This is a genomic window from Niallia sp. MER 6 (genome assembly GCF_023714395.1).
Lineage (GTDB): Bacteria > Bacillota > Bacilli > Bacillales > Cytobacillaceae > Niallia.
This window is the reverse complement of the sequence record NZ_JAMAUK010000007.1, coordinates 115,343-173,013: the sequence shown is the minus strand read 5'-3', so window position 1 is coordinate 173,013 and position 57,671 is coordinate 115,343. Positions and strand designations below refer to the sequence as shown.

Here is a 57,671-nt window from a genome sequence, read left to right as displayed (position 1 = left end):
AAAAGCCGGGAGCAAAGCCGTTCTTTGTGGACCGGACAATATTTGATAAAATCGTAGCAGCTTTACCAGCTGATTATCACCTTCCTAACTTCCGCATGATAAAAATATTTGATGAGATGTCTAGTGACAACTATGATGATTTGTTTGAAAAAAGGGGACATACAAAAAAAGCCTTCGTGGATAGACGTTATGTAGATGAAATAACTTCGGCATTACCAATTAATTATAGAATCCCTGACACAACGGCAATCAACAAGATACCATCAGAAAAATTATGAGTTTTTTAGCGGATGGTTTGTCGCCATTCGCTTTTTTCTTATAAGGAGATGTCCATTTTTGGCTCAGTATGGTCACCCGCCATATACACGGAACACTCGAATATCATAAGCTATTAAAAATGAGTAGAGGAGCAGAAGGATGAAAGTAGCAGTTACTGGTGGAGCAGGTTTTATCGGCTCTCATTTAACAGATTATTTATTAAAAGAGGGATATGAAGTTCATATACTGGATAATTATTCGTCAGGCCATTATTTCCCTGAACATCCCAATGTGGTATTGCATGAAGTGGATATCCGCAGTGAAAGGGCGCAAGCAATAATCGAAGCCGAAAAACCTGCATTCGTATTCCATCTAGCAGCACAGGCAGATGTTACAAGATCGATTAACAATCCATGTGAAGATGCAGATATCAATATCAACGGCACTATTAATATATTGGAAGGATGCCGGAAAGCAAATGTGAAAAAAATTATTTTTTCCTCTACATCTGCAGTGTATGGCAATCTTCAAAAAGAAACGATTGAAGAACACGATCGTACATCACCAATTTCCTATTATGGATTATCTAAATTATCTGCTGAACAGTATATTCAACTTTACCAAGTATTATATGGACTGGATTTCACCATCCTGCGCTATGGAAATGTATACGGTCCAAGACAAACTGCCAAAGGAGAAGGCGGTGTTATTGCCGTTTTTATGGACAGGATTAAAGAAGGAAGCTGTTTAAAAATCCATGGAGATGGAAAACAGACACGAGATTTCGTATTTGTTGAGGATGTTGTGAAAGCAAACATCGCAGCAACGACAAGCGGCAGCAATGATATTTTTCATGTAAGTACAAATAAGCCAACAAGCATTAATCAACTTGCTGAGATTCTATTAGAACTTCATCCAGACAGTCTAGAAACCATTCATGTTACCAGCCGGACAGGTGATATTAAACACAGCTGTCTTTTAAATGAAAAATGCTGTGAACAGCTTGGATGGAAACCGGAGTACAGCATAAGTGAAGGCTTACAAAAAACCTATCATTATTATAATAATTAATAACCATTCTCCATATTGTGTTTCCTTTTCCTTGTAAAATTCAGTTTATAGTCGTATGCTGCTAGCCCCCTCTTCCATCACCTGTTTGCCTCTATGAGTTTTCATTTTGATAATGGCACACTAGTGTTATTAAAAGGAGTATGTACATGAAGCTTCATGAAATTAAAGGTGAATATGATGCTATTTATAGTTTAGGTGAAAACTGCCTGCCAGCCATGAAAATGAGACAGTTTCATCTCAGGCCATTTGCCGGTCCGCTAGATTGGGTAGGGATAAGGTATGTGCACAATGTAGCCAAGCTGATTCGCACTTATTTTACCGGTTTTCTTGCAGAAGAGAACCTAGTCACTACCGGATATGCTTCAGACTCCGATTTGCTTGTATATGATATTGATAATATCATCAGCTTTAACCATGATTTTAAAACAGACAGGAATACGATTGATAATCTGATGGATTTGCCGTTTGTTAAGGAGAAGTACTACAGAAGAATCACCAGATTCATTCAGAGTGTACAGACTGATAAACGTATCTTATTCATTCGGTCAGTAGCATCCATTGAAGAAATTATTGAACTCCAATCCGCACTTCGTGAGGTTGTCAAAGGTGACTTTACACTATTAGTCGTTAATCACTATCCAGTTTCTGATCTTATTGTGCAAGAATGCAATATTGATAATGTTTGTTCTATATGGCTGCCAAATGAAGATATATGGGATGGAAATAATCATCACTGGCAACAAATTTTCGATGGAATTTCTATTCGTCCGAAATGAAGGCATGTATAAAGGAGACTTAGAGTATATGAGTGTACAAGATATGAAAGGAACATATGACGCTATTTTCAGTTTAGGAGATTTGTGCTTGGCAAGCATCCAATTGCGTAAATTTAATTTGCGTCCATTTGCAGGGCCGCTGGATTGGATGGCTTCAAATAACCTGCCAGATGTTACTAGACTGCTGGCTAACAGATTTTCAGGATATATGGAACTTCATAACCTAAAAGCAACTGGAGAGTACTCGACAGGCATCAACTCTACAGATCCACATTTAGTCATTACAGATACCGCTTACAATATTGTTTCCAGCCATGATTTTCGAGCAGACAGCAATACATTTACAAACTTTCCGGAATATTCAAATGTAAAACAGAAGGTAGATAGACGTGTGGAAAGAATGTTAAAATTCTTTGATGAAGGAGAACGCTTGTTATTTGTTAGGACAGAAGCATCATTTTCAGATACACTTCAGCTGCAAGCTGTCTTGTCTGATATTGTGAAAAATCAGTTTCATATACTGGTCGTCAATCATAATGACAGAGAGGATATGGAAGTGAAAAGCTGGCCAATCAAAAATGTTACAGTAGTGGAAATGCCTGTATACGAAAAGTGGACAAACAATGATGATTATTGGGAAGCTTTGTTTGAAAACATTAGTGTTAAAGAACTAGATGAATAAAAAACGCTCCATTAAATGGAGCGTTTTTGCTTACTTTTTTTAATCTCTTGCAGGTAATTGCCCTTGTTAGTACGATAAATCTAAGTATCTAATCGCAGGTAATTTAATTTTAAAGTGTTAATTTTTGAAATGTCTGGATTCCTTTATTACAATAATAATGAAATGTAAAAACTAAAATGGATGGGAACAAAAAGGATAAAGGAGACAGCGATGAAATTTTCAAATCAAGTCGTCATCGTAACAGGCGCAAGCAACGGAATCGGTCAAAGCATTGCAGAGCACTATTTAAAGGAAGGTGCTAAGGTTGTTTTTGCAGATGTGGATGAAGCTGCGTCTAATAAAATAATTGAAGCGTCAGCTTATTCTGAAAATGCAGCTTTCATTAAAACAGACGTAAGGCAGGAACAGGATATTATTCGGCTGATGGAAGAAACGAAACAGAGGTTTGGCAGGATTGATATTTTAGTCAATAATGCAGGCAAGTCTCTGTTTAAATCTTTTTATGATCTAACAGTGGAGGAATGGGATGACATTATAAATACAAATTTGCGGAGTGTATTTTTATGCTCCCGCGAGGCAGCTAAGATAATGAGGCACAATACAAACGGCGGCGCAATTGTGAACATGTCATCGACAAGGGCATATATGTCTGAACCGAATACAGAAAGCTATAGTGCAAGCAAAGGCGGAATTATGGCAATTACCCATGCATTGGCGAACAGTCTTGCAGATGACCGGATTGCTGTTAACAGCATTGCTCCTGGCTGGATTGAAACGAAGCATTATGATTCATTAAGGGATGTGGATCATGAGCAGCATTTATCCAAAAGAGTTGGTAAACCTTCTGATATCGCTAGAGCATGTCTATTTTTGACAGACAGAGAGAATAATTTCATCACAGGAACAAATCTTACAATAGACGGCGGGATGACGGTTAAGATGATTTATGAAGAAGATTGATTTCTAAAAAAAGCAAGGAGGGTGCAATAATGCTTAATAATTTTGATGAAGTAGTAAACAGGCGCAATACATATTCGGTTAAATGGGATGGCGGCAAGCTCATTAAGGAGATGGGTCTTACTGAGCGCTATGATGAAGAGACGATTCCCTTATTCACTGCTGACATGGACTTGCCAGTACCACAGGCTCTTGTTGATGCCTTGCATAAGACAGTTGAAAACAGAATTTACGGCTACTCCATTTTTCCAGATGAATATTATAAAGCCATCCAGCATTGGTTCAAAAAAAGACATGATTGGGACATCGATAAAGATCATATTGTGTATAGCCCTGGCACTGTTCATGCAATTAATATGGCAATCCGTGCCTATACAGAGCCTAACGACGGCATTATTATTCAGCGTCCTGCTTATCCGCCCTTCACAACAGCAATTGAGGGGAACGGCAGAACAGTTTTGAACAACGCTCTTCTATATGATGAGCAGAGCTATTATACGATTGATTTTGCAGATTTTGAGGAAAAGGCAAGTCAAGACAGCACAAAAATGTTTATATTATGCAACCCTCATAATCCAACAGGCAGGATTTTCCGCGAAGATGAACTGAAAAGATTAGCGGAGATTTGCAAAAAGCATCAAGTATTGATCGTTGCTGATGAAATTCACGGTGATTTGATCAGAAAAAATGAAAAGTTCATTCCAATGGCGAAAATCGCTGATAATGAGATGTTAATTACTTGTACAGCCATCAACAAGACCTTCAATGTTGCTGGTCTTCATTGCACAAATATGGTCATTCCGAATTTAAAGCTGCGCAAACAATTTATAAAAACAATGGGTCACCAAATGACATCACCGTTTACCATATCTGCGCTTATTGCTGTTTATAACGATGGAGAAGAATGGCTCGAAGATTTGAAAACATATATTGACGGCACGATGGAAATGGTGAAAGAATTTATCGACAAAAAAATGCCAAAGGTGAAAGTGGTTATACCAGAAGGCACTTATATTATGTGGTTGGATTTTTCCGCCTATAATATTACACCTGAAGAAGTCCATGATCGCATCTATAACAGAGCGAATGTCCTGTTAGAGGATGGAAGTATGTTCGGAGAAGAAGGCACAGCCTTTCAGAGAATTTGTATTCCATCACCGCGTTCACTCATTCAAACAGCGTTAGATCGAATAGCAAAGGAATTTGAAGATTTACAATAGTATATAACAGCATCATTACAAGGGCTAAGCTTCCAAATACTGTTTAAAGGTTTGCAGTTGTGTATATTTAGGAGTATAATATTTTCATTATCGAAATTACATTACTTATATTTGGGGGCTTTTTCATTGGACATACTACATCAAATACTTTCCACTTATGCTTCCTTTTTTGATTGGGACATGTGGGTAGAAGTATTATCAGATCCAGTTTCGTGGGGATTGATTGGTTCATTAATCATCCTTGAAGGACTACTTTCTGCAGATAACGCGTTAGTACTTGCCATTATGGTCAAGGATTTGCCGAAGGACAAGCAAAAAAAAGCACTCACTTACGGATTGTTTGGAGCGTATTTCTTCCGCTTTCTATTTATCGGACTTGGGGTATATTTAATCAAGTTCACATGGATTAAAGTCCTTGGTGCCGCTTATCTTGCGTGGATTGTTATTAAACATTTCTGGCTTGACAACAAGGATGAGGACGCTAAGGGAATAAAAAAAGACAGCTGGACTGTCCGGATGTTTGGTTCATTTTGGGCTACGGTCATTTCTGTTGAATTGTTGGACTTAGCATTTTCAGTTGACAGTATTCTCGCATCATTAGCTGTTTCTGAAGAAATTTGGATTCTGCTTCTCGGTGGAATGCTTGGAATCTTAATGATGAGAACAGTAGCGAAGCTATTCCTTGTATTAATTGATAAAGTGCCTGAATTGGAAAACACTGCATTTGTGCTAATTGGCATTATTGCTCTTAAAATGTTTGCAAGTATCTTTGGCTTTGAATTAGATCATTATATCTTCTTTGCTATATTGATTCTTGCGTTCATTATTACATTTATCATCCACTTCATCAACAAAAACAAAAAGATGTCAGAAGAAGTGGCATCAACAAAAGAATAACAAATTAAGCCTTGTTCCAGTTTGGGACAGGCTTTTTTTATGTAAAAAATTATTTCGTATATTTATTAGCATAACTAGAGGCTACAAACGAATCAGGCTTAATCTTCGGTTCAACTCCAATTGATTCAATTCTTGCAACCATTTCATTAACAAACTCACTCGTTTTATTTCTTGAGCCGCTGCCAATATCTATATGTCCTTCCATTGAAAATGTCGCTCCACTATATATAAATGGCAGAACAATATCAATCAGTTCGTTTTTCCGTTCTTCTGTAAACAGAGACACCACTTCCTCTGTTAAGGTTGTTTCATAAGAAATTTTTTCGTGCAACGCCAGCATTTTGCGGGGAACGATTATTTTTCTAATGCATGCCCAAGCTCCTTTACCCTTGTTCTGGATTACAATGCCCGTTATAAAGGTAGTATGCTTAGGGTGAACCTGAGAATCAGTGCCAATCATCAACCGATAATTTCCCCGTGGATTTCTTCTCATAAAATTGGAAATGCGCTGAAAAACAACATCAAATGTCATCGACTTTTCTTGAAGATTCTGAAATGCCATCTCTGACCATCTTTTCGCCGCCATTCATTAGCTCCTCCTTCAAACGTCTAAACACAAGCAATGAAGTACTTACCATTAACTATTGTATGAGCACCCCTGAAAAATAGCACCAAGCATAACCATGTCATATTGTATGCAATGCTTTACATTTGGAGTTGGCGGAGGCCTAGTAAAACTAAGAGGAAAGGAAAAATAAATGAATGGAGTGTTAATAACAACTATTTTAAATATAATCAACTAGAGAAGTAATATAAGTAGATAAAGCACTGTTCCAAAACGAAAGAGATAAATAAACTATTATTTCCACATAAAATTTTCACGAAACAGGTTTAAAAAAATGAAAAACAGTGTATATAAGCTAGGTGAATATAACAATAATAGAGAAAAGAAAAATGGACGGAAAAAGGGGATTTACATGAGCAATAATTCTATTCATATTGGTGGTTTACACTTTGAGTGGGAATTAGAAAAGGGCAGGTTTTTGTTTGAAGAGCAAGATGCTGTTCTTTTTTGGATTTCTAGTGCGATGAAAACTTTTTTTGATACGATTGAAGAAATATCTGGTGAAGAGGCTTCTAACTTAGTGTTTGAGGCAACCGGTTATCGTCAAGGTCTAGTCGTTGGCGAGTATTTTGAAAAAATGAAGGATGTAGATGTGAAGGAGGCGGCGAATCTTATTACCGCTACATATGCATCGGCAGGCTGGGGTGTGGCTGAAATTTTTGATTTGAATTATCAAACGAAAACTTTAACCGCTCATATTAAAGACAGCTGGGAATATAAAATAAATGTAGAGCAAGGAAAAAAGAAGGGCGGATGTTATTTAGCTGCCCATTATGCTGGTATATTTACCAGATTACTCGGCACAAATATTTGGTACAAAATTATTCAAGAGCAGCTTGAAGGCAATGAGTGCAGCATTATTGAATACTTCCCATCAGAAATTACTGTTACGAATAATATCCATGAGCTCGCGAGGAAAAAAGAATCCGAACAGATTGCTCGATTAGAACAGGTTGTTGAGGAAAAAACGAAAGAGCTGAAGGAATTAGTCAAAAGAATTTCTTCTCCGATTATTCCCGTTCATGATGACATCGTAATTGTTCCGCTCCTTGGAAAGTATGATGAAGACCGTTCTGAACTGCTTGTTACTAATACACTAAATAATTTACCTCAATATAAGGCAAGCTATTTAGTATTAGACTTAACTGGTTTGGACCGGGATATCAGTCAGCATACTGCAAGTCTTTTGGAGAAAATCGGTTCGGCTGCAAATCTTATTGGCATTCAAACGATTTTAGTAGGAATTTCCCCAGAACTGAGTATTGTCGTATCACAGGCAAATATTAATTTATCTCAGTTTGATTGTTTCCAAACGTTAAAGCATGGCATTCATTATGCATTGGGACAGCTAGGCAGGAAAATAATATAAGAAAACTCCTTATCGTTAAGATAAGGAGTTTTCTTTCTTTACAAAATCCTGAACCATTTTAATTGTAACGATTTTTCGTGTTGGAATAGTTCCTTGTTTTGCTAATTCATTAATTTGCTCTGTGACTGCATTAATATTATCGACAGTGAAGGGATATTCGTTTTTGCAGAGAGCAATTGCTTCTTCAATAATGAATTCTCGCTGCTGATCTAATGCTTGGAACTTTTTACACGAACATTCACTTTATTAACATGTTTGGTAATGGCTTTATGTACATTCATGATTAAAGCTCCTTTAACAGTAATTTAGTTTTTTTTATATACTCAGATAAAGAGTAAAAAATACTAGTTTACATAATATTATTATATTACACTTTAATTACGTATGAAATCCAAGTTAGATGGACAGCGAAAATACTTGCATATAATAACAGGGGAACAATGAGAATAATCGTCCATGTTTTTACATGTTTTGTTGAAAAAGTATAAGCGAAAATAAAGAGTAAGATTGATAAGAAGAATTTCAAAGCTAAAAACAAAAAAGGAGATATCTCCCAGACAGAACTCATTAACGGGTTTCCTTCATCTATTAGCTCAAGCTGTATCCCAATATAGGTTAATAACCCATCTGCTAAATTTAAAAAACTGATTATTAAAAAGAGTATTTTCACAAAAAAACACCTCTAGTTCTAGTAGTTAACAGCTAGTTATTCTTACTAATTATCCCAATAAATAGCAAAAAATTAAATAGGTCATAACACGGAGAAGATAATTTCATTCTTTTGTAGCAGTTTTGACTGCATTACCGCGCATAATATCTCTTATGTGCGGTTTATTAAGGAATATAGTATAATAAATAATAGATAAAAGTCGAAGATTGGTGGATTATAGAGATGGATAATAATTTATTAGCAAGTTGGTATGAGGATGAAATTACTATCTTTCAAACAGAGATGGACAATAAAGATTACAGCAAATTTACAATAGAAAACTACATACGGGATATTTTCTTATTTTTAGAATTTATAACAAGAAAAAAGGCAGCAAAAGTAGAACTAGGGGATGTAAAAAAACTTCATATAACTCTATTTATGAATGAGCTTAAAACGAAAAGAGGCAACAGTGCTGCATCAAGAAATAGACGGCTGACAGCATTGCGCTCTTTCTTCAAATGTTTAATGGACTATGAACTTCTCGATAAAAACATTGCTGCTGAACTGGTTAGTGCAAAAGAACAAAAAGGAAAGCTGCCGAGTTATTTAGAAAAGGATGAGTTGAAAGCATATTTTGAAATGGTCGGCATTGTTTCCCAAAAGCAGCATCAGCGCAGAAATAAAATCATGATGGGCTTGATGGCTTTTGCTGGTTTGCGGGTTTCTGAGATTCATATTCTGAACATATCCTCGATTCAATCTGGCAAAAGAGGGTTGCACGTCTTAGGTAAAGGTAATAAAAATAGATATATTCCTTTGCCAGCAAAGCTTTATGATGAGCTGGCGGCCTATATTAAGGAAGATAGAATTCTGCCAATGAAAGGCTATGAAGATGCATTATTCATTTCAAGAAGAGGGAAAAGGATCTCAAGAAGAAGGATTCAGGAAATAACAGAGCGTATATGTGCTTCGATTGAAAGCGAATATCCAGAATATAACTGGAAACAAAAATCTATCTCCAGCCATAAGCTTCGCCACAGCTTTGCAACACATCTTGTCAGGGACGGCAGAGATATCAGAACAATTCAAGAGTTGTTAGGACATACAAATTTAAATACAACCCAAAAATATACACATGTCTCTGATGCGCAAAAAGAAAAAGCGATGGAGATGGAGCTGTCAGATTACTTTAATTAATTTTACAATAATAATATTATGTAAACTAATAAAATTATTGTCAGTATACATACTTTCTTCCTATATGAATATGCATAATAATAGACATATGGAGAAGGAAGTGTTCATGTAAATGCCAAGCAGAAAACATAGCGTTATAGTAAAAGCACCAATGGAGAAAGTATGGGATTTTGTTCGCTCAATGGATAATTGGGCTCCGCTTGTGCCAGGGTATATACAGCATCAACTTATCTCAGAAATGGTGTCAACATGGGAATTCAAGACAGATCTAGGCATTCTAAAGAAGAAGATCTCGTTAAGAGTAGATATTCTTAAATGGGAAGAACCTTCTGAGGTTTCTTTTAAATTAACTGGTATAAATGAAAAGTTTATGGGAAACGGGTATTTTTCAGCCGAGCAAAGCGGAGTGAATGAGACGAGGATGACTGGCTACTTGGAAATCAATGCGTTTGGAACGTTTGCACCAATGGTAAATAGTGTTCTCCAGCCGAAGCTCGATGAAATCACTCAAGAATTAACGATTGAAGTGTGTAAGGCAATTGAAAATGGTTAAATATAATATTATTATGTTAATTAGATAAAGATGTGTTGTAACTAAACACATCTTTTTTTTGTTGTTTCTTCCTTTATAACCATATTTTACATTTAATAACTATGATAATAGTAGTAGGAAAATAGATTGAGAAAAGCTATAATATAGGTAACTAAATTACATCTGAAAAGGGCAAACTTGTTGAAAAGCAAGGACGCAAAGCTATGGGCCTAACCGTTAGTAAAAACGAATGGCTGCCAGGCTGCCAGACTTCTCCTTTGGATTAGTCTAGGCTTTTCTAAAAGGAGAAGTATATATATGAAGAAACTAGTCATTCTTTTTCTGGTGGTGGGATTAATGCTGCCTGCTTTCAATGCAAATGCTGCAGAAAGCAGTAAAACAAATGCTACTTGGATTTGGAATCCATGGTCATTAACATCAGCAGCTGGTCAAAATAAAATCATTAGTTTCCTAGTGAAAAATCAGGTAACGGATGTTTATTTGCAGGTTGACCAAGAGGTTGCACGGAAGGTATATCAACAATTTATTACTAAAGCGACTAATAATAAAATCAGTGTTCATGCATTAGATGGTGCACCGAAATGGGCGTTGGACGGCGGTCAAAGTTATGCTGACAGCTTGTTTCAATGGGTGAAAAGCTATCAAAAAAACAGTACGGAAAATCAACGTTTTACAGGTGTTCATCTAGATGTAGAACCATATATTTTGAAAGAATGGAATACAGACAGAGCTGACGTTGTATTAGCATATCAAAAATTAATCAAACGCAGCGGACAACTAAGCAATAACTTAAACCTTGAGTTTAGTATGGACATTCCTTTTTGGTTTGATGAAATAACATTTGCCAATACGTATGGGAAAAGCAATCTTGCAAAATGGGCTATTAAAAACAGTGATTTTGCCACAATTATGGCATACAGAAATGCAGCAGCAGGAATCAATGGTATTAATGCTCTTGTAAAAACAGAGGTGCAATATGCGAAAGACTTTGGCAAAGCAATCAATATTGGTGTTGAAACAGGAGAGTCTTCTGAGGGAGCAAATATAAGCTTTTATGAAAAGAGTAAGTCTTATATGAAAGGTGAGCTTGCGAAGGTAGCTAAAGCGTATCCACAAGAAAATATAAACTTTGCAGTCCATTATATTGAAACATGGATGCAAATGAAATGAGAAAAGGACCTTGAAGGTCCTTTTTTTATCCTTTAATGTTAACAATTATTCTTCCGCGTACAGATCCTTCCAAGATGGTTGGCAAGACAGAAGGAAGCTCTTCGAGCGTTACTTCACTTGAAATAAATTGGGTTAAATCAGCTGGTTTTAAGTCTGTAGCGATTCGGTTCCAAACCTTTTTTCTTGTTTCCATCGGGCAGTAGACAGAATCTATCCCCAGTATATTAACGCCTCTTAAAATAAAAGGATAGACTGTTGCCGGGACATCACCGCCGCCTGTTAAGCCGCTCACAGCTACCGAGCCGTTATAAAGAAGCTTGCTTGTGATCGCAGCTAATGTGCTTCCGCCAACAGGGTCGATGGCAGCAGCCCACTGTTGTTTATCAAGGGCTTTCAACTTGCCGTCATAAATATCTGTGCGGGAAATGATGCTGTCAGCACCTATAGTTTGTAAATATGTATGCTCCGATTGCTTGCCTGTACTTGCATCGACCTTATAGCCCAGCTTTGCAAGCATTGCCACACCAAAGCTTCCGACACCACCTGTTGCACCTGTTACGAGTACTTTGCCATTTTCAGGAGTCAAGCCGTTTTCTTCAAGTCGTTGAATGCTTAAGCCTGCAGTGAAGCCTGCTGTCCCAACAATCATTGCTTCTTTTAATGTAAGGCCATCTGGAAGGGGCACAATCCAATCTGCAGGGATATTTGCATATTGACTGTATCCGCCGCTGTGCGATACGCCAATCTCATAGCTTGTGGCAATAACTTTATCGCCTTTTTGATAGCGTTCATCATCAGATGAGACTACAATGCCTGCTAGATCAATGCCTGGAATATGTGGAAAGGAACGGACGATTTTGCCGTTTGGTACACTTGCAAGTCCATCTTTATAGTTTATTCCAGAATAATGAACCTCAATAAGAACATTTCCTTCTGATAAGTTATCTAGGCTGACTTGGTCCACTTTTAAAGAAAAATCCTCGTCTTTTTTATCTACAACTACTGCTTTAAATGAATCTATCATTGTCGTTTCACCTCGTTGCCATCTTAACACTTTTTCTCCAGATTGGTCAAAACATCCATTTTGAATAAGTGAACCTGTGCTAGAATAGCTTGGTTTGATTAATTAGGAATGCTGAACTTTGGCTTTTTTTTCAAAATACAAGAACAGATTTGTCATCCATTTTGCTGTTAAGGCAACAATAACATAGCCAATAAATAGATGAAGGTAATTTGCACCTTTGCCAAACTCGAACATGCCTATAGCAACAAACAAAGGTTTTAAAACAAATGCGAAAACAGCAGATAATATTATTGACCATACATAATAATTCTTTTGTTTTGCTTGAGACCACTGATATATGAAGCTAAAAAACACCGGTACAAATGAGACGTCCAATGCAAAGCTGGATGGAAGGATTGGCAGCACCTTATATGGATAAAACCAATAACCATTATTAGCGCCATATAAATCGATATAGGTAAAGAACACATGAACATTGTATCCATAGAAGCCGAGCTGGAGGGCATTACGCTTATTTATCAATAGAAAAAAAGCAATTAACGGCACTATTAAAAGAGCAAGTCCAATCCAAAACTGCCAGTGATCTGGTCCTGAATAGCCGAGCCAATATTCAAACCACTCTTTAGAGTGACTCCATTCATCTTTTTTTAATTCTTCAAGCAGACTTTTTTGCTGTGTATTCATTTAAAGCATCTCCATTAAGTGTTTAAGTTTAGTGTTCGCTTTAACGGAAAATTACATGTATCCCTGAAAAAAATAAATCGAATTACAGTGTCAGAACAAAAATATTGGCAACAATAATAGGAAAAAGGAGAATCGAACATGAAAATAGCCACAGATGTATATGGATACAGAACAGCTATCGCAAATATCGCATTCATTTCTGGACTAGGCAAAAATAAAGATGAATGGGTACTGGTTGATGCAGGGGTGCCGTATTCTGCTAAATTTATCTTGAAATATGCTTCCACGTTATTTGGCAGCAAGAAGCCAAAAGCAATCGTATTAACACATGGCCACTTTGACCATATCGGGGCATTGCCGGTTTTGCTTAAAGAGTGGGATGTACCAATATATGCCCATCACGAGGAGATGCCATATTTAACAGGAGAGAAGGAGTATCCAAGACCAACACCATTTATTGTTAAAGGACTAATGTCGTATTTATCGCCGTTTTATCCCCGTGATGGTATTGGGCTTCACTCTAATTTGCATGAAATAGAAACTGGCACAGAGTTAGAATTCATGCAGGGCTGGGAGGGCATTCATACACCAGGGCATACGAAAGGACATATATCGTTATACAGAAAAGAAGATGGACTGATGCTGGCAGGAGATGCTTTTGTTACCGTTAAACAAGAGTCATTACTTGCTGTATTAACGCAAAAAGAAGAGATACATGGACCTCCTGCTTACTTTACACCAAACCGTGCAGAAAGCAGAGAATCAATCATTAAACTGGCAAAACTAGAGCCAAGCACCATTTATACAGGTCATGGAAAACCGCTATACGGTAAAGAGCAAATTGCTAAAGGTCTTTATCAGCTTATTCGCCATTATGATGTTGGTTTTGCTGAATCGCCAACCGTTGTATAAACGGCAATCTTATCCCATGCTCATAACAGCAACAGGGATAAGATTTTTTTGTGTTTAAATTGGAAAAAGGATATTACTTTATTGATTGCTGGTTTCATGGTAATCTATTAATTTAGAATGATTATTATTAATAAGGAGCATTACAGATGAAATTAGTAACATGGAATGTGAACGGCATAAGAGCATGTGTAAAAAAGGGCTTCTTAGACTTTTTTCATGAAATAGATGCAGATATATTTTGTATACAAGAATCAAAGCTGCAGGAAGGCCAAATACAGTTAGACTTAGAAGGCTATCATCAGTTTTGGAATTATGCGGAGCGAAAAGGCTACTCCGGCACAGCTGTATTTACAAAACAGGAGCCAATCAGTGTCACTTACGGCATTGGGGAAGACTTTGAGGAATTAGAAGGAAGAGCTATTACACTAGAATTCCCTGAATTTTTTTTGCTGAACGTGTATACACCCAACTCGAAAAGAGACTTAAGCCGACTTGGATATAGAATCGAATGGGAAAAACAGCTAAAAACCTATATAAAAGAACTTGATGCCGTTAAACCGGTTATCTACTGTGGGGACTTAAATGTGGCCCATCAGGAAATCGATTTAAAAAACCCAAAATCAAATCTCGGCAATTCCGGCTTCACAGTGGAGGAGCGGGGAGAAATGACGAGCCTGCTTGATTCAGGCTATATTGACAGCTTCCGCTATCTGTTTCCAGACAGAGGTGATGTTTATACTTGGTGGTCTTATATGGCAAAAGTAAGAGAGCGGAATATCGGCTGGAGAATCGATTATTTTATCCTGTCTGAACGTTTAAAAGATAGACTGGTAGATACAGAAATTCATTGTGATGTCATGGGCAGTGATCATTGTCCGGTAATGTTGCAAATAAATATTTGATGAAAGCCCAAGCTGAATGCTTGGGCTTTTCGCTGGCCATTTTTCCTGCTCGATTATATGTATGTCTGCAGAAATCGAGAAGATAATAGTTTAAGACATACAATAAATTCATAAATAATCCAATTTTTAAGGTAAAAGTATTTGACGAAATATCAGTTTAGTTATAAACTAAGATTATAAGTTTACCGCTAAACTCATAATTAGGTGAATAAAAATGACGAATACAAACAGAAATGTAAAGCTAGGCGTATTGTTATGGTTCCGGCTTTCCCGGTTTTATAACAAAAGCAACAGAAAAAGCAACCAGCACTTGAAAGAATTCGGACTGAATGTTGCACAGCTGGATTTGCTGGCGCAAATTGGTCATAATAAATCTATTTCCCAGCAAGAGCTTGCAGATAAATTACTTGTTTCAAAAGGGAATATTGCTCAGCTTTTAAAGAAGATGGAGGAGCAGAACCTGATTGAAAGAAAACAGGAATGGAAAACGAAATACGTATCGCTCACAGAAAAAGGAACTAAGCTGTACAGCGAAGTGATTCCTCAACAAGAGATGTTTCAAGCGGCTCAATTTGATGCATTAACAGATACGGAAAAAAAGCAGCTGCTTCATCTGCTAAAAAAAATTCAGAAATAGAAAGAAGGAGTTAAGATGAACTTTAAAGGCATTCATCACGTGTCAGCCATGACAGCAAAAGCAGCGCAGAACTATGATTTTTACACAAAAACTTTAGGCATGCGCCTTATTAAAAAAACAGTAAATCAAGATGATCCATCTGTTTATCATCTTTTTTATGGTGATGAAAAGGGCAATCCAGGGACAGAGCTTACCTTCTTTGAAATCCCAAATCTTGCTCCGAACAAAGAAGGTGTCAGCAGTATCTCTGCACTTTCTTTACGTGTGCCGAGTGATGCATCCTTACAATATTGGGTGAACCGTTTTGATGAGTTGCAAGTCACTCATGGGGACATTCTCCAAAGAGCGGGACGGAAAACACTTGAGTTCAGAGATTATGAAAACCAGCGTTTCTTCCTTGTTTCTGATGAACAAAACAGTGGGGTAGCAGGAGGAATACCATGGAAGAACGGACCAATTCCACTAGAGCATGCAATTATCGGCCTTGGACCAGTTCAGCTGACCGTCCGCCGAACAGAATCAACCGTACGTGTGCTTACAGAGCTAATGGGGTTCCGTTTAAAAGGACAATTTCCTTCCACTATTAAAGATCAGCCTGATGTGTTAGTGTTTGAAACGGGAGAAGGGGGAACTGGCGCAGAAGTTCATATTGAGGAAAGAACCGATTTGCCTGTGCAGCGGCTAGGCAGAGGCGGAGTCCATCATGTTGCCTTCCGTGTCGATGATGAAGAAGAGCTGTATGCATGGATCAATAAAGTCAATGAATCAAGATTCCAAAACTCAGGCTTCGTAGACCGTTTCTATTTCAAATCTCTCTATTTCAGAGAACCAAACGGTATCTTGTTTGAACTGGCAACAGATGGTCCTGGCTTTGATACAGATGAGCATATTGATCATCTTGGAGAGTCATTGGCACTTCCGCCGTTTTTAGAGCCGCAGCGTGAACAGATTGAAGCAAGATTAAAACCCCTTGATACAAAGCTAGATGCATAATAAGGAGTGAGCTTTAGCTCTCTCCTTATTTTTTGTGAGGCAAAAAGGCTGTCTATTAGAGAAACGAAAAGTTATAATACTAAGAGTATAGTACTTAAGGGGGCAAACAGAATGAAATGTGTATCCATTGATCTAGACGGAACTCTGTTAGATGACCAGCATCTGATTTCCGAGAATAATAGAAATGTTATTAAACAAATGAAGGACAATAATATAGAAGTAATTCTAAATACAGGCAGACAGTATGCAGACGTTATTAAAGTTGCTGGTGTCGCTGAATTGGAGCTGCCAATTTTCTGTTTGAATGGAAGTATGATGTATTCAGAAACAGGGGAGCTGCTTTATGAAACTACTCTTTCCAAAGAATTGTACTTTGAACTTTTAGAAAAACTAAAGCCGTTAAACGTCGGTATTCTTGTTTATACAAATAGAGGAGGATTCCCAGGTACTTTACCTTCCTTAAGAGGGAAATCATGGGACCAAATTGAAGAAATGTTCAGCAGCCAGGATTATGAAGGCATTGTTGACATGGAAGATATTAAGATATATAAATTGATAGCTGTAGTAAATGAAACGGAAATTGAGCGAATTGATACAGTTAAAAATAGTTTAAAAGAGATTTCCAGCGTATCCTTTTCATCCTCTTTCCCAAATAACTGTGAAATCACTTCAAGTGCTGCTCAAAAAGGCAAAGCAATTAGAAGATATGAAAACATGAAGAAAATGGTATTCGATGAAATTTACTCATTTGGAGATGGCGGCAATGATTTAACACAGTTCGAAGTGTCTACAAGATCATTTGCAATGGAAAATGCTCCTGATGAAATAAAAAGAAGAGCAAGTGATATAACTAAGAGCAACAATGATGATGGTGTAGCTTATGCAGTCACCGAAATTCTAAAGTTGGTCTAAGCAATGCCAGGAGCATAGACTAAGGTCTATTGCTCCTTTTCTTTTGAGAAATCTACAAAGAAACAGAGGTTTTCAGTCAAGAATTCTTCACATATACTTGCTATTTTCATCATAAAAAGCCAAAATAAAGAATGGTTGGCTACATTAAGTCAGCCAGTAGAAAGTAGGGATATGAATTGACAGATTTTAAAAGCTTAGGAATCAATGATAATGCAATAAACCTTTTGCGAAATAGAGGTATAATAGAACCTTCTCCTATTCAAAAAATGGTTATTCCATCCATTTTAGAAGGAAAAGATGTGATAGCACAAGCCCAGACTGGTACAGGTAAAACATATGCATTTGCTTTGCCAATCGTACAAAAGCTAAAAAAAGATGCAGACTATATTCAAGCATTGATTGTCAGCCCAACAAGAGAGCTAGCGATCCAAATCGCTGCCGAAATAGAGAAAGTGAAACCAGATTATGCAGAGGTGCTCACTGCTTACGGCGGGCAGGATGTAGAGAAGCAGCTGCATCGGATGAAGGATAATATCTCCATTGTTGTTGCAACACCAGGCAGACTAATCGATTATATGAAACGCGGCCACATTAAGCTCGACCGCTTGAAAGTGCTAGTGTTAGATGAGGCAGACCAGATGCTTCATATCGGCTTCTTAGAGGAAGTCAAATACATAATGCGTAAATCAGCAGCAAACAGACAAACTTTAATGTTCTCTGCAACGATATCAGATAATATTAAAATGCTTGCCAAGAAATATATGAAAGAAGCTGAATATATAACAGCAGAGAAAAAACAAGGTCCTGCTGTAACGGTAAAACAGTTTTCGATGCACTCAACAGACAGAGCGAAACAAGGAACATTAATGAGTCTAATTACATCCTTTAATCCTTATATGGCTGTTGTCTTTTGCCGTACGAAACGACGTGTAAGCAAATTGTATGAAGTTCTCCGAAACAATGGCTTTGAGTGCCGTGAATTACACGGTGACCTTTCCCAAGCGAAACGTGAACAAGTGATGAAAGATTTCCGTAATGTAAAGTTTCCAATTTTAATTGCTACAGATGTTGCAGCAAGAGGGTTGGATATTGACGGGATTTCACATGTATTCAATTATGACATCCCAGCAGATGCAGAAAGCTATGTGCACAGAATCGGACGTACAGGAAGAGCTGGCTTAGAAGGATTTGCGATTACTTTATATACTTCTGATGACAGACAAACATTGGATATGATAGAAGATGAGCTTGGCATTCGTATTGAAAAAATGCAGCAATTAAAAAAGACGGATGATAAAAAAGTTCAGGAGAAAAAGGCCCCAGACAGTAAACGGAAAACTGGCTTCCATGCTGCGCAAAAAGCAAAAGCTGTTCAAGGAAGAAAAAAACAGTCTTCGAATGAAGATAAAAAGCAAGATAGTGGAAAAAGAAACAGCAATAGTGGAACAAGACAGGAAAAAGGGCGCACGAATGGTTCAAATGCAAGCAGGCATACAGGCAGTGCTGTCTATAAACCAAAAAGATCTAAAAAGAAATAATAAGGTAAAGGAGCTATCAGGAACGTGATTAAAGCAAACATGATGAAATACATTGAAAAAAATGCAACTAACAGTAAAATCTCCGTTCTTCCATTAGAAAGAGCATACGTACTTGAAAATGAGTTGGCAAAGGAAGAAAATATCGCTGTTAGCCAGTTAACTGACCGACTTGGTCAAACTTATATGGAGCTTGCCAATAAAGAGAGTGATGAAGTTGTTAAGGACAACTTGCCTGCCTCTTTTTTGAATGACAAGATTTCACTATTAAAAGCAAATCTTGAGGAATACTTATACATCGAGTCTGATTTATTTGACATTATTCAAGTGGAAGGACTGACATTGGAAGTAGATTCTGTATTTCGCAAGTATGATGCATTGTTCGGCTTCAAAGCACCTAAAAAACAGGAAGCCGTAATCCGTGCCTATTTTGCTGAACAGCTGGGAGAAGAGAATTCTTACAGCTTGATGTTTAACGGACAGGACGGACTTTGGGATGTAAACCTTCCGATTGAAAATGTAGCTGGTTTTACAGAGGATTTAACAATCGCACAAGCGTTAGAGCTGTTTTACCAATTCATGTTTGGGTTAGGAAAAAAGCTGGAAGAGAAATAAAAAGGGGAGAGAGTAGCGATGGGTGACTCTATTATACGTACACAGGTTGATTCAACTGTGTTTACTTGGGATAAAGAAAAAGGTGTATTTACATTTGACGGAGCCCCATCTATGCTGTTTTGGGACTCCGCGATAGAATTATTCATCAGCACGATCATTGAGATATCAGGGGAAGATGTGTCTAATACCGTTTTAGAGGCAACTGGATTCCGAATGGGCGAGCTGGTGAGCAGTTATTACAAAGATAGAATTGATACACGAAATGTACTTACGCAATATATCGATATTTATCGGAATGCAGGCTGGGGGAAAATTAATGTCCGCCATTTTTGTCTGGAGGACAAACGAATGATCCTGCAGCTTGAAAACAGCTGGGAGCATCGCATCTATCAATCTCTCAAAAAAGAGCAGGCGCTCGTTCTTTTACCAAGCCATTGGGCCGGAGTGTTTACAGGCTTATTGAAGGAAAACATGTGGTATAAAGTCAATAAATCGCAGCTGTCTGGCAGTGAATATGATGAGATTGAAATTTTCCCATCCACTATTACACCTAATGATAATATCCATGAGCTTGCACGACAAAAAGAACAAGCATATATCAGTGAGCTGGAACAAAAAGTAGCGGACAGAACGCATGAGCTGACAGATCTTGTCAAACATTTGTCTACACCGATTATGCCTGTGTTAAAAGGGATATTAGCAGTCTCCCTTGTCGGGAAATTTAATGATGAGCGATTTGAAGGACTGCTCCAAACAACCTTATTTGAGTTTTCCAAAAAAAGAGCTAGTTATTTGTTGCTGGATATGACGGCAATCAGTGAATTTGACGAGTATATTGTTTTTCGCCTGCATGGCTTAGTAAAGGCAGTGTCCCTTTTAGGCGGGGAATGTATCCTTGTTGGCATCAGTCCGACATTAGGTGTGCAAATTGTTAACTCAGGAGTAGATTTAAGTACTATTCCAACCTTCTCAACATTAGAACAAGGTATTGAGCATGCAGTCGACTTGCTTGGCTATGAAATCGTAAAAAAACGGTAAGCATTCTGCTCCATCTTTGCAAAGTCAAAGATGGAGCTTTTTTTGTGCATGAAAAGAGCAGCAGAGTCAGATGATAACAAGCAAATACTAATTTAGGAGGCTCCATAAATGCCTGAATTACCAGAAATGGAAAACTATAAACGCAATCTAAATCAGTTGATTCAAGGTAAAGTCATATCTAATGTAATAGTTAACAGAGAAAAATCTATTAACGTTGATCCGCAAACTTTCATACAAGCAGTTCAGGGAAATACTGTTAGTCTTGTTCAGAGAAGAGCTAAGCATTTGCTGTTTCGGTTAAGCAACGGTAAAGTACTGCTGCTGCATTTAATGCTGGGAGGCTGGATGTTTTATTCAGAGGAAAAAGACAAGCCAAAGCGAACGGTTCAAATCCAGCTTTCATTCGGAAATATGCATCTGTATTTTATTGGACTTCGGTTAGGCTATCTTCACCTATATACAAACGCTGAAGCAGAAGCCGAGCTTGCTGATTTAGGACCGGAACCACTTGACTTAAGCTTTACTAAAGAGGATTTTCTGGCATATATAGAAAAAAAGCGCGGCACATTAAAGCTCAAGCTAGTCGATCAGCATTTCTTATCTGGCATCGGAAACTGCTATTCAGACGAAATCTGTTATCATGCAAAGCTGCTTCCTGAAAGAAAGCTGGAGGACTTAACTTCTGAAGAAAAAACAGCATTATATACGGCTATTCAGACTGTACTTAAAGAAGCGACTGATATTGGTGGCTATATGGAACATCCTCTATTCATTAACGATAACAAAACAGGCGCATATAATGACCATTGCCGTGTTTATGATTGCGAAGGCCAACCATGCCAAAGATGCGGTACAAAGATTGTTCAAACAGAGATTTCCTCTAAAAAAACCTTCTATTGCCCTAACTGTCAGCACTAAGTGTCTAAACAGCTGCTCTTGTGGTCATAATAGTCTTTTATAAATGCATCTGCCAAGGAGTGAAGTTGGATGTTGAAAAGACGTAAATTCGTACTGCTTCCTGTTATGATTGGAATGATTGTGTTACAACTGAGCGGAACCATTTCCTTTCATGTGGAAGCAAATGCTAAAGGAAACGAGGGCGAGCTGAACAGTCAGCTGAACAGCTTGCTCAACACCATCCCTGAATTAAAGGGAAGTCTCGCTGGTATCAGCATTCGTGATCAAAACAGCGGCCAAGTGTTGTTTGAACAAATGGCTGTAACGAGATTAGCTCCTGCTTCGAATTTAAAGCTGTTAACAGCAGCTGCTGCTCTTTCGGTTTTAGGTCCTGACTACCGTTTTCAGACAGAGATTTACACAGACGGAAAGCTGGAAGATGGGGTGTTGAGTGGGAATGTCTATCTGAAAGGAAAAGGAGATACAACATTACTGGCAAGTGATTTAGATAAAATTGCTGAACATTTGCATGCTAAAGGGATTAATCAAATTAATGGCAGTATTATTGGAGATGCGAGCTGGTATGATGATGTGCCGTACTCAGTTGATTTAGCCTGGAGTGATGAATCCACCTATTATGGAGCACCAGTTTCTGCTTTGACTATGTCACCAGATAAAGAATATGATGCAGGCACTATAATGATGAAGGTGAAACCTGGGGCAAAAGCTGGAAGCAGGGCAATCGTCAGTGTTTTGCCTTCTTCACTTAAGCTTGAAATGAACAATAAAACCACAACTGCCGCACAAGGAGCAAAAGAGGATATAGAGGCAGAAAGGGAGCATGGCGGGGAATCTATCAGCTTAAAGGGAAATATCCCAATAGGTGCAGAGGAAACAAAGGTTTGGGTAGCAGTAGAAAGTCCTCCGGATATGGTGCTGGATGTCTTTACGCAAGCATTGGCAAAACAGAACATTACTTGGACAGGTCAAGTTAAGGAAGGGAAAACTCCAGATTTGTCCACTCCAATTATTGTGCATAAATCCATGCCGCTGTCAGAACTGCTTATTCCATTTATGAAGCTCAGTAATAATACGATAGGAGAAACACTCTTAAAGGAAATGGGCAGAGTGGAAAAAGGGGAAGGCAGCTTTGATGAGGGAATTGCTGTTTTGCGGGACCAATTGACACAATTTGGTCTAGATAAAAACAAAATACTTCTGCGCGATGGTTCTGGCATTTCGCCAATTGATTTAATAACAGCAAACGATTTGTCAACATTGCTTTTCAACGTGCAAAAGCAAGCCTGGTTTCCGATTTATGAAAAGGCACTGCCTGTCTCCGGCAATAAAGATAGAATGATTGGCGGCACACTGCGCAACCGTCTTTTTTCTGAAAATACAAAAGGGGCAGTTAAAGCAAAAACAGGTACATTATCTGCAGTCAGCTCCCTGTCAGGCTATGTTAGAAGTAAAAGCGGCAAAACATACATATTCTCGATTTTGTTGAATCACTTAATGGATGAAAAGCAGGGCAAGGTCATAGAAGATCAAATTGTGGAATTGTTAGCATCCCAATAAAAAGAAGCCAGGAAGGGGAAGCCTTCCTGGCAATTCATGTTTACGTAAATACTATCCCATCTATTTCCGGCCAAAATCAGCTTTAATCTCGCCGTGAAGATGGGTTTCCCACTTGATAATTTTGTTTTCATAGCTGTTTTCCTTCAGCCATGCTTCTGCACGTTCAATCATTTGCCAAAGCTGTTCTGTACGGCTGTCTCGAGTGAGACTTGTATTGGCTTTTTTATTGCGCACCCATGACAGTGCAGTCATGCTGTCACTGTATATGGTTGTGTTTTTTCCTTGTTTTTTAAGCATCACAAGGGCATGGACAATTCCTAGAAATTCGCCAATATTATTTGTGCCAAACACAGGACCGTAATGGAAGATTCTTTCACCAGTTTTTGTGTCGACACCTTGATACTCCATCATGCCAGGATTTCCGCTGCATGCTGCATCTACTGAAATGCTGTTTTCGTCAATCGGCAGAGAAGAACTGCTACTAGCTGCATTGCTGCTTTTTCCTGCTGCGGAAGACGAACTGAATCCGCCTTGCTTATATGCTTGCTCTGCTTCTGCCAATGTCGGAAACGATTTAAAGGACGCACCTTGAAAGCCCTTTGTCTGCCTTTCGCATTCAGCCCAGGTTTTATAAATCCCCGGCTTACGACCTTTCCACACGACATAATATTTTTGTTTTGCCATAAAGAAGTTGCCTCCTCAAACTAAAGTCATTTCCTAATCATAACACAGCTTGTCACAAAAAGAACTTGCTAAAAGTATTAGCAAGTCCTAAATAAAGCCTTAGTTTGGAACTCCGTATTGTTTTTGCAGTAACCCCTGCAAATATTCAGCAAGCTGCAGCATCCCGAATATACCAGCTTCTTTTTCAGCATCCGCATTATAATTAGTGTTTGTGTTGATATCGTACGTATACAAGTTTCCATCTTTATCTTTCATAAATTCAATTCCTGCTACTTTAATTTTTTGTGCTTGCAGAAACTGTTCATACTTTTCAATGATAGGCTCATTAAACTCTGTTTGGATGGTGAAGCTTGGCTTGTCTTCCACCTGTTCGCCGACAGGGCAGAAGAGATCATTGATCTGGCACGCATCTGCCGGGCACAGTTCAAAGCCGCCTGCTGTGTCAACCTTCACTGCATACACAAACTTGCCGCCTACAAACTCGCAGCGTGTAATGCTTTGGTCAGGTGTTTCAATATATTGTTGAATGAGCGTGATTCCATCAACAGGCTCTTCAAATTCAGGGCCATACACATATCTTTCCAGCTCTTCGATTGAATGGAACAGGCGGACACCTAAGCCTTTTCCTGCTCTGTTATGTTTCGTAATAAAAGAAGGATCGCCTAGTTTTCTAGCAGCTTGGATAATTTGCTCACTTCCTGTAGCCACAAGCGTTCTTGGTGTTTTAATACCATGTTTGAACAAGGCCGCGTATTGGGCCGCTTTGCTCACTTCAAGTCGAAGTGCGCCCGTTCCATTTATCACAGTTCTGCCGTATGATTCCAGCCATTCGAGCACAGCAGAAGTATATTCTGCCGCATAGCGGTGGCCTCGCGTATGGGAGGAAGCGCTCATACGGCTGTAGAAAATTCCTTCAGGCGGTTCTTCAGTTAAGTCAAAATTGCCTTCTGACAAATCCCATTCCTCAAATGGAATATTAAGCTCCTCCAAACGTCTCGTTAAATGAACAGTCCATTCACTGTTTTCATGGATAACATAAACTTTACTCATCACTTCGTCACTTCTCTTTCTTTTTTTAATGATGCGACAAGGGGCATAACTTGTTCTGAAAATCGTTGCATTTCTTCGAGCTGAGGAGAGAATTGCAGCAAGAGCAGCGTAATGCCGGCATCTTCATATTTAACAATTTTTTTAGCAATTTGCTCTGGAGTGCCGATAAGTCCTGGTCTCAAGCCTCTGTTAGAAACAGAATAATCTTGCAATTTAATTTGCTGTTCTAGCTGTGATTTATTTACAAAATCATCAAAGCCTGCATAGGCAGAGGATTCTTTCACATCTGTAATTCTAGCAAGCTCTTCTTGTGCTTCTTCCTCTGTATCACGGCAAATAACATAGGCAGCCATTCCAAAGGACGTAAACAAATCTTTTCCAAACTCTTTCCTTTTCTTCTGCATATCTTGAATTTTTAGAGAAATCTCATCGACTGTACCGCCATGCATCACATAAGCATCGCAGGTTTCAGCAATGACTGCTTTGCCTTTCGGGCTTTCTCCGCCTGCATAAAGGATTGGATTAGGCTTCTGCACAGGTTTAGGAGAAAGCTTTGCTTCTTTAATGTCGTAGAATTTCCCTTTATAACTGAATGTTTCTTCTGTCCATAATCCTTTTAAAACAGCTAAGAATTCCTCTGTACGCTCATATCTCTCATCGTGCTCTGTGAAGATCCCGCCATACTGCCTAGCTTCTTCCTCCCACCATGCAGACACAACGTTTAAGGTGAATCGGCCGTTGCTAATATGATCGATATTGGCGGCCATCTTAGCAGCAACTGCAGGATTGTGAAACCCAGGACGGATCGCTGTCATAATTTCTATTTTATCGGTAACTGCTGCAAGTGCAGCGGCAGTTGACCAGGCTTCTAATGAATCTCTTTCAGGGCCTTTAATATCATTTAAGTATAGTTCTGCAATCAACGTTGTATCAAAGCCCCAACTTTCTGCACTTTGAATGACCTTTTTTGCATAATCGAATGTAGGCGGCATGTTTTCATTTTCTACATTTCTAAGCCATCCGCCAAAAATAGGCAGCCAAAATCCATATTTCATGTTGATTCTCCTTTTTATGTAATCTGATATTTTAGGACGCTAAAGTTTTTAGAATATTTATAATGTTATTATAGAGATATACTAACTGTCAATAGAGTGGACACTTTAAATCCTATATAAATACTCAGATTGCTTTGAAACTCGTATAAATCCACAAAAAAAGCATTTTCTTATGCATGGAAATACAGATATTTTCAGGAAGGAAGAGTAAATCAAGATTAAACAACCAAACTATAAAAAAGGGGGAATTTGTTTGTCTTGGTTAATTTATGCTATTCTTTCAGCCGTTTGTGCAGCATTAGTTGGTATCTTTGGAAAAATTGGCTTGCAAAATGTTGATGCTAATACAGCAACAGCTGTCAGAGCAATGATTATGACAGTTTTTCTCTTCATCATTGTAGCGATAGAAGGCAACCTGCATAAAATTCCGAGCATTATTTCTGATAAAAAGAATTTCATGTTTATTGTATTGAGCGGCATCGCAGGGGCTACTTCGTGGCTGTTCTACTTTCTAGCATTAAAAACAGGAAAGGTCACACAAGTAGCGCCAATTGATAAATTGAGTGTCGTTTTGGCTGCACTTATCGCTATCATTTTCTTAGGAGAAAAGATTAGTCTTCTGAACGGTGTAGGGATTGGATTAATTACAATAGGTGTTATTTTAGCAGCACTTCATTAATTTATTTTCAGGAAGGATATCCTTCCTGATTTTTTTATTGTTATCGTAGTGAAATCCTCTCAACAAAATACGGAATTGTACCGATATAAGAGTGTAAATAGGGTGCAAAATCCTTATTTTCCTTCTTATTAAGGAGGTACATGAGACGATTGGAGAGAGCAACAATGATCTATAAAAACAGTCAAACGAAATGGATCATTACCCTTTGTTTATGTGTTGTTCTATCAATGCTTGTAAATATCTTTTATCACTTTCTAAATCATGTTGTATTCATTTTACTGCATCTTCTTTTCAGCCTTATTTCCATCTTTTCCTTGATGGTGCTGTTAAAGAACATTTCTGCCCTTATAATGGAGCTGAAAAACAGCAGCACTAAATTGCAGACTATTTTTGAAACGATGGATATGGCAATTTGGTTTCACGATTATAAGATAGGAACATTATTCATCACTTCGGGAATGGAAAGAATTTATGGTCGATCAACAGCAGAATTTTACCAAAATATTGATTTATGGAAAGAAGTAGTTCATGAAGACGACCGAGGTCTGATAACGGAAAGACTGGAAGCATTAAAGACCGAAAAAGAAGTCACAAGCATATACCGAATTATACGGCCAGACGGTCAAATCCGCTGGATTAAAGACAAGGGCATTCCCTTATATGACGGTAATGGCAAAATGATAGAATTCACTAGCATTTTTTTTGATATAACGGAAAGCAAAGAAAATGAAGACCGTTTTAGTACACTTGTGGAAATGTCGCCTGACATAATTGCTGTTGTCAGTAACTATGAAATGCTTTATATCAACTTTGCAGGCAGTAAGCTCATTGGTGCATCCAATCCATTAGAGCTCGTTGGCAACACCGTGTATGAGTTGCTGTCAACGGAAGACTATGAAAAGATTAATCACGAGTTTTCCATTAACGGCGCTAAAAATTTGAGAGTAGAAGTGCAAATTAAAACATTACAGCAAAAAGTAATGGATGTTGAGTTGTCCTGCATGCCAATTTTATTCGCGGGAAGTCATGCCGTGCTTGTTGTTGGGCGAGACATTACAGAACGAAAGAAATCTGATACTTTAATTAAGCGTTTGGCATATAATGACACGTTAACCGATTTGCCGAATAGAAACAGCTGTATGGTCTATTTGCATGATCGTATCCACTGTCTTGCTGTTGAAAGCTTGTATGTGCTGTTTTTGGATCTTGACCAATTTAAGCGGATAAATGACACGAGGGGACATTCAACAGGAGATATGATTCTAAAGGAGGTAGCTAATCGCCTGAAATCTTCTCTTGAAGAAGGTGATTTCGTCGCAAGGCTTGGCGGAGATGAATTTGTCATAATCCTCGAAAATGCAGACTTACAGGAAATAAAAAGTAAAGCAGACAAAATTCTGGAGGCTTTCACGCAGCCGCTTTTCATTAAGATGGAAGAGTTTTTCGTCACACCAAGCATTGGCATCAGCCATTATCCATCTGATGGTAAAGACCAGGAAACATTGATTAAAAATGCAGATGCGGCAATGTATTTGGCTAAGGATAATGGCAAAAACAATTATCAGTTTTATTCCCACGCACTGGAGGAAAGCAGTTCGAGAAAAATGGTGCTGGAAATGGCTTTAAGAAAAGCGATTAAGCTTAATGAGCTTTCTTTAGTTTATCAGCCTCAATTTAACATTATTACAGGTGAGATTTTTGGGGTGGAAGCATTATTGCGCTGGAAGCATCCCCAATTTGGATTTGTTTCTCCAGCCGAATTTATTCCAATCGCTGAGGAAACAAACTTAATTATTCCAATTGGAGACTGGGTTATAAAAGAAGCATCCAGGCAGATGATGGAATGGAACAAGCAAGGCTTAAATGATATTAAAATGTCGATTAATATATCGCCAAGACAATTTCATTGTCAAGATTTTGCAGAGATTATCAGTAATTTTGCAGAAGAGTACAGCTTGAACACAAAAATGTTTGAATTAGAAATTACAGAAAGCACGCTGCAAAATATTGATTTATCTTTGAATATCCTGCATAAGCTGAAAAGTTTAGGTTTTAATATTTCAATTGATGATTTTGGCAAAGGCTATTCTTCTTTAAGCTATTTAAAGTATTTGCCGATTGATACGATTAAAATAGACAAAACATTTGTCGATGATATAACAGATCCAGTTCATAAAGGGTCGTTAGTAAAAGCAATTATTGATATGGGTCATAATATGAATTTTTCTGTTATTGCCGAGGGGATAGAGAACGAAGAACAGCTAGATTTCTTAAAAGTTAATCATTGTGTACTTGGACAAGGCTTTTATTACAGCAAGCCGTTGCCAAGACAGGAAATAGAACAACTGCTGTTTGCGCAGGCTTCAGCAGGAAAATCAGAAAGGACTTGAATAAACTCAAGTCCTTTTTGTTAGGATAATAACCAAACTTGGCGATTGTTTCCATTCATATTGTATAGTATAAGTATATAGAAGTCCGCTATATTTAAGTGGAAGTTTATTTCTTTTCGATAAGGAAATAAATAAGGAAATGAAATGAAAGAAGTTGGTGATGATGTATGCCATGTAAAACAGTAGATGAATTGAAAGCAGTTCTAGAGGAAGCAAAGGTATATACGAAAGATGGAAAAGTCGCTGACTACATACCAGCATTGAGCCGAGCAAATGGTGATGATTTGTCGATTGCGGTCTATTATCCGAACGGTACATGTTATTCAGCAGGGTGTATTAAGGAAAAAATCACCTTGCAAAGTATCTCAAAGGTGCTTACTTTAGCACTTGCATTAATGGAGTCCGGAGAAGACACTGTTTTCCAAAAGGTAGGCTATGAACCGACAGGAGACCCCTTTAATTCCATTGTTAAATTGGAAATGAGCAATCCGTCGAAGCCGCTAAACCCTATGATAAATGCAGGTGCATTAGCGGTCACAAGCATGATTAAAGGAAATTCTGTCGAGGAGCGTTTAACACGTATTGTAGATTTTGTGAAAAAACTGGCAGGCAATGATGACATCAGCTATTCAGAAGAGGTTGCCCGCTCTGAGTTTGAAACATCTCATCTAAACAGAGCTTTATGCCACTTTATGAAACAGCACGGCATCATCAATGAAGATGTGGAAGAACTGCTGGACCTTTACACGAAGCAATGTGCCATTGAGGTTAATTGCCTGGATCTTGCAAGAATAGGGATTATTTTTGCAATGGATGGTGTAGAGCCAGTAACGAATAACCGGATAATGCCAGCGCATGTGGCCCGAATCTGCAAAACCTTTATGGTAACATGCGGAATGTATAATGCATCTGGGGAGTTTGCAGTTCGTGTCGGCATTCCGGCAAAAAGTGGTGTTTCCGGCGGAATTCTAGGCGCTGTTCCTAATCGTTTTGGTATCGGCATTTCCGGTCCTGCCCTTGATGACAAAGGAAATAGTGTGGCAGGAGTCAAGCTGCTTGAAATCTTAGCGAAGAAATATTCTTTAAGTATGTTTTGATTGAGTTGCCGCCATCTGAGTAAATGATATGATCCATTCTATTTCTGCTTTTGGTTATTTTCAAATAGATAGGGGTAACATAAAACTATTTGAGAGACTAGTTTAAAGCAGAAATAGGGGGAATACAAACATGAGCTTAACACCTGAGCAGCGTATAGAATTGCATGGCTTTAATAACCTGACAAAATCGCTGAGCTTTAATATGTATGATATTTGTTATACAAGAACAAAGGAAGAACGAGAAAGCTATCTGCAATACATTGATGAGCAATATAATGCCGATAGGTTAACGAGTATTTTAAAAAATGTCTCCGATATTATTGGGGCACATGTTCTAAATGTCGCAAAGCAGGATTATGAACCGCAAGGAGCAAGTGTCACCTTATTAGTTTCAGAAGGCCCTGTGGCGGAAGCTCCTAAAGAGGTATTTGAAGAATCACCAGGGCCGCTGCCTGGTTCTGTTGTAATGCATCTTGATAAAAGCCATATAACTGTTCATACTTATCCTGAATACCATCCTGATGAAGGAATCAGCACATTCCGCGCTGATATAGATGTCTCCACCTGTGGAGAAATCTCTCCATTGAAGGCACTCAACTATTTACTTCATTCTTTTGATACAGATATCATGATTATTGATTACCGCGTCAGAGGCTTCACCCGTGATATTCATGGACATAAGCTGTTTATAGATCATGACATTAACTCAATTCAGAATTATATTCCCGATGAAGCGAAAAAAACCTTTGATATGATTGATGTAAATATTTACCAAGAAAATATTTTTCATACAAAATGTAAGCTGAAGCAGTTTGATTTAAACAATTACTTGTTTGGATATACAGCTGATGAATTAAGTGAAAAAGAGCAGGCAGACATAACAGAAAAGCTGACAGTAGAAATGAACGAGATTTTCTATGGAAAAAATATCAACAACTAATACAGGGACAGGCGTTTAGCCTGTTCTTTTTTTGTATAAATATGCTTGAAATATAATTTTTAATCATTTTATAATGTTAATAGCCAAAAATTTTGGTAAGATAGTATCATAATAGGGAGAAGGGAAAGGTTTACTTGAAACAAACAATCATCGATGCAATTGATCAGCATAAAAAAACATTTGAAGAAATCAGCATATATATCGGCGAAAACCCTGAGCTTGGCCATGAGGAATTCAAGGCAAGTGCAGTCTTAATAAAAACATTATTAGAACATGATTTCAAAGTAGAAAGAGATTTTTGCGGACTGCCAACTGCGTTCCGTGCCGTTTTTGACAGCGGGAAGGAAGGTCCAGTCATTGGCTTTATGTCAGAATATGATGCATTGCCAGAAGTTGGCCATGCATGCGGCCATAATTTAATCGGCACGATGGGAATTGCGGCAGGTATTGGCCTGAGCAAAGTCCTGGCTGAGACTGGCGGTAAAGTTATCGTTTATGGAACGCCTGCAGAGGAAACAAAGGGCGGCAAGGTTACCATGGCAGAACAAGATATCTTTTCTGAACTGGATGTAGCCATGATGGTCCATCCTCTTGATAATAATATGAAAAGCGGATCTTCCTTAGCGATGGATGCGATCCAATTTGAGTTCTTCGGGAAAGCAGCCCACGCTGCTGCAAGCCCTCATATGGGAATTAACGCATTAGATGCAGTACTGCAAACATTTAACAGCATCAATGCCCTTCGCCAGCATGTTACTTCAGATGCACGCATTCATGGCATCATTCCAGAAGGCGGCAAGGCAGCCAATGTTGTCCCTGATTATGCAGTTGCCCAATTCTATGTACGTGCAGCCAGACGAGACTATGTGAACGAGCTTGTTGAGAAGGTGAAAAAATGCGCAGAAGGTGCTGCATTGCAGACTGGTGCAACATTAACAGTGTCTAACTATGAATTCTCTTATGATGATATGATTACAAACGATACGCTTTCTGAAGCATTTAATAAGGAATTAGTTTCACTTGGCATACCTGCACAGGAAATCTATGAGCAAAGAGACGGATCTGGTTCCCTTGATATGGGTAATGTCAGCCAAGCTGTGCCTTCAATTCACCCATATATTAAAATTTGCAATGAAGCATATGCATGCCACACACATGAATTTAGAGAGGCTGCAATGACAGATCAGGCGAGAGAAGCAATGATTGTTGGGGCAAAATCGATGGCGTTAACAGGCTATGAAGTATTAACAAACAAAGAGCTGCTTCAACAAATTAAAGATGAATTTAACCGCAATAAATAACAGAAACCTCCTGGTGCGCTTGCCAGGAGGTTTTTTTTAAGAAACGCTTTTCCATAGTTTTCGTTTTTTGCTTGTGTTTAAGGCTATAAAAATAATACACACTGTTGAAGCAATCAATGACCCATGAAATATCCAAACCATCTGCTTTAGTGAGGTTGCTTCAAGGATGAGTGGAGCTATAACGAAACCTAATGCAAATCCAAGAGATTTGAGGAGCATGCCAACACCAAAGATTCTTCCTCTAATATGATTGTCTGTTTTTTGAAGCAATACAGCATGCAGAGTAGTAAAGGTTGCATCAAAAATTCCTGTGACAAATGCAAATATTAAGATAATCCAGCTGTTTGTGTTAGAAAAGAATGTAATAAAACCTGCTGACATCAACATAGCAGACACGAAACAGGCATAATAAATGCTTCTTTCCGTCTGGAACTTAATTTTCGGCATAATCATTGTTGCAAAAACAGAACCAATTCCCCAAGCACCCCAAATCAACCCATAATAAAGACTTTGTTTTTCTCCATTAATCACCTCAGCAAGCAAGGGAATTCCTAAATTATGAGAAGCACCTGCAAAGGAGCCGATTAAGAAAACAAGATTAACTAAAAGCAGCATTGGTGCTAATAAAATGAACGCATTGACTTCTCTCAGGTCATTGCCAAGACTTGTTAATACGCTTTTCATACTGCTAGCAGCAAGAGGAGTTTTCGTTTGTGCGGACGTTTGCCACTTCATCCGCATTAAGATAAAGGCAGACAATATATACGTTGCCCCATCAATAATTAGTGTGGCTTGATAACCGATAAGCTCCGTGATTATACCTGCGCCAATAAATCCAAACACAAGACTTACAGAAGTAAGCCGTGCGATTAAGGCGTTTGTATTAATCACTTTATCCTCCCCGAAAATTTGCGGGATTTCCGCACTGTAGCTGACAGCAAACAGGCTGGTCGTTAATCCGATCAGAAAGCATACAGTCACAATCATAACTGGATTTGGGTAAATCAACAGCAAAAGAATAATAGCTGCCCGCAAAACATCTGCTGTTATCATGATTTTCCGCCTGTCAAAACGGTCAGCAAGTACCCCTGAAAATAGGCTCGAAAGCACGCCGCCGAGTGTGCGGAACGCCATTGTCGCTGCTAGCCAACCAGTAGATCCTGTAGCAGCATACATTAAGACATTTATAGCGATTAAATCCATAAAGGTCCCTAAGTCGGAGAATGCCTTCACATATAAAAAAACTTTCTTATTCATCGCTGCTCCTTTAATATCAGTTATTTTAGACTATTCAGTTTTATTGTATAAGCAATACACTTATTTCGCAATGCGAAATTCAATCGCGAAAAAAATTTTCTTAATAACCTGCTAAGTGCTTTAAAAAAACAAAAATTGGGGTACTTATTACTCATAATCTTAAACTTTAAAGGAGTGTTATTATGGAAAATAAAACGATTATGCAGTTTTTTGAATGGCATTTAGAAGCAGATGGGAACCATTGGAAAAGATTAAAGGAAAGAGCTGGTGAACTTAAGGAAGCAGGAATTGATGCTGTCTGGATTCCTCCAGTAACAAAAGGAATCACTGGTGATGATAACGGATATGGAATTTATGATTTGTATGACCTTGGTGAATTCGACCAAAAAGGAAGTGTCCGGACAAAATACGGAACTAAAGACGAATTAGTGGAGGCTATCCAGGCATGTCATAATGTTGGAATCGCTGTTTATGTTGATATAGTAATGAACCATAAGGCAGGCGCTGATGAAGCGGAAACCTTTAAAGTGGTTGAAGTGAATCCAGAGAACAGAGAAGAAGATATTTCTGAACCATATGATATCGAAGGCTGGACAAAGTTCACCTTCCCAGGAAGAAATGGTAAATACTCTGATTTCCAGTGGAATTACAACCACTTTAATGGAACAGATTATGATGCGAAAGAAGAGAAGGAAGGCGTCTTCCGCATTCTTGGTGAGAATAAATATTGGAATAAGAATGTCGATAAGGAACTAGGAAACTATGATTTCTTAATGTTTTCTAATATAGATTTTAATAATGAGACTGTCAGGGAAGAGATGTTTAAGTGGGGGAAATGGATCAGTGAAACATTATCGTGCAACGGCTTCCGTCTTGATGCGATAAAACATATAAATCATGAATTTATTAAAGATTTCGCCCTTGAGTTAAAGAAAGAACGAGGCGACGAATTTTATTTTGTCGGTGAGTTTTGGAAAGGTGATATTGAAGAGTGTCAGCAGTTTTTAGAAGAAATGGATTTCACTATTGATTTATTTGATGTTCCGCTTCACTATAAATTACATACTGCTTCCATCCAAGGCAGTGAGTTTGATCTATCCACCATTTTTGAGGATACTCTTGTAAACCTCCATCCAACACATAGTGTTACATTTGTCGATAATCACGACACACAACCGAATGAATCGCTAGAATCATGGGTAGAGGATTGGTTTAAACAGATTGCATACAGCTTAATTTTGCTTCGTAAAGATGGGTATCCATGTGTGTTCTACGGCGATTATTACGGTATCAACGGTCCAGTGCCTGTTGATGGCAAAAAAATAGCAATTGATCCACTGTTATATGCTAGAAAAAGAAAAGCATACGGAAAACAAGACGATTATTTTGATGATAAAAATGTCATCGGTTGGGTTCGCCATGGCGATGAGAACATCGAAAAATCCGGCTGTGCTGTAGTTATATCCAATAATGTAGAAGGCAGCAAAAGAATGTTTGTCGGTCAAGAGCGTGCTGGAGAAACTTGGATAGACTTAACGAATACAAGAGAAGAGCAAATTGTCATTGAAGAGGATGGTTTTGCCGATTTCCCTGTTAATGGGCAAAGCGTGTCTGTTTGGGGATTGGCGGATTAAGTTTAAATTGATAAGTCGATGGATAATCGGATTCAACTGTTGATTTATAAGATTACTAAAAATTTTCTAGCTGTTGTGTAGGAAGGAGGCGAACTTGTTTAGTTCGTCTTCTTCTATTTTCAGTGATATTCAAATAGTACCTGCGGTTGTTTTTATTGTTTTGTGTCTAATTGTGGCTGGAGTAGTTTCCTAAGTAATGAAAAGATAATAACCTCTTCATTTTGCTTAACACGAACATTTTTTTATGTATGTGACAAGTTTTGCTCAGTATTATTGCCCGCTTAAATGTAAGCGCTCTATAATAAAAGTATACAGTTGAATCTTTTGCAAACTATTGGAGTCCTATTAGTAAAGAGGGGGTTAGTACTACGGTTTGTGGGTGAAAGGTGCTTCAAATACAAAATGATATAGATTCAAGCCTACTTATTAACAATACTTAAAGATATTGAGGTGGCTTTAAGTATGAAAAGTTTTCCTGTATGCGGAGTTTTAATTTTATGTTGTACCATTTTACTAACCTCTTACTCAAGTGATGATAGTACTATCGATAATTTTAATAAAATAGATGAAGCGGAATACTCAGTATCTTTTTCAAATTTATTTACGACTGAAGGGTATTTGGCAACATTTAATAAAATAGCTAGAATTTACTCAATACAGGAGTCAAGTAAGTTTTTAAGTAAACTAGAAAGTTCAGAAGGCTTATTGGTGATATCCAAATTGAACAAAATAAAATATATTATCTTTATCAATATCAAGTAGGTAAAAAAAATCAAGGAGAAATTCAAAGCTAAGCATTAGAAGATGGTGAAAAATAGGGGAGACAGTTCTAGAAATAGATAAGGATTGGGAGGATATGACGTTTGTTCTAGTGGATGGAGATGGAATGCTACTAGTAAGAAAGGAATGGCTTCATACGCCATTCCTTTTTATCGTTTAAAAAAGACTGTCAATTCCTTGATAAGCAAAGTAGGCACCGAATAATAATAAGGTGATGCCAGAAATGATAGAAATCATTCTTAATGTTGTGAGATTTAGGAATCTCCTAAAACTTGAGGTTAGTGCAGCGACAATAACATCCCAAATTATCAGCCCTAAAAATATCATACTGCTGTACACTAGCAGCATCCCTGTACCGTTTTCACTTGCTGTTTTCGCTAAAATAGACCCATAAATTCCAAGCCAAAACAATATAGATAACGGGCTAGTCGCAGACATAATGAAGCCAGTAATAAAGCATTTGAACAAGGAATCTCTTCCTCTTAACGAATCAAGGGTAATGGAATTGGAGCCTTTAATACTTTCTATGCCTGTATAAATGAGGATAAATCCGCCGAAGAGCCAAAGAAATACTTGAATGAATGGTATTTCCAGAAAATTGACCATGCCAATATAGACCATTAACATAAAAAGCCCATCAGCAACCATTGATCCAAAACCAACAATATAGGCATGCCAAAACCCATTTTTAATACCTTTATCAAGACGAGCAGAATTAACTGGTCCTATTGGGGCAGCTAATGTTAACCCTAAAAGAATATAGCTGAATAAAATACTTAGGCTCAATCCTTTTCCTCCCATCACAACTGCTTGTACATCCATTATTATGTTTTATTGGAGACAAATATGTTTCATGCGAGCATTTATCTGAATCTGCTTTTTTACAGAAAAGTTTAATCAGCATATGCTTTTGTCTGGCAGTCTGCTATTCTATAAATAATAAAATAGAAAGCGGTGACAAAATGATACGTTTTGGAATTGTTGGGTCTAATTGGATAACGGAGAGATTCATTAAAGCAGGTAGACAGCATGCAGATTTTACAGTAACGGCTGTTTACTCACGGACAGAAAAAAAAGCAAAAGAGTTTGCTTGGAAGCATCAAATAGAAAATGCATTCAATAGTTTAGAGGAGATGGCGCAATCTAGTGAGATTGACGCAGTATATATTGCAACACCGAACAGCCTTCATTGTGAGCAAGCAGTGCTGTTTATGAACAACAGCAAGCATGTGCTTTGCGAAAAACCATTTGCTGCAAATAAGCTGGAAGCAGAAATAATGATTACAGCTGCAAAGGATAATGGGGTTACGCTAATGGAAGCAATGAAATCAACGCTCATGCCAAATTTTCTTGCGGTGAAGGAAAATCTACATAAAATCGGTAAGATTCAATCGTATTTCTCCACGAATTGCAGATTATCGCCTTTTTATGAGCAATATAAACAGGGAGAGCTGCCGAATCTTTTCAACCCTAAGCTTGCTGGCGGATCTCTAATGGATTTAGGTGTATACACAATAGCCCCAATCGTAGATTTATTTGGTGTTCCAAAAGCGGTGGATGCAAGCGGTAACGTGCTAGATTCGGGTGTGGACGGAAATGGGCAAATTACCCTTCACTACAGTAATTTTAAAGCGAATGTTATGTTTTCTTGTATTTCAGAATCTACGTTGCCGACAGAAATTCAAGGCGAGGACGGAACAATCCTTGTTCATCATATTTCTAGTCCTAAAAAAGCAGAAATCCTTTTTTCAAGTGGGGTAGCAGAGGATATAAGCGAACAGGAGCAATTTGATCCAATGTACTATGAAATCGAGGAGTTTATTGATCTAATCAAGTCTGAGTGTCTCGAATCACCACGCAATACATGGACGAACACGATGGCTGTGATGGAAATTCTAGATGATGCAAGAAGACAAATGGGTGTCGATACGGTAACGACTGACTAGAAAGGAGCTTCTTAAAAAGTGTATGAATTGAAGACAAAAGAAACAGATAACAGTGTTATTGAATTTATTGAAACTGTGGAAAATCCGAAGAAAAAAGAGGATGCCTATAAATTGCTGGATATCTTTACTGAAACAACTGGTTTTCCAGCCAAGATGTGGGGACCAAGCATCATTGGCTTTGGGTCGTATCATTATAAATACGCTTCAGGTCACGAAGGGGATGCACCGTTAGTAGGATTCTCACCTCGCAAGGCCAAAACGAGCCTTTATTTTGCGCCTGGAGAATCAAAGCGGGCTGAAATGTTAGAGCGGTTTGGCAAACATACAACTGGCAAGGCATGTGTCTACATAAACAAAATTGCAGACATTGATATAGCTGTTTTACAAGAGCTGATTATTGCTTCTGTTGATTTTTTGAAAGAAACGTATCCAGAGAAGTAACAGCAGGATAGAAACCTAATCCTTATTAGGGGATATATTTTACTAAAAAAATTTGTTAAACTATAATAATAACGTTTAAATGGAATAAAATGCGTTAGAAGAAACAAAGAGGAGTAAGTATATGATTGTTAAAAATGAACAAGACATCAATGGTCTAAAGGAAATTGGAAAAATAGTAAGCTTAATTAGGGAAGAATTATATAGAAAAACTGTTCCTGGCATTACAACAAAGGAACTGGATGAGCTTGCAGGAAAGCTATTTGCTGAACATGGTGCTGTATCTGCACCACAGGATATGTATGATTTTCCAGGATATACATGCATTTCTGTAAATGATGAAGTAGCTCACGGCATTCCAGGCAGCCGCATTATTCAAGAAGGCGACTTAGTAAATATTGACGTTTCTGCCAGCAAAAACGGCTATTTTGCTGATACAGGCAAATCTTTTGTTGTCGGCAATGGTGATCCAAACTTAGTGAAGCTGTGTGAAGTTGCGAAGGAAGCTTTTGAAGAAGGACTAAAATGCTTTAAACCAGGCGGCAAAAAGAACAGAATCGGAAAATTTGTTTATAATACCGCTAAAAAACATGGATTTACAGTAATCAAAAACCTTACTGGCCATGGAATCGGTACATCTCTGCATGAGGAGCCTGAGCATATTCTCAACTATTTTGATGCATGGGATAATGACCTTTTGAAAGAAGGAATGGTTATTGCATTTGAACCATTTATTTCGACAAGTGCTGAAGAAGTATATGAAAAATCCGATGGCTGGACTTTCTCAACGAAAAACAAAAGCTTCGTAGCACAGTATGAGCATACAGTAATCATTACAAAAGATAAGCCAATTATTACAACACTATAAATAGTACAGCCAGCAGATTTTTCATTTCTGCTGGCTGTATTTTTTTGTGTGTAAACAACTTTTTTCAACTGTTTTTTTCAGAATATTTTAGTACTTTAGCAGAGTAAACTTTATGGTTGACATCACTAGTAACCTTCCCGTATTGTATATATATACCGCCCGACGTATTTTGATTTATGGGGGAAATGGCTGTCGTATTAATACAGCCATTAGTGCTGCTTTTCGGATATTACTATTGAATCGGCTGGTTTTTAAATTAGTCTACACCAAACTATAACAGGTGTTTTTTTTATGCGTTTATCGTCAAACATCAGCTGTATTCACAGCTTATACAAGCTATAAGTAATCTCCCAACTTCAACTAGACAATTAACTTTTAAAGGAGAGAACACTTACATCATGAGCAATGGTAATAAGCTCGGACTAGCCATATTGACATCACTTGTTGTCGGCAATATGGTCGGTTCTGGAATTTTTATGCTTCCTCGCACATTAGCAGAGGTAGCAAGCCCAGCTGGGGTTATACTTGCATGGGTTTTAACTGGTTTAGGAGTATTAGTCACAGCCCTTGTCTTTGGGAATTTAGCAATCAGGAAGCCAGAGCTGACTGGCGGGCCGCAAATATATGCAAAGCAGCTGTTTAAAGAAGGTTCAAATCTATCCTTGCTTTCCGGTTTTATGTCGTCATGGGGATACTGGATTGGTAATCTTGCAGGAAATGTTGCAATCATCACGACATTTGCTGGTTATTTATCCACGTTTTTCCCTATTTTAACGAGTGAAGCTGTTCTCTTTACAGCAGGATCCTTTACGTTAAAAGTCGGCAATGCATTTACATTCGCAGTTTGTACGCTTTTATTATGGGGAACACATTTTATTATTTTGCGTGGGCTTGAAAATGCAGGGAAACTGAATTTCCTTGCGACTGCAGCGAAAGTGGTCGGTTTCTTGCTGTTCATTATTATTGCACTGTTTGCTTTTGAATCAAGCAATATATTGCCATTTGCAGAAGCAAAAACAGATGCTGCCGGCAATTCAGTAGGTCTACTTGGGCAAGTTAATAATGCAGCTGTAACTACACTGTGGGCATTTCTCGGTGTTGAATCTGCGGTCGTGTTTGCAGGCAGAGCGAAAAGGAAAATAGATGTGAAGCGTGCTACGATTTTAGGATTGTTGCTTGCACTTGCGATTTACATTGGGATAAGCACATTGGTTATGGGACTGTTAGATCAGGAAGCACTTATTTCCTCGCAGAAACCATTGATTGATGCTATCGAGGTCGTGCTTGGACCAATTGGCGGAAAAGTTCTAGCAGCTATTGGATTGATCAGCTTGTTCGGTTCAACAATCGGTTGGGTCATGCTAAGTGCAGAGATACCATACCAAGCTGCAAAGCAAGGTATCTTTCTGACACCTTTTAAGAAAGAAAACAAACAGGGCATTCCTGTGTTTTCCTTAGTGCTGACAAATATCCTTGGACAGCTATTTATATTTTCGACCGTGTCTAACAGCATTTCACAAGCATTTGATTTTGTCATTTACATTGCGACACTAGCATATCTTGTTCCATATTTAATTGCCTCGTTGTTCCAAGTGAAACTTACTTTCACTGGAGAAACATATGGTCAAAGAAAAGGACGAGTTACAGACATGATCATCGGTTTGCTTGCCTCTGTTTACTCTATTTGGGTAATAATTGCCGGGACAGCAGATATTAAGACATTTATGTTCGGAATCATTCTCCTTGCTAGCGGAATCTTGTTTTATGCAAAAGTACCCCGCAATCAGAGTTTGTCTGATAAATAAAAAGAGCGAAGCAGCTATTAAGCTGCTTCGCCTTTTTTTATAGAGAAGAAGAAGGATTATCCTTTTCCTCCCACTCGACATTATGTTCCTCTGCAAGTTTATCAATTTCATTTTGATATTCACGAAGTAAAGACCGAGCTTCCTCCAGCATGCCATTCGCTTCTTCTATTAATAATGGGTCTTGGGTTTCAAGGGCCCTTACAATTTTCACGAACGCATTATACTGAAGATCTGCTCCTTCTATATATTTTTCATGAACAGCTCGTAACTCCTCTGTATCAATCGGAACGGAATTCAATTCTTTAATGAATTCATTATAAGTGGGGATGACAGTAATCACTAACGCATCATACATTGTCACGTCATCCGTATAGTTAATGCCAGATACTTGGTCATATGCACTAACAGCTGTTGCTTCAAGCTCAAATGCTGTTGTCATTTCACTGTTCACATAATTCATTAGATCATCTTGAATTGGATCATTAAAGCATGCAGATAAAACGAAGATAATGGGTAAAATGGTGCAAAAAATAACTTTTTTCACTTAATAACCTCCTTTACCTCAATTTATGAAAGAGTGGAAGTCCACTATGTATAGCAGAAAAGCCCATTTATTCTAATTTAGGAAAATAATTACCAGAACTATCTTGTAAAGCAAAATAGTGTATGATATCCTCTAAATATAAGCTATATTGCAATGCAAAATAGCGATTAAGGTTACGTGAAGGGAAAGAAACAGATGTCTTCAAGTCAAATGCTTAAAGGAGTGCTGGAAGGGTGCTTATTGGCAGTCATTTCAAAAGGAGAAGTATACGGATATGAAATGATTGAAAAGCTCGAAGCGTATGGCTTTACTATGATAAGCGAAGGCAGTATTTATCCAGTACTGTTGCGTATGAAAAAAGAAAAGCTCGTCCATGTAGAAACAAAAGCATCCCCATCAGGTCCTAAACGAAAGTATTATACATTGACAGAGGAAGGACACCACCAATTACAGCAATTTGAAGAAAGGTGGCTGCTGCTTTCCAACAGTGTCAACGAACTATTAAAAAAAACATAAAGGAGGACATAAAAAAGTGGAACTGTCGGCAAAAAGTCAGGAATTTATTGATAACCTTCACTTATACCTTATGACAAGCGGTAAAAAGGATGAGGAAATAAAAGAAATAGTAGAGGAACTGACAGATCATTTATTAGAAGCAGAAAAGGATGGCAAAGACATATCTGAAATCACAGGTGCTTCCCCGAAAAGCTATATGGAAAGCCTTGCACAGGAGATGAAAACAGATTATGGGGAGTGGCTTAAGTATATTCCGTTGCTTTTTTTAAGCATCATCTCCTACCAGGTTATTGGTGATGCCTTATTAGGTGAGTTAAGTTATACGTTAACAGTCATTATCGGTCAGCCAATTGTCGTTGCTTTTATGCTTCTGTTATATGTTTTAACCTTTAAAACCTTTGCATCCCGTTCGAAAGCATTGTCAAAAAGAATGGCCATTGGTATATTCGTACTCAATGTACTGTCTACCGCAGCCTTTTTCTTCATATTGTATTTCGGTAATAAAGGCACACCTGTCCTTATCATCGACAGTTTGCTTGGGAAGCTGGGAATAGCTGCAGTTGCGTTCGTTTTCCTGGCATCGTTTGCATGGTGGTCTAAATCATGGGCACCATTCATCCCATTAGTCGTCTATGTTCCAACATTTGCTGTCGAGTTTTTTCCCCTTTCAGTGGAGGAAAAAGCATTATATTCATCCATTATATTTGTTTTGCTTGCTGTAACGTATTTTCTGATTGTCTTTCTAAAAAGCAGAAAAGAAAAAGCAAAGACAGCATAAATTTAAACTGTAAAATGAGATGGATAGGTAAGACGATCTAGCAGTGAAGCGACTTGACACTGCTTCCGCCAATAAAGCGGATAGTAATAATATTCCTTTTTTATCCCGAGAAAAAATTAAACTGTAAACACCTTTAAAAAGGTGTTTTTTTTAAAAACAACAATTGAATATTTATTAATAATATTGTATAAATATTATATAAAGAAACGTACTAAGGAGAATAACGATGGAATTCCATATATCCAATGAACTTCCGACATTTGAACAGTTTGCACAGCTCCATGAAGACAGCGGACTGCTTCAAAATAAAAAAGGAAATTATACACGAGAACAATTATTTGAAGCAGCGAAAGGCAGCTGGTTTTATACAGCGATTTATCATAATAATACATTGACAGCTTTCGGCAGAATGATTTCAGACGGAGTATATCAGGCACTTATATGTGATGTGATGGTAAGTCCTGATATGCAAGGACAAGGTTTGGGCAAAAAAGTCATAGAAGAGCTTTTACAAAAATGTAAGGACAGCGGGATTCAAACTGTTCAGCTTTTTTCGGCAAAAGGCAAGCATTCTTTTTATAAAAAATTAGGCTTTCAAGAACGAGATACAGATGCGCCTGGAATGACGATGTTAATTTAAAATCATATGAAAATATTGTAAAGTTTAACTAAATTATGCATATCAATCCTTAAATTGGTAACGATAGGGTTATACATATTAAGGAGTTGAAATGGATGGAAGAGAAGATGAATGAACCGACTGGCGAAGACTTGTTAACAAATCGCCAAGGTCATCCTGTAACAGACAACCAAAATGTAAGAACCGTTGGCAACCGAGGGCCAACCACATTGGAGAACTATGATTTTTTAGAAAAGATTACGCATTTTGACCGCGAAAAAATCCCTGAAAGGGTTGTTCATGCAAGAGGTGCTGGTGCACATGGTTATTTTGAGTCATACGGCACTGTTGGTGATGAACCTATTTCTAAATACACACGTGCAAAGATTTTCCAAGAAAAAGGCAAGCAGACACCGCTGTTTATCCGTTTTTCCACTGTAGTTCATGGAGTCCATTCTCCAGAGACATTGAGAGATCCACGTGGGTTTGCCATTAAGTTTTATACAGAAGATGGCAACTGGGATTTAGTCGGGAATAATTTAAAGATTTTCTTTATCCGCGATCCGCTTAAATTCCCAGATATGGTTCATTCCTTCCGACCAGATCCTGTTTCAGGATTGTCTGATCCTGAAAGAATGTTTGACTTCCTTGCATTGACACCAGAATCGATGCATATGATTACCTTTGTATTTTCACCATGGGGTATTCCTGCCAATTACCGGCAAATGCAAGGCTCTGGAGTGCATGCTTATAAATGGGTGAATGCAGAAGGCAAAGCTGTGCTTGTAAAATATCATTGGGAGCCTAAACAAGGTATCAGAAACTTAACGCAAAAAGAAGCAGATGAAGTCCAAGCGAAAAATTACAGCCATGCAACACAGGATTTATATGAAGCAATTGAAAAAGGCGATTATCCTGAATGGGAGCTTTATGTGCAAATCATGGAGGATGGAGAGCACCCAGAATTGGATTTTGATCCGCTTGATCCTACAAAGCTTTGGTATAAAGAGGACTACCCTTGGCTTCCAGTCGGCAAAATGGTCTTGAACAAAAATCCAGAGAACTACTTCACAGAAGTGGAACAATCGGCTTTTGGAACAGGCGTAATCGTCGACGGAATGGACTTTTCCGATGATAAGCTCCTGCAAGGCAGAACTTTCTCTTACTCCGATACACAGCGACACAGAGTGGGAACAAATTATCTGCAATTACCTATCAACAGACCGAAAAAACATGTTGCTACTAATCAAGAAGGCGGACAAATGGACTTCCGAACAGAATTCGGCAAACACCAAAATCCGCATATTAATTATGAGCCTTCTGTAATCGGCGGCTTAAAAGAAGCAGAAAATCCAGGCAAAGAGCATGAACCATATGTGGAAGGCAATGTAAAAAGGGAAAAAATCTCTCGTGAAAATAACTTTGGACAAGCTGGCGAAACTTACCGAAGATTTACGGAGTTTGAAAGAGATGAGCTTATAAGCAACTTATCCTCCGCACTTGCAGCTTGCCGTACAGAAATTCAAGAGAAAATGATCGACATGTGTACAAAGTGTGATGAAGATTACGGAAAACGGATTGCAGAAGCAATCCAAAAAATAACAGAAACAAGAGTTGATCAAATGGAAGATGCTGTGCAAACAGCAGAAGATGTGTCACATCCTTCTGATCCTTATTAATATCATTGCCTGCTGTGTTTATGACAGCAGGCTTTTTCAATGTGTTGTTTTGTTGACATAATCCCAAATATATGGTATTAAATAATCGTTAGCACTCTGAAGCTTAAAGTGCTAAACTGGACTACATATTATTCTTACTTTTGAAAGGAGCTATTATTTAATGGTCGAAACAAAAGAATTCAAAGCCGAATCGAAAAGGCTGCTCGAAATGATGATTAACTCTATCTACTCACAAAGAGAGGTTTTCTTAAGAGAGCTGATTTCCAATGCCAGTGATGCAATTGATAAAATCTATTACAGAGCATTGTCAGATGAAGCCATTACCTTCCATAAAGAAGATTATTATATAAAGATAAAAGCAGATAAGCAAAATCGGACATTGACGATTACGGATACAGGCATCGGGATGACGAAGGAAGAATTGGAGAATAACTTAGGAACAATTGCTAAAAGCGGTTCTCTGGCCTTTAAAAATGCAAATGAGCTGAAAGACGGCCATGATATTATCGGCCAATTTGGAGTAGGTTTTTATGCGGCGTTTATGGTAGCAGATGTTGTCACAGTTACATCAAAATCCCTTGACAGTGACACTGCCTACAAGTGGCAATCAAAGGGTGCGGATGGCTACACAATCGAGGAAACGGCAAAAGAACAGGTTGGAACGGAAATTGTCTTATCATTGAAGGAAAACAGTGAAGATGACCAATACGACGAATTTTTAGAAGATTACCGTTTAAAGCAAATCATCAAAAAATATTCAGACTTTATCCGCTATCCAATAAAAATGGATGTGACTACATCTGCTCCAAAAGAAGGAACAGAGGATGAGTTCGATGAGTTTGTCGAAGAGCAAACTATCAACAGCATTGTGCCAATTTGGAGAAAAAACAAAAGTGAGCTTACAGACGAGGATTACCAGCGTTTCTATGAGGACAAACGTTATGGTTTTGACAAGCCTTTGTCACATCTGCATGTAAGTGTAGATGGATCGATTCGCTATAATGCTATTTTGTATATTCCAGAAAAGACTCCGTTTGACTATTACTCTAAAGAGTACGAAAAAGGACTTGAACTATATTCCAATGGCGTCTTAATCATGGAGAAGTGTGCCGATCTGCTCCCTGATTATTTCAGCTTTGTGAAAGGACTCGTAGATTCCGAGGATTTATCCTTGAATATATCACGAGAAATGCTGCAGCATGACAGACAGCTGAAAAAAATCGAAAAAAATATTACTAAAAAAATTAAAAGTCAATTAAAAGCGCTGCTAAAGGATGAGAGAGAACAATACGAAGCATTTTTCGAATCATTCGGAAGACAGCTTAAATATGGCGTGTACAGTGACTTTGGTGCCAACAAAGAAATGCTGCAGGATTTACTGCTGTTCTATTCTTCCACAGAGAAGAAGCTCGTATCCTTAGATGAATATCTATCGAGAATGCCAGAGGAGCAAAAATACATTTACTATGCAACGGGAGATTCTATCGACAGAATAAGCAAGCTTCCACAAACAGAAGCAGTAGCGGAAAAAGGCTATGAAATACTTTACTTCACAGATGATATTGATGAATTTTCCATCAAGATGCTGCGTGTTTTTAATGACAAAGAATTTAAATCCGTTTCTGCAAGTGATCTTGGGATTGATGAGGATAATAAAGACACAGCAGATGCTGAGGAAGAAAACAAACCATTGTTAGACTTTATGAAGGAAGCTCTTAGCGGTAAGGTCAAGGATGTTAAAATATCTACACGCCTTAAGTCTCATCCAGTCTGTTTATCAACAAGCGGCGAATTGACGATTGAAATGGAAAAGGTTCTTAACTTGATGCCTGACAGCCAAGGCGTCCAGGCAGAAAAGGTGCTTGAAATTAACAAGAACCACACTGTCTTTCAATCATTAAAAACAGCGTTAGAAGCAGATAAAGAGAAGCTTAGCCTTTATACGAATCTGCTGTATAATCAAGCATTGCTGATTGAAGGACTTCCAATTGAAGACCCAGTTGACTTCACTAATAATATTTGCAAAATCATGGATTAATATAAAGTTAAAAGCAGCCTGTCTTGCAGGCTGTTTTTAACTGCATTAAATATTGACAAAATATTATTTTTGTGATATGATTAAATATTTTATATTTGACTGAATTCCCTGAATATACCATAATGAAATAGTAAAATAACGGTAAAGGGGAGAAAACAAGTGACTGTAAATTGGAATTTAAGAGCATTAGAGATTAATCTTGGCGGCTTTACTATTTTTCCTACACTGATTTGGAATGAAAAGACGGCGATATTAGTCGATACTGGGATGCCAGGCTTGCTTCCTGTATTTAAAAATGAAATGTCAAAACTAGATGTTCCTATTGAAAGGCTGTCAGCAATTATCCTAACACATCAAGACCTAGACCATATCGGCAGTCTGCCTGAATTGACAACAGTAAACCCTAATTTGTCTGTATTTGCTCACGAAGTGGAAAAACCTTATATAGAAGGAGATCTCCCCCTTATTAAGATGAACAGTGAAAATATGACAGCAGAAAAATGGGCGGCTATTCCAGATGCTTTGAAGCCGCTTTATGAAAACCCGCCATCAGCGAAAGTGACAAATACTCTTGAAGACGGTGCTGAGGTAGAGGGATTTCCTGGCATTGAAGTCATTGCTACACCTGGTCATACACCTGGCCATGTGAGCCTTTATGTTAAACAAACAAAAACATTGATTGCTGGTGATGCACTGACTTGTTCGGACGGCAACTTACTAGGACCAGCACCTCAGCATACATTGAATATGGATGAAGCACTAGCATCTGTTGCAAAACTTTTAAACTATGATATTGAAACAGTCATCTGCTATCATGGCGGTATCGTATCAGGAAAAATATTGCAACAATTAACAGAAATTATAGGTAAGTAAAAAAACAGGACAGGAAAACATGTTTTCCTGTCCTGTTTTTATGTTATTGATATTTTTGCAGCGGTTTATCGGCAGGGCCTTCCAGCACTTCGCCATCATAAGAGAATCTCGAGCCGTGACACGGGCAATCCCATGATTTTTCCCCATTATTCCAAGCGACCTCACAGCCAAGATGGGTGCAGGTTGTATCAACCATATGAACATTGCCATCAGTGTCTTTATAACAGCCGATTTTTTTTCCGTTTATGCGGAGAATGGATGCTTCATCTGGAGACAATTCCTCCTCATCGCTGGCAGGTTTCAGCTTTCCGCCAATAAGATGCTTTGCAACATCTAAATTTATGCTGATGAATTTTCGCAAAGATGGGTCAGAATAAAAACGGGAAGGAGCATACAACTCCTCGTATGGATTTTGTTTACCTTCAACCATATCAACAAGCAACAAAGCTGCTGCTATCCCGTTTGTAATGCCCCATTTCCGATAGCCTGTGGCTACAAAAATCGAGTCATGCCCCTTTTTAATAAGTCCTACATATGGGATCTTATCAAGTGTAATCAAGTCTTGTGCCGACCATTCATAATATACCTTTTCACTGTTAAGAACCTCTCGTCCAAACGCTTTAAGTGCTTCATAATGCTTAGTAGTATCTTCATCCTGTCCCGTTTTATGGCTGTCTCCGCTAATTAAAATTAATCTTTTGCCGTCATGTGAAACCGGACGGAGCGATCTTGAAGGAGTATCAGCACTGTAGTACATACCGCCAGGATATTTATCTGCTTCCTCCACAGCAACGACATAAGATCTTTTTGGATACATACGGGCAAAATAAAAGCCATTTGCATCATAAAAAGGAAAGTGAGAGGCGCTGATTACCTTATCTGCATGTACCTTGTAGCCGTCCCTAGTAACTACTGCTTTTTTCTCCTGTTGTTCCTCCACATCTGTTGCTGTTGTCTGTTCAAATATTGTTACATTATCCATTTTATCTAGTAATTCTTTGAAAAACAGAAGTGGGTGGAATTGATACTGATTTTTCATTACTAATGCGGCCTTCACTTCAATTGGAAAAGGTATGGACTCACGCAGTTCACAATCTATGCCAATTTCTTTGTAGGCAGCATGCTCTTTCATTACCTTATTTTCATATTCATCTGATACTGCATAAAGGATAGCATCATGTTTCTCTAGTCCACAGTCGATATTTAATTGTTCAGCTGCTGTTTTTATAAATTCCATGGCGTTATGATTTGCTTCATAATAGAGCTTCGCTTTTTTTAATCCCATGTTTTGCGTCAATTCATCATAAATAAGTCCATGCTGCGCCGTAATTTTTGCTGTCGTGTATCCTGTTGTTCCACTCATCAAGCTATCAGCTTCCAGCAGTGTGACACGACGTCCTTTTTTTCCAAGTAAATAGGCGGCAGTTAAACCAGTAATACCTCCGCCGACAATACAAATCTCTGTTTCATGATCGTTAGTGAGCTTAGGAAAGGAAGGAAGTTTAACTGTATCCCTCCATAATGATTCATGCTTGTCCATAACCATCCATCTCCTTACTATGTCTTTTCCTTCTATGTTTCCCAAAACAGGAAATAAAAAACATTAATATCCCGCCAGGAAATAAGTCGTATTCCTTGAAAGCTATACTGCTCCAAGTTATAGTAAAATAGCACTATTTTAGATTTATTATTTAAAGTTGATGAAATTAGAACGATAAACGACTAGACAAAGAGATGAACAGGAGGAAATGAATCGTGGTTTGTGATGTTTGTAAACCGAGTATTAAAGGCTATAGTGTCTTCTTTCCAGATGCTCACTCAATGAACGTGCTCCTTAAATATTTAAAGGGCAGCTCGCCTGATGCATTCAAAATTGTGAATACTTGCACAGTCTGGCTACTAGAACCAGTCTTTTTTTCTTTTGTCGATTACGCAGCTGTACACCTCGGCGAATACGGAATAACAGCTGCGGAAGCTGATATATGGAATCCGGATAAAAATAAGAGCAGAAAAAAACCAATTCATCTATTCACAGAAGAAAGGGAGGCTGCTTGGATAGATCAGGTTATAGAAGAAAACAGGGTTATCACACATTATCAGCCAATTGTCCGGATAGAAGACAGCAAACCGATAATTTATGGACATGAGCTGTTATCAAGAGGACTTGATGAATACGGGGCAATAATCCCTCCTAATAAACTGTTTGAGGCAGCGAGCTTGCGCAACCGCGTATTTTCATTAGATCGAGCTTGCCGTCTCCAATCTGTCCGCAATGCAGGCGTTGTAAAAGATAAGCTTGTTTTTATTAACTTTATCCCGACAGCTATTTATGTACCGGAGCACTGTCTTGCAAGTACATTTGCTTTAATTAAGGAACTTGGTGTGAAGCCATCACAAGTAGTATTTGAAGTAGTTGAAACAGATGACGTGCAAAATCTCGATCATTTAAAGTCTATTCTTGCTTATTATCGAAAACATGGTTTTAAGTATGCACTTGACGATGTGGGAACAGGCTATAACCAGATAGACAAATTGGAAAAAATGGAACCTGACGTTGTGAAGCTTGCGATTGAATATGTAAATGGTGTGAGCAAAGATTTACAGAAGCAACAGTTAGCACAAGAAGTGCTAATTCGCAGCAAAAGAATCGGTGCGCTCGCGCTCGCTGAAGGTGTTGAGCATATGGAAGACTTTCACTTTCTACAGGAAATGGGTTATGATCTGTTTCAAGGTTATTTATTTTCAAAACCTGCACAAAAACCGATGAGTGACACAGAGCTGATAGAAACGTTAAAGGAACATGAGAATATATTGACATTAACTTCATAATATGATTAAATAAAATCCAAATATTATATTTCAAAACTTATCCAGAGAGGTGGAGGGAACTGGCCCTATGAAACCTCGGCAGCGGGTTCATCTTACGAGATGAATACTGTGCCAATTCCAAGGACGCGATTATTCGGTCTTACAGATAAGAGGAAGAAATGCATGGTTGCACGAACTTAGTGTATGAATGATACAGTCCTCTTCTGTCAAGAAGAGGACTTTTTTATTTCCTTCCTATAAAAGGCGAAAATCGAATAGTAACAGGAGGCAGAAATAATGGGGTTTGACAACGCTCAATATAGTGACGAAAAAGACTTGCTGATTGAAAAGCTGATTGCACTCGGTATATATAAGAAGGAATCACTGCACCTTTTTGAATTATCGGTCTCAGAGCTAGAAGAAGTGTATGAGAAAGCAGCTTGTGACAATCAGTGTTAAATATGCCAGGCATATCTGTTTCAACTTGTGCCTATAAAATAGTAGAATGGAACAGGATTAATAAAAAGGCTGGTGCCCAAAAATGAACAGGATGGCAAAATATATAACAGCAATCCTAATATGCATATTGATCGGATTATCTTCCAGATATACAGCCTTTTATCCGCAAGTGATCCAATCCCATCTTGGTGATGTAATCTGGGCTAGTATGATTTATTTTGGTTTAAGGCTCTTTGTTAAGAAAAATCATTATCTATTTTCCATCCTGCTCGCACTGTTATTTTGCTGGCTGATTGAATTTAGTCAATTATATCAAGGAGATTGGCTGGTTGAAATCCGTAATACATTGCTTGGTGGACTTATCCTTGGCAAGGGTTTTCTGTGGATTGATTTACTTCGTTACACAGTCGGAGTAGCACTGGCATATTTGGTGGATCGGAATCTTTTGCATAAGCAAGCTGCCTAGTTGATTCTTTTAAAAATTTGGCAGTTATTTTCTGATTTGTGTTTTCATTATTTTACGATATAATAGTGATTGAGTTTTTTAACAGTCAAAGGCATTATGCCGCTTAATATTAGATCGGAGAGGTTGTAGCCCCCCTCTTAAAAAAAACTAAGAAGAAGCAGCACTTCTATCTTGGAGTGCTGTTTTTTTTTTGGTAATTGGGCATTAGTTGTAATGGTAGAAAGGGAGTATTTTTAATTATGTTAAGAGATGAAAAAGCAGTTGTTGTATTCAGCGGAGGCCAGGACAGCACTACATGCCTGTTTTGGGCTTTAGAAACATTCAAAGAGGTAGAAGCTGTTACCTTTAATTATAATCAAAGACACAAAGCAGAAATTCAATGTGCAATTGATATTGCTGCAGAGGTTGGTGTGAAACATCATATTCTAGATATGGAATTATTAAATCAGCTGGCACCGAACGCATTGACTCGAAGTGATATTGAAGTGAAAGAAGGCGAAAATGGGGAGCTTCCTTCTACATTTGTTCCAGGCAGAAATCTTGTCTTCTTGTCTTTTGCGGCTATTTTAGCAAGCCAAATTGGTGCAAAGCATATCATTACAGGCGTTTGTGAAACAGATTTCAGCGGATATCCTGATTGCCGTGATTCCTTCATTAAATCCCTTAATGTAACACTTAATCTTTCCATGGACACATCCTTTGTCATTCATACACCTTTAATGTGGCTGGATAAGGCGGAAACTTGGAAGCTTGCAGACGATTTAGGCAGACTGGACTATGTGAGAGAAAAGACGTTGACATGCTATGAAGGAGTAATCGGCGACGGCTGTGGAGAATGTCCTTCATGCTTGCTTAGAAAAGCAGGACTAGATAAATATCTTGAAGGAAAGAAAGAGGCACATGTATAATGGACACTAATTTCTTCGGCTTTCGAATTGTGGAGAACCTGCAGAAAATCGGCCAGGACATAAAAAAAGAAGAGTTGAATTATCATCAGAAAAGAGTGCTAATCTCCAAGGAATTTACTTTCGATGCTGCACACCATCTTCACTGTTATGAAGGAAAATGCAAAAATCTACATGGGCACACATATAAAGTTATTCTAGCAGTGAGCGGTTTAACAAATGATATCGGACTTGTCATTGACTTTGGTGATCTGAAAAACATTTGGAAGGAAAAAATAGAAGTATATCTCGACCACCGCTATCTAAATGAAACACTGCCGCATATGAATACAACTGCAGAAAACATGGTTGTGTGGATGTATGAAAAATTAAATGAAGAATTAAAACAATACAATAATGACAGCCAAAAGCTGAGAGTAGAGTATATCAAGCTATATGAGACACCTACGAGTTTTGCAGAAGCAAGAAGGGAATGGATGGGATGAGCAAAATACCGGTGCTAGAGATTTTCGGGCCGACAATCCAAGGAGAAGGGATGGTTGTGGGCAGGAAAACAATGTTTATCCGCACTGCCGGGTGCGATTATCGCTGTTCGTGGTGCGATTCTGCTTTCACATGGGATGGCACAGGAAAAGATGATATTATCCAAATGACAGCAGAGGAAATTTGGGAACGATTATCTGAATTAGGCGGAGATCGCTTCGACCATGTCACTATTTCAGGGGGAAATCCAGCCCTGCTGACAAACCTTCGCCATTTCATTGAGCTGGCAAAGCAAAAAAATATCCAGTTGGCTTTAGAAACACAGGGAAGCAAATGGCAAGACTGGTTTGAGCAAATTGATGATCTGACCATTTCGCCTAAGCCGCCAAGCTCTGGAATGAAAACAAATTTCGCCATTTTAGATGACATCATCACGAAATTGTCAGATGCAAACAGCTTGTTCAGTTTGAAGGTGGTTGTTTTTGATGAAGCAGACTATGAATATGCTATTCATGTTCATCAACGCTACCCAAATGTGCCTTTTTATTTGCAAGTAGGCAATGATGACATTACAAATGGCAATAATGAAGAATTGCTGCAAAAGCTGTTAACGAAATATGAATGGCTGATTGACCTCACTATGAACACGAGTGAAATGAATGACGTTCGCGTTCTTCCGCAGCTTCATGCATTGGTTTGGGGAAATAAAAGAGGCGTTTAGACTATAAATACCTAGTTTTACTGATAAATATAAGGTTCAATATAACTATTAATATGGACAAATTTCCTTTTTTGGACACAATATTATCTTACTATCGGAGGAATTTGTAGAATATAATCGAAAAAAAGCGGGAAACAATGTATAATAAATTATTAGAATAGTAGATTCTAACAAGAGGGAGGATCTGATAAGTAATGGAATGGACTTTAGCCATTTTATTTATTGCTGCAGTGGTGCTGTTATTTGCTTCCACAATCAGAAGCCGTAAAACAGCAAAAGCAGAACAAAGGGAAATCGATATGATTCACCTTTCTGTTACAGAAGAGCTGACACAGCTGCAGACACAAGTTCGCAATCTAGAGCTCGATATAGAGATCATTGAAAAAGAATCTGGCGTTCGATTAGCATTAGCTGATCGCGTTAAATTAAGAGAAGTTTTAGACTTGCACCGTCGCAAATATTCCATTGAAACAATTGCCGGCCAAAAAAAGCTGTCAGTTGAACAAGTGGAAAAAATGCTTGCTCCTTATATTATGGAGAAAGAAGAAAGGAGATCTGTTGTAAATGAAGCCTAGTACCATAAGCAGTTTTGCAGCAGGTTTACTTTTAGCGGCAGCCATTAGCAGTGTTGCCTATTATGTGACTAAGGAAGATACACCAAAAGCAGCAGAACCTGCAACAACTGCTGTGACAGAGGATACAAATACAGAAGCGGTTAAAACACCGACTGTTGAAGAGATGGAAGAACTACTCGCTTCCTCCGGCTATGTTGTACAAACAAAAGAAGAAGCTGAAAAGACAGAAACGCAATGGCAGGAAAAAGTCGATGCTGCTAAAAAATCAGCAAGTGAAGATACAGAGAGCAATGGTGATGTTGTCTATCGCACTAGCATATATGTATCAAACGGGATGACAAGTATTGATGTTGGAAACGCCTTGAAAGATGCTGATATCATTAAAATGAGCGGCTTCGAATTTTCTAAAGAAGTAGAGAAAAAAGGTGTCGAAAAATACTTGAAGCCTGGCTCATATAAAATCGACAGCTCCATGTCTACAAATAAAATTATATCTACTATTTTCCAAAAACAATAAAAGCAAAAAAATCACTTATGCATACAGCATAAGTGATTTTTTTATTGCCATAGGTGGGAAGCCAAACCGTTTTCGTTCCATTCCATAAAATGCTAGGAGGAAGCTTTATTATGGAAGGTGAAAAGATGAAAAGAAATAAAAGGAGCAGGGGATTTTGCCTGCCAGGCGGTTATCGATACTGTGGCCCAGGCTGCAGCGGCCCAGGAGCGCCAATCAACTACGTAGATTCATGCTGTAAAAAACATGATGATTGTGTAGCAAGATACGGCTCAAGCTGCAGATGTGACGAGCTGTTAATTGAATGCGTGCAAAGAAAAACGAATGAAAGAACACACGAAGGAAGCACTGCCAGACTTATCTCTGGCTTCATGAAACTGCGCACTGATTTGAATTGTGCAAAGCCAAGACGGACACAACGCCGAAGATAACGGCGTTGTGTTATTTTTGGATTGGAAAAGAAAACATTTCCTGTAAATGCTGCTTATCCCGGTAAGAGCGATAAGCAACAAGGATTTGGTCATCCATCGAAGCATCCAACTGAAGAATATAGTCACTTTTTTTCTCTAAATAATAATGTATTCCCTCTGCCTCTAAAACATAGAAATGATAAAAATCTCCTAATAAGAATTGAGTGGCTTTTTTTGTATCTTGATGTGTTTCAATATAGTCTGCTAAGCCGATGACAGATATAGTTGCACCTTCTTTGTTTGCAAGCATGCTGTTGCGTACCGTTTCTGCTGTCTGCGTCAATGTATTTTTAGCTTTAGCGAACATAGTTCCTAAAATATTACTCATTGTCTGCCTCCAAAAATAATAGTAGTAAGGATAGTATGCACGCTATAAATTACTGTTATCCTTGCAGCAAGCAGTTTAAAGCGGAAACAAAAAAAAGGGCCTTACATAGCCCTTTTTTAAGAAAAATTAAATGTAAATAAAACGAAAGCAAATGCTGCGACCCAAATAATAGGAATTAAGTTAATAATAATGGCAGTTTTTTTTCGTTTGTTTCTGAATATCCACGAAAGAATCGTACAGACAATAAAGGCAACTGGATACAAGCTGACAATTAAGACAAATAGAATATTATAAAAGCTGAATCCTCCATCAAAGCTCATAAAAGAAAGTCCCCATATCGGCAGCCAAGGTATGAGACATAGTAAATAAATAACTTGTAAAATGACCAAATAAATTTTCATATTTCCCCCTGTGTTTTTATGTCTATTACTCCTCATTATAGGAAGGAGCGCGGTGTTTCACATCATTCAAAAGGCTCGTGTTTCAAACAGCCCTAACATGCCTTAAGACTCTAGTATGATTACGATTTGTTGATAGGCTTGATGGGTGGAACGCACACCTTCTGAGAAGTCTTTTTATTTTTTTCATCTAGTGCAACATACGGCTTGAGCTGCTTTTGTTTTGCGTGCTCGTTTTAGATGGATCAAGATATCCTCTTGAGTGCCTTTTTTTAGAAATGGCCAAAAATTTTAGCAGCTAAAGCTAGCTGTTGGAAGTACTCACTATATGCTGTATCTATCGTAGCTTATAATAATTAGGTAAAATAGTCTATATAATTCCATGAAAAATTGGTATGTTACAGGTAAGTAAGTCCTGTAACATACCAGTATTTGATTATGCGCTCCACAATACTTCTGTTAATTTGCTGTCAAACAGGTTTGTGTCAATATTACAGGTTTCAGCATTTATTCCATACTGCCAGCCGTATGCCAACGATCCTTCAGGTGCGTCGACATCAAAATCAGGTGCTTCTTGTTCTGTGGTGATACCGATGCTTGGCGATGCTGACCAAATAAAGGTATCATCCTTTACTTCTTGTTTATTTTGAGCAGCTTCGTTGAAGGAATCTACTAAATCACTGCCATTGTCAAACACGCCATATATGGCTGGCTCGAAATTAGAAGCAGTTATTTCATCATACCACCCTTCAATAAAGGCAGCATCGACTGGGTAAGTCGGTTCAATATCTGCAAATATTGCTACTCCATCTGGTGTTCCTAATTCATTTGCAAGATCAATCGCTTCCTTTGCTTCATTGACTCCATTATCATATCCTGTTGCATCAGTAAAGCCGTTGTGTATAAGCAAAACGTCTGCATCCTTTTCATGAATTAAGTCGATTTGCTCATTTGTTAAACCAGCAGAAACACCTTCATTGTGGCCCAAATAGCGGGCTACCACTTTAGGATTACCGAAGTTCTCATTCACACAAGCATAGAATTCATCTGTAGATGCACTGGCAGAGTCTATGCCCCAAATATAGGCAGGTTTATCCTTTGAAGAACTTGCATTATTATTAGCTGATTCTTCCTCGCTTCCTGCATTTTCGTTATCGTTATTCTCCTTGCTGTCGTTTTCTGCGTTTGTCTCTTTGCCTGATGTTGTAATACCATTTGTAACTTCGACATTAACTTGAAGCTGAATATTGTTTATCAGATTATTTTCAATGGTTGTTGGCCCAGTACTGTTTACCTCATTGTTGATTGCATTATTTAAAGTACCTGTTAAGCTGCCGTTTAAGAGACTCTCCAGTTTATTTGTCAGTTTCACTTCTGCTTCATCGCTGATAGAGTTAGTTATATTGTTTTTAATATTTG

At 38.2% G+C, this 57,671-nt stretch carries 62 protein-coding genes and 2 riboswitches (2 of these 64 running past the window's edge); of the genes, 47 read left to right on the top strand and 15 right to left on the bottom strand.

Annotation, left to right across the window (positions count from 1 at the left end; all coding sequences use genetic code 11):
* The 7 genes from M3600_RS11970 to M3600_RS11940 all read left to right on the top strand — a co-directional run.
* Window positions 1-278 carry the final stretch of a hypothetical protein gene (locus tag M3600_RS11970; protein ID WP_251646172.1) on the top strand. The gene continues 916 nt to the left of window position 1, outside the view, so the window shows 278 of its 1,194 coding nt (coding positions 917-1,194); its start codon lies off the left edge, out of view; the stop codon is at window positions 276-278.
* Window positions 279-417: 139 nt separating this feature from the next.
* Window positions 418-1,329 (top strand): NAD-dependent epimerase/dehydratase family protein, encoded by a 912-nt coding sequence (locus M3600_RS11965; protein WP_251646170.1) that lies wholly within the window; start codon window positions 418-420, stop codon window positions 1,327-1,329.
* A gap of 146 nt (window positions 1,330-1,475) precedes the next feature.
* On the top strand, window positions 1,476-2,105 hold the full coding sequence (locus tag M3600_RS11960) for a DUF1796 family putative cysteine peptidase (protein WP_233313904.1): 630 nt from the start codon (window positions 1,476-1,478) through the stop codon (window positions 2,103-2,105).
* 28 nt (window positions 2,106-2,133) lie between these two features.
* On the top strand, window positions 2,134-2,787 hold the full coding sequence (locus tag M3600_RS11955; RefSeq protein WP_251646168.1) for a DUF1796 family putative cysteine peptidase: 654 nt from the start codon (window positions 2,134-2,136) through the stop codon (window positions 2,785-2,787).
* A 210-nt stretch (window positions 2,788-2,997) separates the two neighbouring features.
* Entirely contained in the window at window positions 2,998-3,747 is a 750-nt protein-coding gene (locus M3600_RS11950) for a glucose 1-dehydrogenase (protein ID WP_251646166.1), read from the top strand.
* Window positions 3,748-3,776: 29 nt separating this feature from the next.
* On the top strand, window positions 3,777-4,964 hold the full coding sequence (locus M3600_RS11945; RefSeq protein ID WP_251646164.1) for a MalY/PatB family protein: 1,188 nt from the start codon (window positions 3,777-3,779) through the stop codon (window positions 4,962-4,964).
* 126 nt (window positions 4,965-5,090) lie between these two features.
* Window positions 5,091-5,861, top strand: coding sequence for a TerC family protein (locus tag M3600_RS11940; RefSeq protein ID WP_233313900.1), 771 nt, complete (start codon window positions 5,091-5,093; stop codon window positions 5,859-5,861).
* A gap of 49 nt (window positions 5,862-5,910) precedes the next feature.
* Here M3600_RS11940 and M3600_RS11935 read toward each other — a convergent pair whose 3' ends face one another.
* A complete protein-coding gene (locus M3600_RS11935; protein WP_233313899.1) occupies window positions 5,911-6,447 on the bottom strand; it encodes a ribonuclease H-like YkuK family protein in 537 nt (178 codons plus the stop codon).
* Between the two features lie 391 nt (window positions 6,448-6,838).
* Between M3600_RS11935 and M3600_RS11930 the strand changes: the two genes are divergently transcribed.
* Window positions 6,839-7,855, top strand: coding sequence for an STAS domain-containing protein (locus M3600_RS11930; protein ID WP_237942288.1), 1,017 nt, complete (start codon window positions 6,839-6,841; stop codon window positions 7,853-7,855).
* Window positions 7,856-7,870: 15 nt separating this feature from the next.
* Here the strand turns inward: M3600_RS11930 and M3600_RS29185 are convergent, their stop codons facing one another.
* Window positions 7,871-8,032 (bottom strand): DUF2533 family protein, encoded by a 162-nt coding sequence (locus tag M3600_RS29185; protein ID WP_311315904.1) that lies wholly within the window; start codon window positions 8,030-8,032, stop codon window positions 7,871-7,873.
* A gap of 190 nt (window positions 8,033-8,222) precedes the next feature.
* Complete coding sequence (locus tag M3600_RS29365) at window positions 8,223-8,525, bottom strand: DUF5658 family protein (protein WP_396953807.1); 303 nt, start codon at window positions 8,523-8,525, stop codon at window positions 8,223-8,225.
* A 222-nt stretch (window positions 8,526-8,747) separates the two neighbouring features.
* Here M3600_RS29365 and M3600_RS11920 point away from each other — a divergent pair, with 222 nt between their 5' ends.
* From M3600_RS11920 to M3600_RS11910, 3 genes are all read left to right on the top strand, one after another.
* Window positions 8,748-9,704, top strand: coding sequence for a tyrosine-type recombinase/integrase (locus tag M3600_RS11920; protein ID WP_233313895.1), 957 nt, complete (start codon window positions 8,748-8,750; stop codon window positions 9,702-9,704).
* Window positions 9,705-9,816: 112 nt separating this feature from the next.
* The gene (locus M3600_RS11915; protein ID WP_237941399.1) at window positions 9,817-10,257 is read left to right on the top strand and encodes an SRPBCC family protein; all 441 of its coding nucleotides are present in this window, start codon (window positions 9,817-9,819) and stop codon (window positions 10,255-10,257) included.
* Window positions 10,258-10,417: 160 nt separating this feature from the next.
* Window positions 10,418-10,506: riboswitch (cyclic di-GMP riboswitch) on the top strand.
* A gap of 48 nt (window positions 10,507-10,554) precedes the next feature.
* Window positions 10,555-11,427: an amidase gene (locus tag M3600_RS11910; protein WP_251646162.1), complete on the top strand. Its 873-nt coding sequence runs from the start codon at window positions 10,555-10,557 to the stop codon at window positions 11,425-11,427.
* Between the two features lie 25 nt (window positions 11,428-11,452).
* Here the strand turns inward: M3600_RS11910 and M3600_RS11905 are convergent, their stop codons facing one another.
* Window positions 11,453-12,451, bottom strand: coding sequence for an NADPH:quinone oxidoreductase family protein (locus M3600_RS11905; RefSeq protein ID WP_251646160.1), 999 nt, complete (start codon window positions 12,449-12,451; stop codon window positions 11,453-11,455).
* 102 nt (window positions 12,452-12,553) lie between these two features.
* A complete protein-coding gene (locus M3600_RS11900) occupies window positions 12,554-13,135 on the bottom strand; it encodes a CBO0543 family protein (protein ID WP_237941402.1) in 582 nt (193 codons plus the stop codon).
* A gap of 138 nt (window positions 13,136-13,273) precedes the next feature.
* Between M3600_RS11900 and M3600_RS11895 the strand changes: the two genes are divergently transcribed.
* The 10 genes from M3600_RS11895 (at window position 13,274) to dacB (ending at window position 23,154) form a co-directional block, all read left to right on the top strand.
* Complete coding sequence (locus M3600_RS11895) at window positions 13,274-14,047, top strand: MBL fold metallo-hydrolase (RefSeq protein ID WP_251646158.1); 774 nt, start codon at window positions 13,274-13,276, stop codon at window positions 14,045-14,047.
* A gap of 146 nt (window positions 14,048-14,193) precedes the next feature.
* Window positions 14,194-14,949 carry an exodeoxyribonuclease III gene (locus M3600_RS11890; protein ID WP_251646156.1) on the top strand — a complete coding sequence of 252 codons (756 nt, stop codon included), beginning with the start codon at window positions 14,194-14,196 and terminating at the stop codon, window positions 14,947-14,949.
* A gap of 214 nt (window positions 14,950-15,163) precedes the next feature.
* On the top strand, window positions 15,164-15,586 hold the full coding sequence (locus tag M3600_RS11885; RefSeq protein WP_237941404.1) for a MarR family winged helix-turn-helix transcriptional regulator: 423 nt from the start codon (window positions 15,164-15,166) through the stop codon (window positions 15,584-15,586).
* A gap of 15 nt (window positions 15,587-15,601) precedes the next feature.
* Entirely contained in the window at window positions 15,602-16,579 is a 978-nt protein-coding gene (locus M3600_RS11880) for a ring-cleaving dioxygenase (protein WP_251646154.1), read from the top strand.
* A 111-nt stretch (window positions 16,580-16,690) separates the two neighbouring features.
* Window positions 16,691-17,491 carry an HAD family hydrolase gene (locus tag M3600_RS11875; RefSeq protein WP_233313886.1) on the top strand — a complete coding sequence of 267 codons (801 nt, stop codon included), beginning with the start codon at window positions 16,691-16,693 and terminating at the stop codon, window positions 17,489-17,491.
* 176 nt (window positions 17,492-17,667) lie between these two features.
* Window positions 17,668-19,029 (top strand): DEAD/DEAH box helicase, encoded by a 1,362-nt coding sequence (locus tag M3600_RS11870; protein ID WP_251646152.1) that lies wholly within the window; start codon window positions 17,668-17,670, stop codon window positions 19,027-19,029.
* Between the two features lie 24 nt (window positions 19,030-19,053).
* Complete coding sequence (locus M3600_RS11865) at window positions 19,054-19,641, top strand: branched-chain amino acid aminotransferase (RefSeq protein WP_233313884.1); 588 nt, start codon at window positions 19,054-19,056, stop codon at window positions 19,639-19,641.
* A gap of 18 nt (window positions 19,642-19,659) precedes the next feature.
* On the top strand, window positions 19,660-20,679 hold the full coding sequence (locus M3600_RS11860; protein ID WP_251646150.1) for an STAS domain-containing protein: 1,020 nt from the start codon (window positions 19,660-19,662) through the stop codon (window positions 20,677-20,679).
* A 108-nt stretch (window positions 20,680-20,787) separates the two neighbouring features.
* The gene (mutM, locus tag M3600_RS11855) at window positions 20,788-21,597 is read left to right on the top strand and encodes a bifunctional DNA-formamidopyrimidine glycosylase/DNA-(apurinic or apyrimidinic site) lyase (RefSeq protein WP_251646148.1); all 810 of its coding nucleotides are present in this window, start codon (window positions 20,788-20,790) and stop codon (window positions 21,595-21,597) included.
* A gap of 69 nt (window positions 21,598-21,666) precedes the next feature.
* The gene (gene dacB / locus M3600_RS11850; RefSeq protein ID WP_251646140.1) at window positions 21,667-23,154 is read left to right on the top strand and encodes a D-alanyl-D-alanine carboxypeptidase/D-alanyl-D-alanine endopeptidase; all 1,488 of its coding nucleotides are present in this window, start codon (window positions 21,667-21,669) and stop codon (window positions 23,152-23,154) included.
* A gap of 60 nt (window positions 23,155-23,214) precedes the next feature.
* Here dacB and M3600_RS11845 read toward each other — a convergent pair whose 3' ends face one another.
* The 3 genes from M3600_RS11845 to M3600_RS11835 form a co-directional block, all read right to left on the bottom strand.
* On the bottom strand, window positions 23,215-23,838 hold the full coding sequence (locus M3600_RS11845; protein WP_233313880.1) for a ribonuclease H1 domain-containing protein: 624 nt from the start codon (window positions 23,836-23,838) through the stop codon (window positions 23,215-23,217).
* A 99-nt stretch (window positions 23,839-23,937) separates the two neighbouring features.
* Window positions 23,938-24,888 carry an ATP-grasp domain-containing protein gene (locus tag M3600_RS11840; RefSeq protein WP_251646135.1) on the bottom strand — a complete coding sequence of 317 codons (951 nt, stop codon included), beginning with the start codon at window positions 24,886-24,888 and terminating at the stop codon, window positions 23,938-23,940.
* Window positions 24,888-25,943 carry an LLM class flavin-dependent oxidoreductase gene (locus M3600_RS11835; protein WP_251646134.1) on the bottom strand — a complete coding sequence of 352 codons (1,056 nt, stop codon included), beginning with the start codon at window positions 25,941-25,943 and terminating at the stop codon, window positions 24,888-24,890. Before M3600_RS11835 ends, M3600_RS11840 begins: the two co-directional genes overlap by 1 nt.
* Window positions 25,944-26,196: 253 nt before the next feature.
* On the opposite strand from M3600_RS11835, the gene M3600_RS11830 reads away from it, so the two are divergent.
* The 5 genes from M3600_RS11830 to M3600_RS11810 all read left to right on the top strand — a co-directional run bounded on the left by M3600_RS11830 (window position 26,197) and on the right by M3600_RS11810 (window position 32,350).
* Window positions 26,197-26,622 carry an EamA family transporter gene (locus tag M3600_RS11830; protein WP_233313877.1) on the top strand — a complete coding sequence of 142 codons (426 nt, stop codon included), beginning with the start codon at window positions 26,197-26,199 and terminating at the stop codon, window positions 26,620-26,622.
* 140 nt (window positions 26,623-26,762) lie between these two features.
* Window positions 26,763-29,012, top strand: coding sequence for a sensor domain-containing protein (locus tag M3600_RS11825; protein ID WP_251646133.1), 2,250 nt, complete (start codon window positions 26,763-26,765; stop codon window positions 29,010-29,012).
* Window positions 29,013-29,179: 167 nt separating this feature from the next.
* The gene (glsA, locus tag M3600_RS11820; RefSeq protein ID WP_233313875.1) at window positions 29,180-30,109 is read left to right on the top strand and encodes a glutaminase A; all 930 of its coding nucleotides are present in this window, start codon (window positions 29,180-29,182) and stop codon (window positions 30,107-30,109) included.
* 130 nt (window positions 30,110-30,239) lie between these two features.
* Window positions 30,240-31,049, top strand: a complete 810-nt coding sequence (speD, locus tag M3600_RS11815; protein WP_233313874.1) for an adenosylmethionine decarboxylase — start codon at window positions 30,240-30,242, stop codon at window positions 31,047-31,049.
* Between the two features lie 134 nt (window positions 31,050-31,183).
* Window positions 31,184-32,350: a M20 family metallopeptidase gene (locus tag M3600_RS11810; protein WP_233313873.1), complete on the top strand. Its 1,167-nt coding sequence runs from the start codon at window positions 31,184-31,186 to the stop codon at window positions 32,348-32,350.
* Window positions 32,351-32,386: 36 nt separating this feature from the next.
* Here the strand turns inward: M3600_RS11810 and M3600_RS11805 are convergent, their stop codons facing one another.
* Window positions 32,387-33,607: an MFS transporter gene (locus M3600_RS11805; protein WP_251646132.1), complete on the bottom strand. Its 1,221-nt coding sequence runs from the start codon at window positions 33,605-33,607 to the stop codon at window positions 32,387-32,389.
* 179 nt (window positions 33,608-33,786) lie between these two features.
* Between M3600_RS11805 and M3600_RS11800 the strand changes: the two genes are divergently transcribed.
* The gene (locus tag M3600_RS11800) at window positions 33,787-35,241 is read left to right on the top strand and encodes an alpha-amylase (RefSeq protein WP_237942290.1); all 1,455 of its coding nucleotides are present in this window, start codon (window positions 33,787-33,789) and stop codon (window positions 35,239-35,241) included.
* A gap of 462 nt (window positions 35,242-35,703) precedes the next feature.
* A complete protein-coding gene (locus M3600_RS11795) occupies window positions 35,704-36,003 on the top strand; it encodes a hypothetical protein (protein ID WP_251646131.1) in 300 nt (99 codons plus the stop codon).
* A gap of 174 nt (window positions 36,004-36,177) precedes the next feature.
* Here the strand turns inward: M3600_RS11795 and M3600_RS11790 are convergent, their stop codons facing one another.
* The gene (locus tag M3600_RS11790; RefSeq protein ID WP_237941416.1) at window positions 36,178-36,807 is read right to left on the bottom strand and encodes a LysE family transporter; all 630 of its coding nucleotides are present in this window, start codon (window positions 36,805-36,807) and stop codon (window positions 36,178-36,180) included.
* A gap of 176 nt (window positions 36,808-36,983) precedes the next feature.
* On the opposite strand from M3600_RS11790, the gene M3600_RS11785 reads away from it, so the two are divergent.
* From M3600_RS11785 to M3600_RS11770, 4 genes are all read left to right on the top strand, one after another.
* Window positions 36,984-37,967 (top strand): Gfo/Idh/MocA family protein, encoded by a 984-nt coding sequence (locus M3600_RS11785; protein WP_251646130.1) that lies wholly within the window; start codon window positions 36,984-36,986, stop codon window positions 37,965-37,967.
* An 18-nt stretch (window positions 37,968-37,985) separates the two neighbouring features.
* Window positions 37,986-38,408 carry a DUF1801 domain-containing protein gene (locus M3600_RS11780; RefSeq protein ID WP_233313868.1) on the top strand — a complete coding sequence of 141 codons (423 nt, stop codon included), beginning with the start codon at window positions 37,986-37,988 and terminating at the stop codon, window positions 38,406-38,408.
* Window positions 38,409-38,529: 121 nt separating this feature from the next.
* The gene (gene map / locus M3600_RS11775; RefSeq protein ID WP_233313867.1) at window positions 38,530-39,273 is read left to right on the top strand and encodes a type I methionyl aminopeptidase; all 744 of its coding nucleotides are present in this window, start codon (window positions 38,530-38,532) and stop codon (window positions 39,271-39,273) included.
* A gap of 398 nt (window positions 39,274-39,671) precedes the next feature.
* Window positions 39,672-41,078, top strand: coding sequence for an amino acid permease (locus tag M3600_RS11770; RefSeq protein WP_251646099.1), 1,407 nt, complete (start codon window positions 39,672-39,674; stop codon window positions 41,076-41,078).
* 37 nt (window positions 41,079-41,115) lie between these two features.
* Here the strand turns inward: M3600_RS11770 and M3600_RS11765 are convergent, their stop codons facing one another.
* The gene (locus tag M3600_RS11765; RefSeq protein ID WP_233313865.1) at window positions 41,116-41,622 is read right to left on the bottom strand and encodes a hypothetical protein; all 507 of its coding nucleotides are present in this window, start codon (window positions 41,620-41,622) and stop codon (window positions 41,116-41,118) included.
* 195 nt (window positions 41,623-41,817) lie between these two features.
* On the opposite strand from M3600_RS11765, the gene M3600_RS11760 reads away from it, so the two are divergent.
* From M3600_RS11760 to M3600_RS11735, 6 genes are all read left to right on the top strand, one after another.
* Window positions 41,818-42,138: a PadR family transcriptional regulator gene (locus tag M3600_RS11760; RefSeq protein WP_237941418.1), complete on the top strand. Its 321-nt coding sequence runs from the start codon at window positions 41,818-41,820 to the stop codon at window positions 42,136-42,138.
* 16 nt (window positions 42,139-42,154) lie between these two features.
* The gene (locus M3600_RS11755) at window positions 42,155-42,916 is read left to right on the top strand and encodes a DUF1129 family protein (protein ID WP_251646097.1); all 762 of its coding nucleotides are present in this window, start codon (window positions 42,155-42,157) and stop codon (window positions 42,914-42,916) included.
* A 226-nt stretch (window positions 42,917-43,142) separates the two neighbouring features.
* Window positions 43,143-43,556, top strand: coding sequence for a GNAT family N-acetyltransferase (locus M3600_RS11750; protein ID WP_233313862.1), 414 nt, complete (start codon window positions 43,143-43,145; stop codon window positions 43,554-43,556).
* Window positions 43,557-43,651: 95 nt separating this feature from the next.
* Window positions 43,652-45,214: a catalase gene (locus M3600_RS11745; RefSeq protein ID WP_251646095.1), complete on the top strand. Its 1,563-nt coding sequence runs from the start codon at window positions 43,652-43,654 to the stop codon at window positions 45,212-45,214.
* A 160-nt stretch (window positions 45,215-45,374) separates the two neighbouring features.
* Window positions 45,375-47,252 carry a molecular chaperone HtpG gene (gene htpG / locus M3600_RS11740; RefSeq protein WP_251646093.1) on the top strand — a complete coding sequence of 626 codons (1,878 nt, stop codon included), beginning with the start codon at window positions 45,375-45,377 and terminating at the stop codon, window positions 47,250-47,252.
* 159 nt (window positions 47,253-47,411) lie between these two features.
* On the top strand, window positions 47,412-48,125 hold the full coding sequence (locus tag M3600_RS11735) for an MBL fold metallo-hydrolase (protein WP_251646085.1): 714 nt from the start codon (window positions 47,412-47,414) through the stop codon (window positions 48,123-48,125).
* 43 nt (window positions 48,126-48,168) lie between these two features.
* Here the strand turns inward: M3600_RS11735 and M3600_RS11730 are convergent, their stop codons facing one another.
* Window positions 48,169-49,665, bottom strand: a complete 1,497-nt coding sequence (locus M3600_RS11730; protein ID WP_251646083.1) for an FAD-dependent oxidoreductase — start codon at window positions 49,663-49,665, stop codon at window positions 48,169-48,171.
* 215 nt (window positions 49,666-49,880) lie between these two features.
* Between M3600_RS11730 and M3600_RS11725 the strand changes: the two genes are divergently transcribed.
* The 9 genes from M3600_RS11725 (at window position 49,881) to M3600_RS11685 (ending at window position 55,487) form a co-directional block, all read left to right on the top strand.
* Window positions 49,881-50,954, top strand: a complete 1,074-nt coding sequence (locus M3600_RS11725) for an EAL domain-containing protein (protein ID WP_251646081.1) — start codon at window positions 49,881-49,883, stop codon at window positions 50,952-50,954.
* Window positions 50,955-50,988: 34 nt separating this feature from the next.
* Window positions 50,989-51,106, top strand: a riboswitch (SAM riboswitch).
* Between the two features lie 124 nt (window positions 51,107-51,230).
* Complete coding sequence (locus M3600_RS11720) at window positions 51,231-51,392, top strand: Fur-regulated basic protein FbpA (protein WP_233313856.1); 162 nt, start codon at window positions 51,231-51,233, stop codon at window positions 51,390-51,392.
* A gap of 82 nt (window positions 51,393-51,474) precedes the next feature.
* Window positions 51,475-51,858, top strand: coding sequence for a ribosomal maturation YjgA family protein (locus M3600_RS11715; protein WP_251646079.1), 384 nt, complete (start codon window positions 51,475-51,477; stop codon window positions 51,856-51,858).
* A gap of 239 nt (window positions 51,859-52,097) precedes the next feature.
* Window positions 52,098-52,766, top strand: coding sequence for a 7-cyano-7-deazaguanine synthase QueC (gene queC / locus M3600_RS11710; protein WP_233313854.1), 669 nt, complete (start codon window positions 52,098-52,100; stop codon window positions 52,764-52,766).
* Window positions 52,766-53,248, top strand: a complete 483-nt coding sequence (queD, locus tag M3600_RS11705) for a 6-carboxytetrahydropterin synthase QueD (protein ID WP_233313853.1) — start codon at window positions 52,766-52,768, stop codon at window positions 53,246-53,248. The genes queC and queD overlap by 1 nt, the downstream gene beginning before the upstream one ends.
* Entirely contained in the window at window positions 53,245-53,967 is a 723-nt protein-coding gene (queE, locus tag M3600_RS11700; protein WP_233313852.1) for a 7-carboxy-7-deazaguanine synthase QueE, read from the top strand. Before queD ends, queE begins: the two co-directional genes overlap by 4 nt.
* 194 nt (window positions 53,968-54,161) lie before the next feature.
* Window positions 54,162-54,542 carry a hypothetical protein gene (locus M3600_RS11695; protein WP_233313851.1) on the top strand — a complete coding sequence of 127 codons (381 nt, stop codon included), beginning with the start codon at window positions 54,162-54,164 and terminating at the stop codon, window positions 54,540-54,542.
* Complete coding sequence (locus tag M3600_RS11690) at window positions 54,532-55,059, top strand: endolytic transglycosylase MltG (RefSeq protein WP_233313850.1); 528 nt, start codon at window positions 54,532-54,534, stop codon at window positions 55,057-55,059. Before M3600_RS11695 ends, M3600_RS11690 begins: the two co-directional genes overlap by 11 nt.
* 110 nt (window positions 55,060-55,169) lie before the next feature.
* Window positions 55,170-55,487: a phospholipase A2 family protein gene (locus tag M3600_RS11685; RefSeq protein ID WP_233313849.1), complete on the top strand. Its 318-nt coding sequence runs from the start codon at window positions 55,170-55,172 to the stop codon at window positions 55,485-55,487.
* Window positions 55,488-55,497: 10 nt separating this feature from the next.
* Here M3600_RS11685 and M3600_RS11680 read toward each other — a convergent pair whose 3' ends face one another.
* The 3 genes from M3600_RS11680 to M3600_RS11670 form a co-directional block, all read right to left on the bottom strand.
* The gene (locus M3600_RS11680; RefSeq protein WP_233313848.1) at window positions 55,498-55,854 is read right to left on the bottom strand and encodes a hypothetical protein; all 357 of its coding nucleotides are present in this window, start codon (window positions 55,852-55,854) and stop codon (window positions 55,498-55,500) included.
* 116 nt (window positions 55,855-55,970) lie between these two features.
* Entirely contained in the window at window positions 55,971-56,255 is a 285-nt protein-coding gene (locus M3600_RS11675; protein WP_233313847.1) for a hypothetical protein, read from the bottom strand.
* A 433-nt stretch (window positions 56,256-56,688) separates the two neighbouring features.
* A protein-coding gene (locus M3600_RS11670) for a glycoside hydrolase domain-containing protein (protein WP_251646077.1) crosses the window boundary here: on the bottom strand, window positions 56,689-57,671 show its 3' portion. It continues 277 nt past the right edge of the window; 983 of the gene's 1,260 nt are visible here — the last part of the coding sequence; its start codon lies beyond the right edge, outside the window; the stop codon is at window positions 56,689-56,691.

Coding starts and splice junctions, on each gene's coding strand:
- M3600_RS11965 (WP_251646170.1), top strand. CDS start 418: ATGAAAGTAGCAGTTACTGGTGGAGCAGGTTTTATCGGCTCTCATTTA.
- M3600_RS11960 (WP_233313904.1), top strand. CDS start 1,476: ATGAAGCTTCATGAAATTAAAGGTGAATATGATGCTATTTATAGTTTA.
- M3600_RS11955 (WP_251646168.1), top strand. CDS start 2,134: ATGAGTGTACAAGATATGAAAGGAACATATGACGCTATTTTCAGTTTA.
- M3600_RS11950 (WP_251646166.1), top strand. CDS start 2,998: ATGAAATTTTCAAATCAAGTCGTCATCGTAACAGGCGCAAGCAACGGA.
- M3600_RS11945 (WP_251646164.1), top strand. CDS start 3,777: ATGCTTAATAATTTTGATGAAGTAGTAAACAGGCGCAATACATATTCG.
- M3600_RS11935 (WP_233313899.1), bottom strand. CDS start 6,447: ATGGCGGCGAAAAGATGGTCAGAGATGGCATTTCAGAATCTTCAAGAA.
- M3600_RS11930 (WP_237942288.1), top strand. CDS start 6,839: ATGAGCAATAATTCTATTCATATTGGTGGTTTACACTTTGAGTGGGAA.
- M3600_RS11920 (WP_233313895.1), top strand. CDS start 8,748: ATGGATAATAATTTATTAGCAAGTTGGTATGAGGATGAAATTACTATC.
- M3600_RS11915 (WP_237941399.1), top strand. CDS start 9,817: ATGCCAAGCAGAAAACATAGCGTTATAGTAAAAGCACCAATGGAGAAA.
- M3600_RS11910 (WP_251646162.1), top strand. CDS start 10,555: ATGAAGAAACTAGTCATTCTTTTTCTGGTGGTGGGATTAATGCTGCCT.
- M3600_RS11905 (WP_251646160.1), bottom strand. CDS start 12,451: ATGATAGATTCATTTAAAGCAGTAGTTGTAGATAAAAAAGACGAGGAT.
- M3600_RS11900 (WP_237941402.1), bottom strand. CDS start 13,135: ATGAATACACAGCAAAAAAGTCTGCTTGAAGAATTAAAAAAAGATGAA.
- M3600_RS11895 (WP_251646158.1), top strand. CDS start 13,274: ATGAAAATAGCCACAGATGTATATGGATACAGAACAGCTATCGCAAAT.
- M3600_RS11890 (WP_251646156.1), top strand. CDS start 14,194: ATGAAATTAGTAACATGGAATGTGAACGGCATAAGAGCATGTGTAAAA.
- M3600_RS11885 (WP_237941404.1), top strand. CDS start 15,164: ATGACGAATACAAACAGAAATGTAAAGCTAGGCGTATTGTTATGGTTC.
- M3600_RS11880 (WP_251646154.1), top strand. CDS start 15,602: ATGAACTTTAAAGGCATTCATCACGTGTCAGCCATGACAGCAAAAGCA.
- M3600_RS11875 (WP_233313886.1), top strand. CDS start 16,691: ATGAAATGTGTATCCATTGATCTAGACGGAACTCTGTTAGATGACCAG.
- M3600_RS11860 (WP_251646150.1), top strand. CDS start 19,660: ATGGGTGACTCTATTATACGTACACAGGTTGATTCAACTGTGTTTACT.
- mutM (WP_251646148.1), top strand. CDS start 20,788: ATGCCTGAATTACCAGAAATGGAAAACTATAAACGCAATCTAAATCAG.
- dacB (WP_251646140.1), top strand. CDS start 21,667: ATGTTGAAAAGACGTAAATTCGTACTGCTTCCTGTTATGATTGGAATG.
- M3600_RS11845 (WP_233313880.1), bottom strand. CDS start 23,838: ATGGCAAAACAAAAATATTATGTCGTGTGGAAAGGTCGTAAGCCGGGG.
- M3600_RS11840 (WP_251646135.1), bottom strand. CDS start 24,888: ATGAGTAAAGTTTATGTTATCCATGAAAACAGTGAATGGACTGTTCAT.
- M3600_RS11835 (WP_251646134.1), bottom strand. CDS start 25,943: ATGAAATATGGATTTTGGCTGCCTATTTTTGGCGGATGGCTTAGAAAT.
- M3600_RS11825 (WP_251646133.1), top strand. CDS start 26,763: ATGAGACGATTGGAGAGAGCAACAATGATCTATAAAAACAGTCAAACG.
- glsA (WP_233313875.1), top strand. CDS start 29,180: ATGCCATGTAAAACAGTAGATGAATTGAAAGCAGTTCTAGAGGAAGCA.
- speD (WP_233313874.1), top strand. CDS start 30,240: ATGAGCTTAACACCTGAGCAGCGTATAGAATTGCATGGCTTTAATAAC.
- M3600_RS11805 (WP_251646132.1), bottom strand. CDS start 33,607: ATGAATAAGAAAGTTTTTTTATATGTGAAGGCATTCTCCGACTTAGGG.
- M3600_RS11795 (WP_251646131.1), top strand. CDS start 35,704: ATGAAAAGTTTTCCTGTATGCGGAGTTTTAATTTTATGTTGTACCATT.
- M3600_RS11785 (WP_251646130.1), top strand. CDS start 36,984: ATGATACGTTTTGGAATTGTTGGGTCTAATTGGATAACGGAGAGATTC.
- map (WP_233313867.1), top strand. CDS start 38,530: ATGATTGTTAAAAATGAACAAGACATCAATGGTCTAAAGGAAATTGGA.
- M3600_RS11770 (WP_251646099.1), top strand. CDS start 39,672: ATGAGCAATGGTAATAAGCTCGGACTAGCCATATTGACATCACTTGTT.
- M3600_RS11760 (WP_237941418.1), top strand. CDS start 41,818: ATGTCTTCAAGTCAAATGCTTAAAGGAGTGCTGGAAGGGTGCTTATTG.
- M3600_RS11750 (WP_233313862.1), top strand. CDS start 43,143: ATGGAATTCCATATATCCAATGAACTTCCGACATTTGAACAGTTTGCA.
- M3600_RS11745 (WP_251646095.1), top strand. CDS start 43,652: ATGGAAGAGAAGATGAATGAACCGACTGGCGAAGACTTGTTAACAAAT.
- htpG (WP_251646093.1), top strand. CDS start 45,375: ATGGTCGAAACAAAAGAATTCAAAGCCGAATCGAAAAGGCTGCTCGAA.
- M3600_RS11730 (WP_251646083.1), bottom strand. CDS start 49,665: ATGGACAAGCATGAATCATTATGGAGGGATACAGTTAAACTTCCTTCC.
- M3600_RS11720 (WP_233313856.1), top strand. CDS start 51,231: ATGGGGTTTGACAACGCTCAATATAGTGACGAAAAAGACTTGCTGATT.
- M3600_RS11715 (WP_251646079.1), top strand. CDS start 51,475: ATGAACAGGATGGCAAAATATATAACAGCAATCCTAATATGCATATTG.
- queC (WP_233313854.1), top strand. CDS start 52,098: ATGTTAAGAGATGAAAAAGCAGTTGTTGTATTCAGCGGAGGCCAGGAC.
- queD (WP_233313853.1), top strand. CDS start 52,766: ATGGACACTAATTTCTTCGGCTTTCGAATTGTGGAGAACCTGCAGAAA.
- queE (WP_233313852.1), top strand. CDS start 53,245: ATGAGCAAAATACCGGTGCTAGAGATTTTCGGGCCGACAATCCAAGGA.
- M3600_RS11695 (WP_233313851.1), top strand. CDS start 54,162: ATGGAATGGACTTTAGCCATTTTATTTATTGCTGCAGTGGTGCTGTTA.
- M3600_RS11690 (WP_233313850.1), top strand. CDS start 54,532: ATGAAGCCTAGTACCATAAGCAGTTTTGCAGCAGGTTTACTTTTAGCG.
- M3600_RS11685 (WP_233313849.1), top strand. CDS start 55,170: ATGGAAGGTGAAAAGATGAAAAGAAATAAAAGGAGCAGGGGATTTTGC.
- M3600_RS11680 (WP_233313848.1), bottom strand. CDS start 55,854: ATGAGTAATATTTTAGGAACTATGTTCGCTAAAGCTAAAAATACATTG.
- M3600_RS11675 (WP_233313847.1), bottom strand. CDS start 56,255: ATGAAAATTTATTTGGTCATTTTACAAGTTATTTATTTACTATGTCTC.